Consider the following 57,080-nt stretch of genomic DNA (forward strand, 5'->3'; position numbering starts at 1 on the left):
ACCAAGATGTTGGCCGCGACCGCCACGACGCTGACGGTGCCGGACAGTGCGGCGACGATCGGGGCGGTCACGACGAACGCGGCCGCCGAGACGGCGCACACCTCCGCCGCCGAGCGGGGCCAGCCGCAGGCCCGCAGGTGCGCATGGTACGGGAATTCGGGCTGTCCGAAGCGTTCGGACCGGTGGGGTACGGCTCCGGCGATCCCAACTACCTCCATGCCGACACCAGCGACCGGAGCCTCGTGCGGCCCTACTCGGAACACACCCAGCAGCTCGTGGACCGCGAGGTCGCCCGGCTGCTGCGGGCCGCCGAGGAACGGGCGGTCGCGCTCCTGACGCAGCATCGGACGGCGCTGGACCGGCTGGCCGCGATCCTTGTCGAGGAGGAGACCGTCGACGGCGGCGTCGTCCTCGAGGTGCTTCGGGTGGAAGCGGACACGGCCCGGCCGCAGCGCCTCGGCAGCACCTGAGGAATGCGCCCGACATGATTCGCCGCGCCGCGGGGAACCCGGTCCCCATGGCACCTCTCCCCGACCCCACGACGGCACGGCACTACCGCATCCACGAGACTCCCGACGGTCACCGTTGGGTGATCTGCACCCACGACCCGTCGCTGGGCATCGATTTCGGCCCGGGACCGGAGGCCGAGTCCTGGGCGCGGGAAGCCTGGGCCGACCTGGAATCCCCGCCGCCGCAGAACCAGTACAACTGGCGGCCGGCGCCGCCGGGCCTCGCGGGCTCGCGGTTCGGCCCCGACAGGCGGATCCCCGGACCGAGAAGGTGACGACTGGCGGGCGCCTACCGTGGGGGGTGTGGACGCACGCGCTCTCGTCACCGCCGCCCGCGTCGCACGGCTCGCCACCGCCGGGCCGGAGGGGCACCCGCACCTCGTCCCGATCGTGTTCGCGCTCGCCGGAGACGTCCTCTACACCTGCGTCGACGACAAACCGAAGACGACGCGCCGGCTGCGGCGCCTGCGCAACATCGAGGGCAACCCGCACGTCACCGTGCTCGTCGACCACTACGAGGAGGACTGGACGCACCTGTGGTGGGTACGCCTCGACGGCACCGCCACCGTCCACGACCCGCGCTCCGCGGTCGGCACGGCCGGTCTCGATGCGCTCGCCGTCAAGTACGCGCAGTACCGCGCCGCCCGCCCGGCGGGGCCGGTGCTCCGGATCGCCGATCTGCGCTGGCGGTCCTGGTCCGCCTGACACGCACGGCCCGCGGCGCCGCGCGGGCCGTGCGATCGAGGATCAATTGATCGGACGACGCCACGGCCCGGTGATGGCAAGGACCAGCCCGGGCGACTGGATGTTGACGAACAGGGTCTTGCCGTCGGCACTGAACGCCGGTCCGCAGAACTCGCTGTCGTTGAGTTCGTTGCGGGCGATGGCGAACGGCTGTCCCTCGGCGGTGACGCCGATGAGGTGGCTGATGCCGTCGCCGTCCTCGGCGAGGATCACGCCGCCGTACGGCGAGACGGTGATGTTGTCGGGACCGTCGTAGTTGCCGGTGTCGACGGACGGGTCGGGGTTGACCCCGAACAGCGTCTTCAGCGTGATCGTCTGCGAGGCCGGATCGTAGAACCACACCTGGCCGTCGTGCTCGGCGACGCTGCCGTCGCCGGTGCGGGCGTAGCTGGCGACGAAATAGGCGCCGCCGTCGCCCCACCACTGGCCCTCGAGCTTGCGGCTGCGGGTGACCTCGTCGGCGGCGAACTGTGCGCGCACCGGCGTGGTGGCGGCGTCGCGGTCGGGGACGTCGACCCACTCCACCGCGTAGCGCACGCCCGGCTCGGTGGCCTGCGACAGGTCGGGCACGTGCGTGCCGCCGTCGAGGCACCTCATCGCCTGCAGGCTGCCCGCCGTGTCGCCGCCCGGCGACACGGCGAGTTCACGCAGGGCGCCCGGCCCGCCGCGGAAACCCTGCGGCGGCGTCCACCGGAAGAACAGGCCGTTGGGCTCGTCGGCGTCCTCGGTGAGGTAGATCGCGCTCGATGCCGGATCCACGGCGACGGCCTCGTGCGCGTACCGGCCGAGGAACTTCAGCGGCACCGGGCTCTTGCCGCGGTTGGCTTCCTGGCTCGCGGGGTCGACCTCGAAGACGTAACCGTGGTCGAGCGTGAATCCCTTGGAGCCGGCGCGTGCCTCGGTTTCCTCGCACGTCAGCCACGTGCCCCACGGGGTGATTCCGCCGGCGCAGTTGTTCACGGTGCCGGCCAGGCTGACGTACTGGCCCGTGCGCTGCCCGTTCGGCCCCACCGTGACGGTGGTGGTGCCGCCTCGGGCACCGGGGTCGTAGGTCAGGCCGTCGACGACGGGCACGCCGAACGGCTCGTCCTTGCCGATCTCGTGGTTGGTCACGATCGTGGAACCGTTGCCCCGCGCGAACACGCCGTTGGCGTCGGGATCGCTGGGGACGGGCGCGCCGTCGTCGAGGGTCGTCTCGCCGGAGCGCGACACCACGGTGTACGAAAAGCCCACGGGCAGGGCGAGAATGCGGTTGGGATCCGGGACGAGCGGGCCGTAGCCGATCGCCGTGCCGGGCACGGCGGACGCAAGTCCGGGGCGCACGAGCGCCTCGACGCTGCCGGCGAGGGCCACGCCGAGTCCGGCCAGCGCGGTGCGTCCGAGGAACCCGCGGCGATTCAGTGGTGCCGTCGTCACTGTTTCGATACCTCCATCGATCCGGTCGAGTCCTTCGGACCGTAGGTACCGGAAAGCCCGGTTCGGTGGCCGGCGCGTGACCCGGAACTGAACCGGACGCGAACGTCGCGGAGGCGGTCAGGCGACGTCGGAGTCGACGGGCAGGCCGGCGAGTCGCCACTCGAGCACACCGTCGGCGGCTCGCCGGGCGGGCACGCCGTGGGTGCGCAGCAGCCGGACGGCGTCGTGGGCGAGCACGCAGTACCGGCCGCGGCAGTAGGCGACGATCTCGCGGCCCGCCGGCAGGTCCGCGAGCCGCTCGGTCAGCTCGTCGAGTGGCACGTGCAGCGCGCCGGGCAGGTGCCCGGCGGCGTATTCGGCCTCGGGGCGCACGTCGAGCAGGACCACCTCGCCGGTCTCGAGGCGGTGCAGCAGTTCCTCGGTGCCGACGGCCGTGGTGTCGTCCGGGCCGAGATACGCGCGACGGGCGAGCTCGGTGTGCGGGCGGTGCCGCTGGGCGACGCGGCGCAGGGTGTCCCACAGGACGGCCACGTCGTCCCCGGCGAGCGAGTAGAAGATCCGCTTGCCGTCGCGGCGGGACTGCACCAGCCCGGCCGCGCGCAGCGTCTGCAGGTGCGCCGAGCAGGTGCTCACCCCGAGCCCGGCGGCGGCGGCGAGCTCGTCCACGCTGCGCGGGCCCTGCGCGAGCAGGTCGAGCAGTTCCAGGCGCGCGGGGTTGCCGAGCACCTTGCCGACGGCGGCGAACTCCCCGAAGAGGGCGTCCTTGGCGGCTCGGTCAGCCATGGGCGGGGTCCTCCTGTGCGACGCGGGCAGGTCGGGGGTGGGTCTCGTACATGCGCACCGCGACGATCAGCCCGGACAGGGCGGTCAGCGCGGCCACGACCCACACGGCGGCGTGGACGCCGAACGCGTCGGCGACGATACCGGCCAGCAGGGCGCCGGCGGCGAATCCGCCGTCGCGCCAGAGCCGGTACACGCCCACGGACCGTGCCCGCCAGGCGGGGTGGGCGACGTCGCCGATCGAGGCGAGCAGGGTCGGGTAGACCAGCGCGGTGCCGGCGCCGAGCGCCACCGCGGCGATCGCCCACGGCAGGAACGCATCCGAGACGGCGATCACGGCCAGGGCGAGGGCCTGCAGCCACATGCCGGCGACGATCATCCACTTGCGGCCCCACCGGTCCGACAGCGCGCCGGTGACCAGCTGGCCCACTCCCCACACGGCCGGGTACAGCGCGGCGAGGACGCCGATCCGGCCGACCGAGAGGCCGGCCGCGGCGAACAGGATCGGGAACAGGCCCCAGGCGAGGCCGTCGTTGAGGTTGTTGACCAGGCCGGCCTGGCTGGCGGACGACAGTGCCGGTTCCTTGAAGCTGGTCTGGACGAACACCTGCCGGTCGGTGAGCTTGTCGTGCAGGTGGTCGTGGCGTCCGTCGGCGCGGGCCACGTGGCCGACGGCTTCGAGGCGCGCGTGTTCGCGGGTCTCCTTCACGGCGAGGGTGGACAGTCCCAGGCCGAGGGCCGCGAAGGCGATGCCGAGCAGGAACGGCGCCGGCCGCAGACCGTAGGCCTCGGCCAGGTAGCCGGTGGCCAGCGCGGTCGCGGCGACGGCGGCATACCCCGCGGCCTCGTTCAGTCCCATCGCGAGCCCCCGGCGGGCCGGGCCGACCAGGTCGATCTTCATCACCACCGTGGTGGACCAGGTCAGTCCCTGGCTGATGCCGAGCAGCACGTTGGCGAAGATCACCCAGCCCCACGACGGAGCCCAGATGAGCAGCAGCGGCACCGGGACTGCGACCAGCCAGCCGGCCACGAGCACCGGTTTGCGCCCGTACCGGTCGGAGAAGGTGCCCGCGAAATAGTTGGTGATCGCCTTCGACAGGCCGAAGACGAGGATGAACGACAGGCCGGCGGTGTAGGCGCGGATGCCGAATTCCTCCTCGGCGAGCAGCGGCAGCACGGTGCGTTCCTGGCCGAGCATGCCTCCGACGAGGGCGTTGACCACCACCAGCAGCGTGAACTGGGCGGCGTTGCGGCGCAGGCCGAGTCCGATCCGTTCGCCGGACGGGGTGGTGGGGCGCGTGGGGCTGTTCATGAGCCGCCCTCCGGGGACGTGTGGGATCAGGGTCGCCGCGCGCCGGGCCTTCCCGGCGGGAGACGCGGCAACGTCACTACGACATTCTATGGAATTATGGAATGAACTGCCACCGACGTCGGAGCGGGTGTGCCCTCGCGGCGATCAGTGCAGGTTCTCGGCGTGCCGGACCGCCGTCTCCAGATGTTTGTCGACGCTGCGCAGATCCAGGCGCGCGTCGGCGAGGAGGTCGAGGATCTCGAGGAGCGCGGCCTCGGCGGAGTCTCCGTGGGAATGGCGATCGATCCGCCCGAACTCTTCGCTCAGTTCCTTGATACGTCGATCGAACACGTGCAGATCGGCCCGCAACCGCGAGGCGTGCCGGGCCAGCTCGGGGGTGCTCATTGCGGGACCGTCCTTCGATTCGACGTGCGGGGTGTGAAGTCATCGTGGCCGACGGGGTGCTCCGGCGCCACGCCCGGCACCCGGCCGGTCCGCTCGGCGGATACGCCGCAACCGGCCTTCTCGTCCGGCCGCACAGGTGGAAGAATCACCGGAGAGCTCCCGCACCGGACTCGACGCCCGAAGCGAAGGGTCCGGGGATGTGCCGCGGGGAGGCGGTGACGCGATGGATCCTGTTCGGCTGAACAGCGGTGTGCACCGGTGGTCCACCGAGCATCTCGTGCGGCTCGTGGACCAGAGCACGACGCACGATGCCGCCGTGGGGTGCGGGCCTGTCGAGGCGGCCCGGATCGAATTGGCCCGCAGACGCGCCGGTGGAACGTTCGATTGGATGTGCCTGGTCGAGGATCCCGCCGACCCGGACCACCGCACGGAGAGCTTGATCCTGTCCCTGCCCACGGGAGTGACCGAGGAGCAGGTGCGGTCGGAGGCACTGGCCCGTGCGCGCGCACGGTACGGTCCGCGGGTGGTCGTCCGCCACGTCCGCGCGTACGACTGACGAGGTGCCAGCGGACGATCACGGTCCGGCGTCTCCGCTGAATCCCACCTCGGACAGCGACGTCCGGAAGCGGCCGGGCCCGACCGACGCCAGCTCCGTGATCCAGACGAGCACCTCCGACATCGGTGCCGCCGTCGCCGCCACCGGTATGCGGGTCACGCCGGAGACGAGGACAGCGCCGCCGATCGTCTGCGCCGCGGGGTGCGGGCCGCCACCGCGGGGCGCGGTTCGGATCTCGACACGCGAACCGGCACTGAGGCTGTCGATCCGGACCTCGCCGAGCCGGACCGGCCGCGGGAAGGCGATCGTCAGGCCCACGCCGCTCCGGCCGGCCGGGACCGGCCGGGGATACAGGTCGGTGCTCCAGGCCGTGTTCGGGTTGGCGTCCGCCGCAAGGTCCGCCGTCACCGCATTGTCGGTAGTCCCGTCCCGCGACTGGGCGCGCACGGACAGCGGAACGAGGGGGGCGCTGATCGGCGCCGCCCCGGCACCGATCGTCGGCGCCACGACGGCGACTGCGGGCAGCGTCGGTGCCGTCACCACGGAATCGCCACCCGGGCCACTCAGGGCGGTGCCGGCGACCCAGCCGACCGCGGCGAGGCACGCCACCAGAACCATTGCAGCCGAGGCAGGCACGACCGCGATGCGCCGGGGAGGGGTCGCGGGCGGCCGATGCGCCGGGAACCGTTCCGGTGCCGGCGAAGGGGTTTGGCGGCGTACGGCTTCGGCCGTGCGTTCCGCGCCCCGGAACCGCACGTCGCCACGCGGGAGCATCCGATCCAGACGGTCGACGAAATCGGTTGCGGTACAAACATGTCCGCCCAAAGCCTCGTCGGCGAGCTGCCGCATCGGCTCTGCGCCGGGGCGCGCCTCGCCGGCGCCGAGCAGGCAGCGCAGCACCGCGCCGAGCCCGGCGACGTCGGTCGTCTCGTCCGCACCGGACAGGATCGCGGGGAAGGCGAGGACGGCGGTACCGCACTCGCCGACCCGGACGCGGACCGGATCGTCCAGGCACAGGACCGTGGACTGCCGGTGCGCGGCGCGCACCGTCTCGGCCAGGCGAAGCGTCATCCGTGCGGCCGCGGCCGGGTCCGGACGGTCGGCGGCGACGTCGCGCAGCGACCGGCCCCGCGTCCACTCGGCCACCACCACGCAGTGGTCGGTGTCGCCGACGACGTCGAAGACCCGGGCCGCGGCCCCTGCCCGCTCGAAGGCCGCCGAGGCGGTCCGCACGCACAGGCCCGGGAAGAAGCCGGCATCCGGGGCGGGGCGAGGCACGAGGGTCAGCGCGACGGTCCGGTTCATGGCCGTGTCGCGCCCCCGCCAGCACTGCAGGCCGCCCACGGTGCCGTGCCGCTCCACCAGCCGGTAGCGGCCGCCGCCGACGTGCGCTCCGGCCTCCGGAAGCACCCGTCGATACGTCCCGTCCGGAGCCGAGCCGTCGTTCCCGGTCATCGACGTCGCCTCCCCCTGAGCCGGATCCTCGCGCCTCATTGTCCGCCGGAGCGCAGGCGGCCGGGCCCGGATCCGCACTCCGAAAATCCACCTGCGTGATTGACGCGGGCCATTTCGGGTTACCCCCGGGTAGCGGACAACCCCGCACAGACAGTCCCTACCACCGAGGAGCAGGACGTCATGGACGAAGAGGGCACGTCCGCGGAAGCCCGCGAGGGCTTGCTGGATTCCATCAAGGGCAAGGCGAAGGAAGTCGCGGGCGCGGTGACCGGCAACGACTCGCTCACCGCCGAGGGCCAGCTCCAGCAGGCCGAGGCCCACGCACGCAAGGAGGCGAACACCGCCGAAGCCGTCGCGCGGGCGGAGACCGAGGAGGCTGCGGACGAACTCGGGTCGATCCACGAGCGGGGCGCGCAGGAACGAGCGACGGTCCGGCAGGAGGCCGCGGCCGCGGAGCAGGACGTGCGCCGCCGGCAGCAGAGCGAGCATCTGGTCGCCGAGCAGCAGGCGCAGCACCGGGCCGCGGCCGGGCGGCTCGAAGCCGAACGCGACGCCCGCGTCGAGACGGCGCGCGCGCAGTCCGCCGAGCGCGCCCGGGTGGCCGAGGCCACCGCCGACGCGATCGATGCCACCGAGGAACACCGGGAGGCGATGGACGAGGCCGCCGAGGCGCGCGCCGAGGCCGCGCGGGCCCGGCAGAAGGCCGAGAGCCTCGGCGACGACGCCGAAACGCCCTGACCTCTCATACCCGACGAAGCGGAGACGACATGAACATCACCACCGTGCCCCTGGCCGTGTTGCGCCTTCAGTACCAGATCTTCCGATTCCCGCTGCAGATGATCGAGCAGCAGGTGTTCTCGCGGTTCCCGCCCGACGCACCCCCACGACTGATGTACGAGCGGGGCCTCGGCCTGCTCGACGGGACCGTGGGAACCGTGCTCGGCGCCCGCGACGTGCAGCAGCGCGGCGCCGCGATGACCGAGCGCACCGACGCGTTCGCCCGGGCGAGCGCCCTCGAGGAGGAGGCCGCCCGCAAGGAGCAGGAGGCCGACGCCGCGCTGCGCGCCGAGCGCGAGCAGGCGCGGGCGCAGCAGTCGGAGGCCCACGAGGCGAGGCAGCGTGAGGTGGCGCAGGCCCGGGCCCGTGAGGAGGAGCGCAAGCGCACCGCCGCACGGGAGGCCGAGCAACGCGCCGAGGCGGCGAAACGGCAGGCCGACGCCGAGGCGGCACAGCGCACGCAGGCGGTCGAATCGGCCCGGCGGAAGGAACAGGAGCAGATCAGGGCCGCCGAGCAGGCCGCCGCCGCCCCGGCCGAGGCGCAGCTGAAGGACGCCGCCGACAAACGGGGCGAGGCAGCCGACAAGCGTGCCCGCGCCGAGCGGTTGGAGGATCTGTCCGAGGCGGAGAAGGTCGGGCGTCGTGCCGAGCGCAACGGCGAGGCCGCAGGCGGACCGGCCTGACGAGGCGACCCGTCGGGCGCCGCGGTCCTCACCGCACCGGCCGCACCGGGATCGCCCGGATGCGGTCGAGCAGGGCCGCGAATTCGTCGTCGTCGGCCGGGTCCTCGGGCGGGTCGATCGACAACCCGTCGCACGTGCCGCCGTACCAGGATTCGAGGACGGCCGGCAGCTGGGCGTAGGTGCCGTGCGGGACGAGGGTGCGCAGGACGTCGTCGCTCACCGTCTCCGTCATCTCGTTCCAACGCTGTTCCCGCGCCAGCCTGGTCAGCCGCTCACCGAATTCGGTGAGACCGAGCGCCGCCAGCGTTCCGCGGTAGGCGGGTGTCGAGTACAGGAACGCGAATTCGGAGCGGGCCGCCTCGCGCGCGGCCGCGACGACGCGGTCGTCGCGGCCGGTGATCGCCTTGGGAACCACCACGACGCGGGGGCCGCCGTCGCGCCGGCCACGGCGTTCGGCGCCCTCGCGCAGTGCGGGCAGGATGTGTTCGCGCAGGAACGTGGGGTGCGAGTTCGTCGGGTGCGTGACGAATCCGTCGGAGCACTCACCGGCGAGCACACACATCCGCCGGTTGACGCCACCGGTCCACAGTTGCGGCGCCGGGACATGGACGGGGCCGGGTCGGAAGTACGGCTGCAACCGGTCGAATGTGTAGTGCGTGCCGCTGTGCGACAGAGGCTCTCCGGTGGCGAACGAGCCGAAGATCGCCCGCAGGGAGTCGAGGTAGTCGCGCAGCTGGGCGGCGGGATTGCTCCACGGCATCGAGAACCGGCCGACGATGTTGCCGCGGACCTGCGTCGCGAGACCGAGCTGGAAGCGGCCCCCGGAGAAGCGGGCGAGCTCCCACGCGGAATACGCGGTCACCATCGGGCTCCGGGCGAAGGCCACGACCATGCTGGTGCGCACCGTCAGCCGCGACGTGTGTTCCAGCGCCAGCGCGCACACGGTGAACGGGTCCCGCACCGTTTCCGACACGTGCACGGTGTCGTACCCGAGCGCCTCGATCCGGCGTACCCGCTCGGCCACCCGGCCCAGTTGCGTGTCCGCCGGCAACGACGCCACCCTCTCCATGGCGAGACCTCTCGTCGCGGTCAGAAGACGACGATTCCGCGCGGGTTCCTGCCCTCGTGCCTGCCGGTGAAGCCCTGGGCGGTGGCGCCGAGCCGGTCGTACGGGGAGAACACCGAGCGTTCCTCGGGCCGCATCCACTCCTCGAGGTGGTCACGCGAGTACTGCTGCCGGCGTTCGAGCAGCGCGTGCACGTCGGAGGCGGCGACGGTGGTTGCGGTCATGACGCGGATGCTAGGAGCGCACCTGCGACGCCCTCGCCGGAGTCCCGCTCAGCGAGACTCGAACGCGCGGCCTCTCCCCCGGATCACCCGGTCACGACGTAGCCGCCCTCCTCCCCCGATGTCGTGCCCGTCGCGCGACGGTCGCGGCGGGACCACAGCACGCCGCCGCCGGGAGTCGGGCCCTGTTGCACCAGTTCGCGTTTGAGGATCTTGTTCGTAGCGGTACCGGGCAGGTCGGCAGCGATGCGCACGTAGCGGGGCCACGCCTTCGGCGACAGGTCCGGCTGGGCGGCGAGGAACTCCTCGAACATCTCGGGGGTCAGTTCGGCAGCGTCCTGCAGAACCATCGCGGCCATCACCTGGTCGCCGACGTGATCGTCCGGCACCGCGTAGACGGCGACGCGGTTCAGGGCGGGCAGGCGCTGCAGGATCCGTTCGATGGGAGCGGTGGCGAGGTTCTCGCCGTCGACGCGCATCCAGTCCGCGGTGCGGCCCGCCAGGTAGATCCACCCGTCGGCGTCCTTGTACGCGAGGTCGCCGGACCAGAACATGCCGTGGCGGAGTCGCTCGTCGGTGGCCTCCTGGTCGTTGTAGTACCCGGAGAAGAACCCGGCGCCGTGGGTGTTGACCAGTTCGCCGATCGCCTCGTCCGCGTTGATCAGGGCACCGGCGGCGTCGAACTCCGCGGCGGGGCACTCGGTGACGGTGGCGGAGTTGTAGACGGCGACGCCGTCGAGGCCCTTGCCGATCGATCCGCGCGGCGTGCCGGGCTCGCGGGTGACGATGACGGCGTTCTCGGTGGAGCCGAAGCCGTCCCATACCGTGCAGTCGAACCGGCGTGCAGACTCCTCGATGTCGCGATCGGTGGCCTCGTTGCCGAATGCCACGCGCAGCGGGTTGTCCCGGTCATCGGGCCGCTCGGGGGTCGCGAGCACGTAGGCGAGAGGCTTGCCGACGTAGTTCATGTAGGTCGCGCCGCAGCGGCGGATGTCGTCGAGGAACCGGGACGCCGAGAAGGCGGCCGGGACCATGGCGGCGCCGCTGCCGATGCCCACGCTCCAGCCGGCGAGGACGGCGTTGGAATGGAACAGCGGCATCTACAAGTAGCAGACGTCGGTGTCGGCGATACCGAACCGACCGATGAGGTTCTGACCCGCGAACAGCACCATCAGGTGGGCGACGCGGACCGGTTTGGGATCGCCGCTCGTGCCCGACGTGAAGATCATCATGAAGGTGTCCATGGCCTCGACCTCGCGGTGCGGGTGCAGGACACCGGCCCCGGCGAGCAGGTCGGCCCACTCCCGCGACGACGTGTCGAGGATCCGCACCCCCGGCAGGTCGAGCCCGGCCAGCAGGGGCCGGTGTTCCGGGTCGGTGACGACGATCTGGCAGTCGGCGCGCCGGATGTCGCGGGCCAGGCCGTCGCCGCGGCGGGTGGTGTTGATGCCGCACAGGACGTAGCCGCCGAGTCCGGCCGCCGCCATGGCCTCGAGCATGTCGGGAGTGTTGCCGAGCAGGGTGCCCACGTGCATCGGGCGGTCCGGGTCCGCCACGCCCAGCAGGGCCGCGGCCTGGGCGGATGCGCGGCCGAGGTGCTCGCGCCACGTCCATGTCCTGTCGCCGTACACGACTGCGGTGGTGTCCTGGTCGCATCGCTCACGGAGGGCTTGCTGGACGGTCTCTGCCATCGGTCTACCTCGTCGTCGTGGGGGCGGCGTCGTCGTGCCGGGGACTCCCGGCGGTGCCGTCGTGCCGGGGACTCCCGGCGGTGCCGTAGTGCCGGGGACTCCCGGCGGGCGGGCTCCCGGCACCGAGGTGCCGGGACAGGAACGAGATCTGATGGGCGACCGCGGCATCGAACCAGTCGCGCCCCGGCCAGACGTCGAAGTGGTCACACGGGTAGTGGCGGACCTCGGCCCGTCCCCGGGCGGCGGCGACCGCGGCGGCGTGCGGGGGTGCACTGCGGTCGAAGTCGGCGATCTGGACGAGCAGCGGGCACCGCAGTCCGGCGGCGTCCTTGCCCGGCCGGTAGGTACCGAGTTCGAGCGCGACGCCTGCGTCGATCTCGTTACGCCACGTCGGGCCGGCGAGTGCCGTGTAGTCCTCGAAATATCCGTCCAGGGTCAGTGCCGCGGTCTCGCCGGGGCGACCCACGATCGGAATCGTTACGGGTGGAAGGCCTCTCAGCGCCGCGACTCGGCTGCGGGTCCCGATCGCGGTGGACCGCAGCATCGACGGCATCGAATGGTGCCGCGCCGCCAGCAGACCCGCGGCGGGGCCGTCGACCAGCGGCGTGAGGGCGACGACGGCCGCGACGTCCCGGCGGTGTGCCCCCACCGAGAGCACATGTCCACCTGCCAGCGACACACCCCACAGGATCAGGCGATTCGGGTCGGCCCCGTCGAGGCGGGCGGCGGCGCACAGGGCGGCCCGGTAGTCGTCCGCCTGGCCGCGCAGGTCGACCCGTTGACGCGGCGCACCACCGGACGCGCCGAATCCCCGGTAGTCGAAGGCGAGGACGTCGAGACCTGCCGCGGCGAGCCGCTCCGCGAACGCCTGGAGGCCGGAATCCTTGGTGCCGCCGAGCCCGTGCGCCATCACGACGACCGGGCGGCCGCCGTCACCGGCGAACGCCTCGCCCTGCCCGGGGAAGTGCCAGGCGTCGCAGAGCGCGTCATCGGATCGGAAGGTCTTGTGTCGGTGTGTCATTCGGATACCTTCTCGGGGAGGCCGGTCGGGTGGACGCGACTACCGGTGCGCAAGCACCCGTTTCCTGCCGGCGGGTAGTTCGTGTACCCGCAGGTCGTGTTCGTAGAGGAAGTAGTCGACCTGCTGGGTGTGCCGGGGCCGGTCGAGCATGTGCCCGGTGTACTTGCGCTGATCTGCTTCGATCACCCGCTCCATCTCGTCCACCGACGGCAGCCGGTACCGGCCGATCACGTGGGCCGCGACGAGCCGGGCCTGGCATTCGACGAACGGGAACAGGGTAGGCGTGGCCTGTGCGAACCCGACGAAGGCGAGGTTGTCGATGCCAGGCTTGAAGATCCGCTTGTAGAGCGGGATGTGGTTACCGGGCGCGCTGACGAAGTCCTCGTCGAAGAACGGGAAGGTGATGTTGTAGCCGGTGGCGTAGACGACGACGTCGAAGTCCGACGAGGTGCCGTCCTCGAAGTGCACGGTCGCGCCGTCGAGTAGGCGGATGTTCGGCTTGGCGACGACGTCGCCGGAACCGAGGCGCAGCGGCAGTTCCACCGATTGGGTGGGGTGGGCCTCGAAGAACTTGTGGTTGGGCGTGGGCAGGCCGTACCGCTCGGGACGCCCGGCGATGACGGGCTGCCCGAGCTGGGCGAGCTTGCGCTGCCAGGAGAGCGGAAGGTGGGGGCTGGTCCGGTAGTACTTGTCGGCCGGACGGCCCGCGATGTACTTCGGCACGATCCAGGCGCTCGAGCGGGTGGACAGGGTGACCTCGTTGCCGAGCGCCTTCGACGACAGCTCCACCGCGATGTCGGCGGCACTGTTGCCGATCCCGACGACGAGAATGCGCTTGTCCGAGAAGTCGATCGGCGTGCGCGGATCGACGTACTGGTGCGAGTGGAGGGACATGCCGGTGAACTCGCCCGGAAAGTCCGGGATCCGTGGATCCCAGTGGTGACCGTTCGCCACGACGAGGAAGTCGAAGTACCGGGTACGCCCGTCCTCGGTGTCGAGTTCCCACCGGCCGTCCGCGTTCCGGCGGGCATGCACGACACCGTTGCGGAACTCGATCCGCGACTCGAGGTCGAACGCCGCGGCGTATCCGTCGAGGTACTGCTTGATCTGGGTGTGATGTGGGAAGTCGGGGAAGGACTCCGGCATCGGGAAGTCCTTGAACGAGAGCTGATGCTTGGACGTGTCGATGTGCAGCGAGCGGTAGGCGCTGCTGTGCCCGTTGGGATTGCCGAACGCCCAGTTGCCGCCGATCCGGTCCGACGACTCGAAGCACGTGTAGGGCACTCCGTAGTCCCCGAGCATCTTGCCCGCGGTCAGACCGCTGATTCCCGCGCCGATGACGGCGGTGGTCGGTGCCGGCATGTCGCAGCTCCTCATGTGCAGGTTCCGGCCATCCGGTGAGCCGGTCCGATCTCCGGCGCGAGCGCGTCCGGTGACGACGACCACAATGTAGAACATGTTCACGGCGGGTGTACACACATTCCGGAAAGTGTCTACTGCGCGTAGGGTCGGCTCGCGGGCCGCGCGGTCCGCCGGCCGAGAGGAACAGCGCGTGCCCATCGAGACGAAACCCGGAAGCGTCCGCGAGCGACTGCTCGCCGCGACGGAGGACTCGCTGCGCGCCAAGGGAATCCGGGCGACCACGATGGCCGAGGTGGCCGAGGCGGCCGGCGTGTCCCGGGCCTGGCTGTACCGGCACTTCCCGGACAAGGCGAGCCTGGTCGGCAGCGTGATCGTCCGGCTCGACGAGGCGTACTGGGCCGACGCCCGAGCGGCGCTCGCCGGGTACGGCTCCTTCGACGAACAGCTCGCGGCCGGCGTCCGGATCGGCCGGGCCACCTACGACGACCCGGGCGCGCTGCCGCTCCGGCTGCGCGCCACCGAGCCGGAGGAGTTCGAGGCGTGCGCCGGCGCGGGGGTGCGCGAACTGGTTCCCGATCTCGCGGCGTTCTGGCTCGAGTTCGTCGTCGCGGCGATCGAACGCGGGGAGGTCCGTGACGACGCCGATCCCGTCGAGGCCGCCGAGTGGGTGGCGCGCTCGCTCATCAGCCTCGCCACCGTGCCTGGCAACACCCTCGACCCCGACGACGCCGCCGCCGTGCTGCGCTACGTGCGGCGGTACGTGCTCGCCGGCCTGTCGCCCGCCGCGCCGCGCTGATCGGCGACCGTCAGGACCCGGCCCCGGGCGGCGGTCCGTCGAAGCCGTTCGCCCAGTACCGGCCGCGCAGGGACAGTTCCAGCAGCATTTCCGTGACGTCCTCGAGGGGAAGCACGGGCGGGTCCGACTCGATCCACCAGCGCAGCACGGAGATCTGCTCGCCGACCCAGGCCCGGGCGAGAACGTCGACGTCGATGCGCGGGGTCACCCCGTGGGCGTCCGCGCGCTTGCGGAAGATCCGGGCGACGACCTCGCTGCGGTCGTCCATGAACTCCCGCAGCGCACGGCCGTCGCCCTCCCCGCGCAGGATCACCCGGTACACGTCGCGTTCCTCGGCGGCGTGGCGGAACATCTCCAGGACCGGCTTGCCGGTGAACCCGGCCGACGAGTCCGTGACGAGCGGGCGCAGGCGCTCGTTCAACTCCGCGATCAGATCCGCGACGATCCGCCCGAACAGGTCGTCCTTGTCGGTGTAGTGCCCGTAGAAGGTGGCGCGGCTGAGGTCGGCCCGTTCGGCGATGTCCTCGACGGTGACGGCGCCGTAGCCGCGCTCGAGCACGAGCGTCACGAGCGCATCGCGCAGCAGTCGCTTGGTGCGACGCACCCGGCGGTCTTCCGTGGCCATTGCCGGCTCCCTTCCCGGTACCAGGACGCCCATGCTAGCGCAAGTCTTGACACGGACACCAGTTCAATACATCGTGTCCAATAACAGTCACTCTGTCCGCGAAGGAGCGGAAATGAACCTCGGCATCTATCTGAGCCGCAGCAGTACGTACTGGCCCGACCACGAAGCCGTGGTGTGCGGCGACGAGCGCTGGACGTACCGCCGCCTGGAGGGCTCCACCAACCGGCTCGCCTCGGCACTGCTCGGGCGCGGACTCGAACCGGCGCAGGCGGTCGCCACCTTCGCCGGTAACCGCCCGCAGCTGGTGGAGACCGAGATGGCCCTGTGCAAGGCCGGACTGCTCCGCGTGCCGATCAACGCGCGACTCGGCGCCGCCGAGGTCGCCCACGTCCTACGGGACGCGGCCGTGCGCATGCTGTTCGTCGACGCCGAGCACGCCGAGGCCGCGCTGAAGATCGTCGCCGACACGGGGGCGGACTGCACGGTCGTCGACTACGACGACAGCTGCGACGGCGCGGTGCGCTACAGCGACCTGCTGGCCGAGGGCGACGATCGCCCGGTGGCGATCGAGGTCGACCCCGAGGTTCCCGCGGTCCTGAACTTCACCTCCGGCTCGACCGGAAAACTCAAGGCCGCGGTGCAGACTCACGGCAACCGCCTGGCCAACATGCGCAAGCGCCTGATGACTCCGGACAGCTCGCTCGGTGTCGGCGAGCGCTACCTCGCACCCGGCCCGATCACCCACGCCTCGGGCATGGGCCTGCTCGCCTCCCTCTCCCGCGGATCGACCGTCGCGATCCTGCCGCACTGGGACACCGGGCTGTTCCTGCGCACCCTCGAGTCCGAGCGCATCACCTCGACGTTCATGGTGCCCACCATGCTCAACCTGGTGCTCGACCACCCGGAGGCCACCACCACCGACTACTCGAGCCTCAGATGCGTGCGGATCGGTGGCGCGCCCGTCTCCCCGCAACGCCTGCGTGACGCCGTCGACCTGTTCGGACCGGTCGTCGCCCAGGGTTACGGACAGGCTGAAACCACCAGTGGGGTAACAGTTCTCACTCCGGATGACGTGGAGCGAGGAATCGACTCCGACCCCGAGCTCCTGCTGTCGTGCGGACGCGCGGTGTTCGACACCGAAGTCCGGGTGGTCGACGACGAAGGCCGGCCCGTGCCGGCAGGCGAACTCGGCGAGATCGTCGTGCGCGGGCCGGACTGCGTGCGCGAGTACTGGCACGAACCGGAATTGTCGGCGGAGACCTTCCGCGACGGGTGGGTCCACACGGGCGACATCGGGCGCCTGCGGGAGGACGGGTATCTGTTCATCGTCGACCGCAAGAAGGACATGATCATCTCCGGCGGGTTCAACATCTACTGCAGTGAGGTCGAGGCTGCCCTGTACGAGCACCCCGACGTGTCCGAGGTCTGCGTCGTCGGCGTCCCCGACGAGCGGTGGGGCGAGGCCGTGAAGGCCGTCGTCGTGCCGCGCCCCGGCACCGGGCCGACGGAAGCCGCACTGATCGACCACTGCGCCCAGCGGCTCGCCGGGATGAAGAAGCCGCGCTCGGTGGACTTCGTCGAGTCCCTTCCGATCAACCGCAACGGCAAGGTCGACCGCCGCGCCGTGCGCGACTCCTACTGGTCCGGCGCCGAGCGCCGCGTTCACTGACAAGGACCCCCATGTCGTTCACCCTCACCCCGTCCTACGACGACCACCCGCGGCTCGCGACGCTGGTTCCGCGCCTGCGGGACTACCTCGACGGCGAACTCGCCGAGTACGAACAACGACTCGGCCTGGGACCGGAAACCCGCTATACCCGAGAGCAACTCGAACCGGTGTGGCGGCGCAGCCGTGAACTCGGGTTCTACGGAATCCATCTGCCGCCGGCCCTCGGCGGTCAGGGCCTGTCCTACACCGAACTCGCCGTCCTCAAGGAGGAGGTGGGGGCCAGCGGCCGGATCCTCGCCCACTCGGTCCTCGGTGACATGGGCGGGCCGCTCCGCGTCGGGTCGATCTTCGGCGTGGCCACGGACCACCAGCTCGAGAAGTACCTGATGCCGGTGCTGCGCGGCGAGCGGGCGTGCTGCTCCTCGCTCACCGAGGAGGACGCGGGATCCGACGTACGGCGGATGCGCACCATCGCCACCCCCGACGGGGACGGCTGGCGGCTGACCGGCCGCAAGGTGTTCTCCTCGGCCGGCCCGTTCGCCGACTTCTCCGTGCTCGTCGCGCGAATGGCCCCCGCCGGTGACACCGACCCGGAGGTCTATTCGGCCTTCCTCGTCGATCTCGACTCCCCCGGCTGCACCGTCGTCGACGGTGACCTGCCGATGTCCGGCCAGCACGTGGAGAGCGACATCATCCTCGACGACTGCTACGTCGGGCCCGAGCAGCTGCTCGGCTCCGTCGGCGACGGTCTGCGAATCGGGCTGGGGCGCGTGACCGTCAACCGGTTGCTGCACTGCCCGACGGTGCTGGGCAGCGCGCGACGCGCGCTGCACCTGACCGTCGACTTCGCGAAGACGCGGCACGTGCAGGGCGCACCCCTGGCGGCGTTGCAGTCGATCCAGCACAAGATCGCCGACATGGCCACCGACTACTACGCGGCCCGGAGCATGACCTACGACGCCCTCGCCGCGCTCGACGCCGGCACACCGCCGCGCGTCGAGGCGTTCATGTGCAAGCTGTTCGTCGCCGAGCACGCCTTCCGCATCGCCGACGAGGCCGTGCAGATCCACGGCAAGGCGGGCATGGTCCGCGGCGCCGAGGTCGAATGGCTGTTCCGGCGGCTGCGCATGTTCCGCGTCCTCACCGGGTCGTCCGAGATCCAGAAGAACGGGATCGCCAAGCAGTTGCTCGCACAGCCGGCGCGCGGAAAGGAAGCGGCATGACCAGCCCACTGTCGAGGCCGAAGGCGGCCACCCCCGCCACCGCGGCGGCCAACCGGGCCGTGCTGAGCACACTGGACTTCGCCGACCGGCGTTCCTTCGACGACGCCCGCCGCGGATTCGTCGCCACGATCGACCCGCCGGTGATCCGCGCCGAGAACGGCCGGGTGGTGTGGGATCTGACCCGGTACGACTTCCTCGGCGGCGACTGCCCCGACACCGTCAACCCCAGCCTGTGGCGGCAGGCGCAACTCACCGTGCGGCACGGCCTGTTCCGGGTCACCGATCGCATCCACCAGATCCGGGGTTTCGACATCGCGAACATGACGATCGTCGAGGGAGACACCGGATACCTGGTGATCGATCCGCTGCTCACCCCGGAGACCGCCGCCGCCGGCATGCGACTCGTACGAGAACACCTCGGGGACAAGCCGATCCGCGCGATCGTCTACACCCACAGCCACACCGACCATTTCGGTGGGGTCAAGGGCGTCGTGTCCGGCGACGAGGTGGCGCGCGGTGCGGTGCGGATCGTCGCGCCGTCGGGCTTCATGGAACACACCGTCAGCGAGAACGTCCAGGCCGGCAACGCGATGAAGCGGCGCGCACAGTACATGTACGGCTCGCTCCTGCCGGCGGACGACCGGGGTGTCGTCTCGGTCGGGCTCGGAGCCGCACTCGCCAACGGTGCACCGACGCTGCTCGCTCCCACCGACCTGGTCGCCGAGACCGGTACCGAGATGGTGCTCGACGGGGTGCGGATCGTCTTCCAGTACACCCCGGACAGCGAGGCTCCGGCGGAGATGAACTTCTTCCTTCCGGACCTGCGGGCGTTGTGCATGGCCGAGAACGTCTCGCACAACATGCACAACCTCTACACCCTGCGCGGCGCTCAGGTGCGCGACGCCGCAGCGTGGAGCAACTACATCCGGGACGCCCTCGACCTCTTCGGCGACCGGGCCGATGTGCTGTTCATCAGCCATCACTGGCCGGTATGGGGGCGCGAGGCGATCCGCGAATTCATGGAGAAGCAGCGCGACCTGTACCGCTTCATCCACGACGAGACGCTGCGGTGGGCGGCGCGCGGGCTGAACGCGGCCGAGATCGCGGAGAGACTCGAGCTTCCGCCCGCCCTGGCGACCTACTGGTCCAACCGCGGCTACTACGGAACCCTCGAACACAACGTCAAGGCGGTCTACCAGAAGTATCTGGGCTGGTTCGACGCCAACCCGGCGAACCTGCACCCCCACCCGCCCGCCGCGGCGGCGGCGCGGTACGTCGAGTTCATGGGCGGTGCGGACGAGGTCCTCCGCAAGGCACGGGCCTCGTTCGACGCCGGCGACTACCGGTGGGTCGCCGAGGTGGTCGGCCGGGTCGTCTTCACCGACCCGGGGAACGAGGACGCGCGGGCCCTGCAGGCCGACGCCTTCGAGCAGCTCGGATATCAGGCGGAGGCTGCCTCGTGGCGGAACTTCTACCTGACGGGTGCCCAGGAACTGCGCTCGGGCGTCGCCTACGCCGGGGGCGGTGGGGCGCGGGGCGACATGCTCACGGCGATGACCACCGAGATGCTGCTCGATCACCTGGCCGTCCGGCTCGACGGAGCCGCGGCCGCCGAATGCGACGCCCACGTGGCGCTCGATGTGGACGGCGACGGGCGGATCTTCGTCCTGGTCCGCCACGGTGTGCTCGTCCACAGCCGTCGTCCGCAGCGCGGCGACGTGGATGCCACCGTCGCACTGTCGCGGCCGGTGCTGGCGCGACTGGTGCTCGGGGCACTCACCGCGGCCGACGCCGAGGCCGCCGGGCACGTCACGATCTCGGGTGACGCTGCCGCGTGGCGGGTGCCGTTCGACCTGCGCGGCGGGTTCGACCCGGCATTTCCGATCGTCACCCCGCGAGCTACAGCACAGTCGAATTATGTTGTCCTCTAACATATTTCACTGACACCGCCCTTGCGTTATGGCGTCCGTCACAGTAGGCTGAGTGCAACACGGGACGGTGTACGACTTCGACTTCTCGTGACGATCGACCGGAATGCGCCGCCCTTCCGTCGGGCCACCGACGACGAACGCGGGCCCGGTGCCGATCGGATTCCCAGACGACGTGGCCACCGATCGAGGATCGGGACGAGCCGAGGAGGATGCATGGCGACAATTCGAACCCCCAGCCCGGCGACCACGGCGCCGGAGGTGAACCCACCCGGGTACAGCCGTCGACGTGCCCTCGCCGTCCTCGTGATGATCGTCTTCTTCATGATCATCAACTTCGGCGACAAGGCCGTGCTCGGTCTCGCGGCGGTACCGATCATGAACGAGTTCCGGATCGACCGCAGCATGTTCGGACTGATCGCCAGCTCGTTCTACCTGCTCTACAGCATCGCGGGCATCGTCGTCGGCTTCGTCTCCGCCCGGGTCTCCAGCCGGCTCCTGCTGTTCTCGATGGCCATGATGTGGACGGTCGCGCAGATTCCGGTGCTGCTGGTCGCCACGGTCCCGGCCCTGGTGGCGGGACGCGTGCTCCTCGGCGCCGCCGAGGGCCCGGCCACGCCGATGTCGATGCACGCCCTGTACAAGTGGTTCCCGGCGCACAAGCGCGGGTTGCCGTCGGCCCTGCAGATCAGCGGTGCCGCCCTGGGAGTCCTCATCGCCGCCCCCGTCCTGACGTGGCTCATCAGCGATCACGGATGGCGGGCCGCGTTCATCGCACTGGCCGTCGTGAGCGGGCTGTGGGGCATCGCCTGGCTCGCGATCGGCAAAGACGGCCCGTTCGACCGCGACACCCGGCACGGGCACGGCGCCGCGGCCGGCCCGTCGGGCGCGGCCGGCAATCCGAAGATCTGGAAGATCCTGGTGAGCGGCACGTTCCTCGGCAGCGCGGCGAGCGCATTCGGCGGCCACTGGGCGATGGCGGTCAACTCGGCATGGCTCCCCGAATACCTGCACTCCACAATGCAATTCGGTCCTGCGGACGTCGCCGGCGTGATCAGCGCGATCTCCGGCACGAGCCTCGTCCTGCTGCTCACCATCTCCCCGCTGTCCGACCTGCTCCTGCGCAGGGGACTGTCGGTGCGCTGGGCGCACGGGGCCTTGCAGGGCGTCGCCGTGACGATCGCGGGCCTCGCGATGGTGCTCGTCCCGCTCGCGGACGCGTCCGCAATCCGCCTCGTGCTCATCGTGATCGCGTTCAGCGGCTCGGCCGTCGCGTTCCCGCTCCACTACATGACGGCGGCTGCGGTCGTGCCACCGGCCAAGCGCGGCGCCGTCTTCGGCATCCTCGCCGCCACCGGCACCCTGCCCGGGCTCGTCGCCCCGTACCTGACCGGCCGGATCGTCGACGGCGGCGCCACGGTCGTGGCCGGATACGGCACCGCGTTCACCCTCGCCGCCGTCGTCATGATCGCGTGCGGCGTGTATGCCATCGCAGCCATCCGCCCCGCCCACGATGCGCGTCGTCTGACCCGGGTCGGGACGACCGGCACCGCGGACGACGCCACGGCCGGTGCGGTGTGACCGCGCACCGCGGAATGGAAGCGGCCCCGTCGATGCGCACCGGTCCGGATCTCACGTGGGCTCGTGGCCTGACCGATCCCGCCGACGTGCGCCGGTACCTGACGTCTCGCCGCGAGACGATGCCCACCCGGCGCGTGTGGCGCGGCCGCGGCGGCGTGTGGGAGTTGCCCGCCGCACCGACCGACCTGTCCGGGCTTCCCATCGAACGGCTCCGAGGACGGCCGGAGACCTTCAAGCGGATGCTGGAGACGTCCGACACCGACGGCATCGCGGTGGTGCATCGGGGCCACGTCGTCCACGAGTACCACCGGCCGGGCTTCGCGGCACACGATCCGCACCTGACCACCTCGATGACGAAGTCCGTCGTCGGCCTGGCAGCCGCGATTCTCGTGCACGACGGCGTCGTCGATCGGCGGCACCCGGCCTCGCGCTACGTACCCGAAGCGGCAGGCACCGCGTTCGGTGACGCACGCGTCGACGACCTGCTGCACATGAGCACCCGGGTGTCGTACAGCGGCCGGATCTACCACCGTCGCGCCGAGGCGCAGCGCCTGCTCGCCGCGGTGAGCCCGTCCGCGCGCCCCTTCGGATACACGGGGCCGGGCTCGATCCGCGAGCACCTGGCGACGGCCCGGACGACCGGTCCGGCCGGCGCGGAATTCCGTTACGAGAACGGGAATGTCGAAATGGTCGCGGAGGTGCTCCGCCGGGCCACCGGAACCACGCTCGCCGACCTCGTCGGCGAGCTGGTGTGGTCCCGCATCGGCGCCGAGGAGGACGGCTACTTCGTCCTCGATTCCGACGGCACCGAGATGGCGAGCGGCGGGTTCTGCGCCACGTTGCGCGACGTCGCCCGGCTCGGCGAGGTGCTGCGTTGCGGCGGTGCGCTGGGTGGCCGGCAGGCGCTGCCGGCCGCGGTGGTCACAGGCCTCGGGGCCCGCGTACCCACCGGTCCCGGCGCGCGTGTGCGGCCACCGAATGCGTCACCGGACTCACGGTCGACGCTGTCGTACCGCGACTACTGGTGGGTGCTCGACGACCCGTTCGGCTCCTACACGGCCACCGGAATCCACGGCCAGATGCTGTTCGTCTCACCGGGACTCGAGCTGGTGGTCGCTCTCTACGGGTCGCGCGTCGAGTCCCCGTCCGTTCCCGCACCCGCCTTCGTCCTGGCGTGCTATCAGATCGGAGCGCACCTCGGAGCGTTCGAACCCGTGCCCCCGCCGTGACTGTTCCCCCACGGCCCACCTCGGATCGATTCGTGCCGTGCGTTCGCCGCTGTCCTCACAGGGGGATAGTGCGCCTCGGAGGTCGACCGTTGCGCGTCGTCTCGGACAGCTCGTCGAGGGGGACGGAGTGCGGGGAGGCGAACGCGGCGTACTGGGCCTGTCGGCGGAGCCGAGCCGCCTCGTAACGATCTCGCGTGACGTCCGTATTCGGTGTGAAGGGGGGCACGGCAACGGGTTCGCCGGTGTCGTCCACGGCGACCATGGTGAAGTACGAGCTGTTGGTGTGGCGACGTGTTCCGTTTCGGATGTTCTCGGTGTCGACCCGGATCCCGATTTCCATCGAGGTCCGTCCGGTGTAGTTGACCGACGCCGAGAAGGTGACCAGTTCTCCGACGTGAATTGCGTCGCGGAAGAGAACCCGGTCGACGGAGAGGGTGACGACGTAGGTACCGGCGTAGCGGCTGGCGCAGGCGTAGGCGACCTGGTCGAGAAGTTCGAGGAGACTGCCGCCGTGGACGTTGCCGGAGAAGTTGGCCATGTCGGGGGTCATGAGCACCGTCATGCGCAGTGATGCGTTGCCGGAAGTCACAGCGATCCTCCAGGGTGGCCGGGCGAGCCGGAGGCCGAGCGCCGTTGCGCCCATCGCGGGGGACGACCGACGGTACTCGGGTCGACATGCCAGCCGGCCGGGATGCGGCACCAGACGAAAGCCCGGCACTGCGGGACCGGATGCAGAATCCAACGCCGATGCATGCTCACCCCCCACCCGTGGATGTCCTCTGATGGGGGCGAGGCGGCTCCGGATGGGGGCGAGGTCGACGCGAGCAGGGCGCGTGGGTGGAGGGGGAGCGGCACGGACCTGTCGGTGACGACGGCGGCTGCGCCCACTGCGACTGCGAGGTCTTCGATGCCGGGCCGGTCGGGTGCGACGAGCGGGACGAGGACTGCGTGCCCGGCCGAGTTGGCGTTGTCGATGACCGCCTCGCGGGTCCGGCGGTCCCCGATACAGACGAGAACGGCATCTCCGCAACCGACACCGGCCGCGGCGAGATGGTCGACGATGTGGTGCGGCGCGATGCCGTGCCGGGTGGATTCGGTCATGACCAGCTCCTGATCGGGCGTCGAGTGGGTGATGCGACGAGACACCGAGCGGCGTAGGAGGAGGGTCCACTACGCCGCTCGGCGGGTCCGGTCCCGTGGCCGGCGCGCGGTCTATGCGGTGGTGGCAGCGACCGGCGCAGGTGTGGCCGGGTGGGTGTGCAGGTAGTCGAACAGCTGGCGCAGCCCGAAGGACCATGCGGGCAGGGATTCTGTGGCCCCCACCTCGTTGATCAGCGCACCGAGATGTGCGCTACGGATGGTGACGACATCGCCGATCTTGTGGGTGAAGCCCTGCCCGGGCTCCTCGCGATCGGCGACAGGGGCGAAGAGCGTTCCGGTGAAGAGGGCGAAGCCGTCGGGGTACTGGTGGTGATCGCCCATTGTTGCGGCGACCAGTTCCTCGAACGGCCGGCTGATGCGGGCGAGGTTGTTGACGCCCTCCATCCTGAATCCGTCGGGACCGTCCACGCGAAGCCGGATCTCCTCGTTGCGGACCGTCTCAAGACCGAAGTCCCCGTCGAACAACCGGATGAAGGGACCGAGCGCACTCGAGGCGTTGTTGTCCTTCGCCTTTCCGAGCAGCAGGGCGCTGCGGCCCTCGACGTCGCGCAGGTTCACATCGTTGCCGAGCGTGGCGCCGGCCACGGTGCCGACCGAGTTCACGATCAGCACCAGTTCGGGCTCGGGATTGTTCCACGACGAGAACGACGGGATGCCGATCTTCGCTCCGACCCCGACCGAGGACAGCACCGGAGCCTTCGTGAAGACCTCGGGATCGGGACCGATCCCCACCTCCAGATACTGGGACCACAAACCCTCGTCGAGCAGGATCCGCTTGGTCGCGGCGGCCTCGGGTGAGCCCGGCCGCAAGGCGGCGATGCCGCCGCCGAGGGTTCGTCCGATCGAGGCCCGCACCTCGGCGGCGCGATCCGGGTTCCCGGCCGTGCGTTCTTCGATGATGCGCTCGATCATGCTCTCGACGAAGGTCACCCCACAGGCCTTCACGACCTGCAGGTCGATCGGGGCCAGGAGGTGCGGACGGGCCGGATCCTGCACGAGGGAGGCATCAATGAGATCGGAGACCTGCCAGCGGGGTGGCGACTGCGCCGTCACGCTGTCGACGTCGGCGAGGACGGTGGACGACTCGAGCAGTTCGGACACGGTTCCGGCGACTGCATGGAGATCGAAGACACCCCCGTCCCGCACGGCGACGACGCGGGGGCCGCCCGTCTCGACGTCCCACACGCGCCCGATCAATCGCGCCCGGTCGGCGTCCTCGGGCAGGACGTGAGCGTGTGTCATCGCTGCGCTCCCGGCCTTGCCGGACGGTGCCACTCGCCGTCGATCCGCTGTGCGATCCCCCACGGGTTCTCGTCCTGCAACGCCTCGGGCAGACGCGATGTGGGAAAGGACTGGTACGCGACCGGTCGGAGGAACCGGGAGATGGCGGCGGTGCCCACGGAGGTGGTCGTCGATGTCGTCGCGGGGTACGGTCCGCCGTGGTGCTGGGCGTAGCTGACGGTCACGCCTGTGGGCCAGCCGTTCCAGAGCACCCGACCGCTGATGTCGACGAGCACGGCGGCCAGTTCGGTGACGTCGTCGGCGGCTTCGGCCTGCACAGTCGTCGTGAGCTGGCCTTCCAGGAGGCGTGCCAGACCGACCAGTTCCGATTCACCGGCGTACTCGACGATCAGGCTCGCCGGCCCGAACATCTCCTGTCGCAGGAGTTCCGGATGTGCGCGTACGTTCGCGGCCGTGGTGCGCAGCACCATCGGCGACGGCATCGCCGCGAAGTCGCCTTCGACGAGTACCTCGACGCCGGCGGCGGCCCGGACCCGCGTCACCGCCTCGCGGTATCCGTCGTGGAGGCGATCGTTGAGGAGCACGGTCGGCTCGAAGCGGTCGAGGGCGTGCGCCAGCACAGCCGCAACGGATCCGGTGTCACCCGCCGGCACGAACAGCAGCCCCGGCTTGGTGCAGAACTGCCCCATGCCGAGAGTGAAGGACTGCGCGTAGCCGGTGAGAATGTCTTCGCGGCGGCTGTTCCACGCGTTCTCGGTGACGAACACCGCGTTGATTCCACCGAGTTCGCCGTAGAAGGGAATGGGCTCGGGGCGTGCCGCCGCGCGGTCGAACAGGGCGCGGCCGCCACCGGTCGAACCCGTGAAGCCGACAGCCTTGACCAGCGGGTGATCCACCAGCGCCTCTGCTGCGGGTCTGCCGGTCACGAGCCCGAAGAGACCGGCAGGGGCTCCGGCGGCCTCGAGTGCGGCGACCACGACGTCCGCGGTGCGTGCGGCGAGCTCGAGGTGCCCGTCGTGGGCCTTGTGGACGACAGCGCATCCGGCGGCCAGCGCCGAGGCGCTGTCGCCACCCATCACGCTGAACGCGAAGGGGAAGTTCGACGCACCGAAGACACCGACGACGCCCAGCGGCACTTTGACACGGCGGATGTCCGGCCGCGGCCCCATCCCCCACGAGTCGTCGGCATGGTCGATGACGGCGTCGAGATGCTCGCCGCGGCGGACCTCGTCGGCGAACAACCGGAGCTGGAAAGTACTGCGCCGTAGTTCGCCCTGAAGCCGGTCGAGCCCCAGACCGGTTTCCCGCGCAGCGATGTCGACCAGGGCCGGAGCGTCGCCCTCCAGCCCCTCGGCGACGGCCTCGAGCCAGCCGGCGCGGGTGTCCGGGGGGACCGTCCGGGCCTTCTGAAATGCCGCGTGGGCCGCTTCGACCTTCCGGTTCAGTTCCTCGACGGTCGTGTTCACGGCGCCACCTCCACTCCGGTCTTCGTGGTGGCCGCGCGTCCGTTCACCTCTCGCCAGCCGGGGCCGGCGGGAAAGACCCAGCGTTCGCGCGACGCGGCCAGCATCTCCGCGCCGATACCCGGCAGGGCCGGCGCGGCGTAACGTCCCCCGACGATCCGGACGGGTTCCGCGAAGTGCTCGTGCAGGTGGTCGACGTACTCGATCATGCGTCCCTCCTGGGAGCCACTGACGGCTGCGTAGTCGAAGAACGAGAAGTGCTGAACGAGTTCGCAGAGCCCGACTCCGCCGGCGTGCGGGCACACCGGCACCCCGAAGCGGGCGGCCAGCAACATGACGGCGATGTTCTCGTTCACTCCGGCAACGCGGGTGGAGTCCAGTTGGAGCACGTCGATGGCCTGGGCCTGCAGCAGCTGCTTGAAGACGATACGGTTCGCGACAGCCTCGCCGGTCGCGACCCGCGTCGGGGCGACACCCTTACGGATGTCGGCGTGGCCGAGGATGTCGTCGGTGCTGGTCGGCTCCTCGATCCAGTACGGGTCGAACTGCGCGAGCTCGTTCACCCGATCGATGGCCTCGGAGACCTCCCACCGTTGGTTGGCGTCGATCGCGATCGGCAGGTCACCGACGGCCTCGCGGGCGAGGGCCAGGCGACGAAGGTCGTCCTCGACGCTCCCGCCGACCTTGAGCTTGATCATGGAGAAGCCGTCGGCGGCTGCCTCCTTGCTGAGACGCACGAGCTTCTCGTCGCTGTATCCCAGCCACCCCGGTGACGTCGTGTAAGCGGGGTAGCCGCCGGCCTGGAGTGCGGCGATGCGGTCCGCCTTGCCGATGCTGCCGCGCTGGAGGAGGTCGAGGGCCCGAGCCGGATCGAGGGAGTCGCGGATGTGCGTGAAGTCGACGACGTCGACGATCTCCTCCGGGGACATGGTGCTCAGCAGCAACCAGAGCGGCTTGCCTTCGCGACGGGCCCGAATATCCCACAGCGCGTTGATCAGAGCGCCGCAGGCCATCTGGCTGACGCCCTTCTCCGGGCCCAGCCACCGCAGTTGCGAGTCGTGGACGAGACGTTTGGATGCGGCGCCGAGATCGAAGATCAGTTCCTCGGTGTTCCGGCCGATCAGCAGCTGGGCGTAGGTGTCGATGGCATGGGTGACGACATCGTTGCCCCGACCACAGGTGAAGACGAAGCCGTGCCCTTCGTCGCCGGCATCCGTGCGGATCGTGACATAGGCGGCCGAATAGTCCGGGTCGACGTTGACCGCATCCGAACCGTCCAGTTCCAGCGACGTCGGGAACCGGACATCGTCGGTCGTGATGGAGACGAGGTGAGACATGGCACTCACTTCCGTAAATCGTATAGGAATCGCCGCAATCATATAGGCAGTGTGGCCCGCGTCAAGCCGCCGGAGATGGATCGGTCACCCCGCCGGGGCCCGAGAGGGGCCCCGAGGCTGGTCGACGGCGAAGAGGACCGGGGCGTATACAGTCGGCATGTCCGAGCGCCCGCCACCTGCCGCACCGCCACAGCGGGCCGAGAAGTGGAGAGAGATGGTCATGGCCCGGCGCGATACGTCCGACGCCCCGAGAGTTCAGCCGAAAGTAGCTGCCGGCGAGGTCTATTCGAAGCTGCGGGACTCCATCGTGGCCAGCGAGATTCCGCCGGGCACCCGAATGAACATCGATGCCATCGCGCGCGACCTGGGCGTCTCACAGACGCCGGTCCGAGAAGCGTTGCAGCGGCTCGAGGGGGACAACCTGGTCGTCTACAGCCCCGGCCGCGGGTACAGCACCACCCCCCTGCTCGACCTTCCCGAACTCCGATCCCTCTTCGAGTTCCGACTGCTCGTCGAGCCCTGGGCAGCACGATCCGCGGCAGTGGATCGGCTCACGAACCCGAGCAGGGCCCTGGACCGGGAGCTCGAATCCTTCGAGCGCCGCGTCGAAGAGGGCGGCGACCTGCGTCAGGACCTCGTCGCCCACGACACCCGCTTCCACGACACCATCCTCGGTGCGGCCGGCAACCCAGTGGTCCAGCACGCATTCGTCCAGACCCACTGCCACCTGCACATCTTCCGGCTCTATCCCGCGGACGTCGACGGGTCGGTCACCGTCGCCGAACACCGGCAGATCTGGGATGCCATCCGTGCCTGCGAGCCGCAGACCGCCGAGCAGGCCATGGCCGACCACATTCGCAACTCCTTCACGCGATTCGCGCAGGCCTTCGACGGCAACATGCCACCCCTGGATGCCTCCGAGACCGCACGGACGCAGAAGGCGCACATCGTCGGTTAGCGCGACGTCCCAGGGGAGACGAGGTCGGACGCCGACGATCGAGGCGTTTCCTCGACGCGTCGATTCCGCCGGCGCCCTTTCGCGACCGGAACGGGAAGCTCCGAGGTGCCGGGTTGCCCCTCCCTGGCCCGCTTGACAGTGACGGCAGTCACCTGATTCCATGTGGCCTATACGATCGCCGGTGTTCCTATACGATCCCGTGCCGCGATCGACCTCACCCCACCTGCCTCATGTTCGAGGATTCGAGGAAACAATGGTCATGTCAGGGAGAACCCCCATGAGTACTGCAGTAGGAAGTGACTCCGAAGTGAAAGCACCTCGGACCATGACTCGAATGCGATGGGCCATCATCTGGCTCGCATTCGTCGGCCTCAGTATCAACTACCTCGACCGGTCGAGCCTGAGCGTCGCGCTGCCGTTCATGGGCGAGGATTTCCATCTCACCGCCACCCAGCAGGGCATGATCTTCGCGGCTTTCTTCTGGGCCTACGATGTGTGCCAGCTCGCCGCCGGCTGGTATGTCGACAAGGTCGGCCCCCGGCGATCGTTCACCATCGCCGCCCTCTGGTGGTCGGTCTGCACCATGGCCACATCCTTCGCGCGGGGATTCGGTTCGCTCTTCGCGGTCCGTTTCCTGCTCGGAGTGGGTGAGAGCCCGGCACCGAGTACGTCCGCCAAGGTGGTCGCCACCTGGTTCCCGAAGAGCGAGCGCGCCTTCGCTACGAGCATCTGGGACTCCGGCTCGCGCGTCGGCGCGGTGATCGCCCTTCCGATCGTCACGCTCATCATCTCCTTCACCACCTGGCACGGCGTCTTCATCATCATCGGCGCTCTGGGTGTCGTATGGGCCTTCGCCTGGTGGAAGATCTATCGGGCCCCTCAGGATCACCCGCGGGTCGGTACCGCCGAACTCGCGCATATCGAGAGCGGCGGCGCACGCGGTGCCGGCAGTGACGACGCGGACGCCGCGAAGCTACCCTGGCGGTCGCTGTTCCGGTACCGCACCATCCTGAGCATGATGTTCGGCTTCTTCTGCCTGAACAGCGCGATCTACTTCTTCATCACCTTCTTCCCCAGCTACCTCGTCAGCGAGAGGGGATTCGATCTCCTGAAGCTCGGAATGTTCGGCGCGCTGCCGGGTGTGTGCGCGGTGGCGTGCGGATGGCTCGGTGGATTCGCCGCCGACCGCGCGGTACGTCGGGGACACTCGGTCACCCGGGTTCGCAAGACCCAGATCGCCGGAGGCCTGGTCGGCGGATCGGTCATCATGTTCGCCGCAGTCGTCCCCGAGGCGTGGATGGCGTTGGCGCTCTTGTCTCTTGCGTACTCCAGCCTGACCGTCGCCGCTACCGGAATCTGGTCGCTTCCGGCGGACGTCGCACCCAGTTCGAAGCATGTCGGGTCGATCGGCGGAATCCAGAACTTCGCGTCGAATCTCGCGGGTATCTTCACGCCGCTCGTCATCGGCGTCCTCGTCGACAGCACCGGATCCTACGTCGCCCCGCTCGCGGTGATCGGCGCAGTGGCACTGCTGGGGGCAGCAAACTACTTGTTCGTCATGGGGAGGGTGGAACCACTGAAGGTCAAGGAGCCCCTGGCGCTTCAGCACTGATCGGAGATCTGCACCGGGCAGCTCTCACACGTCGGCTCCGATGAAAGCGAGATCCCACGACCGTCGGTCGTGGGGTCTCGCTTTCGCGTGGCGAAACCTGCAAGAAGCCGAGAGCCGGGACGTCGTCGGCACAGGGGACGCGGGGAGGCGCGGCCACGACAGTGTCCCCGATGCCGCGTTGTTCGAGTCGCGGCGACGGACGAGTCGGGCCAACCGCGCCCGTCAGCCCTCGCGTTCGAAGGTGACGAGCAGCCCCTCGACCCCGCCCGGGCCGACGCGGCCCTTGATCTCGGCGGAGGTGATGGCCTTCAGGCGCCACCCCTGCCGGGCGTGCTCGTTGAGCAGATCCTCGAGCTTGTCACCGGACATCTTCCCGCCGAGCATCTTCTCGCGGACCTCGACAACCTTGTACGAGTACATCGCATTCCTCATGTCGTGGCGATCGGGAATCAGCGGGAGCGCCGACCTTTCGTATCCTACCCGCGCCCGCGCGGCGCGAGCCGGGCTCGACGACCGAAGGACGGATCCACCCGAGCCCGGCTGCCAGCAAGTTCCCAGCATCCGTCCGGTGTTTCCCGAGCTTCCCTTCGTAGCGTGAACCCCACCGAACCGAGCCGAGAGGACACCGCAATGAGTTCACGCCGGGCGCGTCGCGTTCCGACCGACCCCGAACTCCACGAGCACGACCTGGGCCTGGCCCACGACATCAGGACGATGCTGTCGCGCCGGCGGATGCTGGCCGTCTTCGGCGCGGCCGGCACCGCGGCCCTCGCTGCGTGCTCGACGGGCGGGTCGACGTCCACCTCGGCATCCGCGTCGGCCACCACCACCGCCGCTTCGACGACCTCCGCGACCGCCGCGGGCGAGTGCGTCGCCGCCGCACCACAGGAGACGGCCGGCCCGTACCCCGGCGACGGATCGAACGGGCCCAACGTCCTGATCGAGTCGGGAATCGTCCGCAAGGACATCACCACCAGCTTCGGTGACTACACCGGTACCGCCGAGGGCGTGCCGACCACCATCACCCTGCACCTGCAGGATCTCGCCGCCGGCTGCAGCCCCGGCCAGGGCATGGCCGTCTACCTGTGGCACTGCGACCGCGACGGGCAGTACTCCCTCTACAGCGACGGACTGACGGACCAGAACTACCTGCGCGGCGTGCAGGTCGCCGACGCCGACGGCACCGTCTCGTTCACCTCGATCTTCCCGGCCTGCTACTCGGGGCGCTGGCCGCACATCCACTTCGAGGTGCACGACTCCCTCGAGGTCGCCGTCGCCGGCGACAACGCGCGGCTGACCTCGCAGATCGCCCTCCCCCAGGACATGTGCGAGACGGTGTACGCCGGCGCCGACGGATACGCGCAGAGCACCCGCAACCTGGCGCAGATCAGCCTCGACTCCGACAACGTCTTCGGCGACGGCTGGGACGCCGAACTCGCGACCGTCACCGGCAGCATCGACACCGGCTACGCCGTCGATATCACGGTCGGTGTCGCCGAGAAGTCGGCGAACGTCCAGTCCGATGCGCCGCCGCAGGGCGGGATGGGAGGCGGCCCCGCCGGCCGCCCGGCAGGTCCGCCGCCCGGGCAGTGACGGTCGCTCACTCCACCTTCGTCAGCGACCGCACTGCACCCTCGGACGCACGGCAGTCTTGCCGTCGACGCGCCCGGTTACTTCTTTCCCCCGGGGTTTCTCACGAGCTTCTTGTTGGCAAACTCGTTGAAGCCGAACCGGGCCAGCGATGCCGGACTCCCTCGTCGTCGCGCTGCCCGACACCCACCCGCTGGCCGGCGCGCGCCGGTTGTCGATTGCCCAGCTTGCCGCGGAAAGCTTCGTCTCCCTCCCGCCGCACGAGGGTGCGGTGCTTCCCGACCGGTTGCGGCGGCTCGCGCACGCGGGCGGGTTCGTCGCCGACGTCGTCCAGGTCGCCCCCGATACGCAGACCGCCCTGGCGCTGGTCAGCGCCGAGGTCGGGTGCCACCTGACGTTGGCGTCCGTGGCGAGCAACGTCACCGATCCCCATGTCGTCTTCGTTCCGCTCGACGAGTCGACCCCCGACGTCGACCTACGCGTGGCGTGGCGGCGTGACGACACCAATCCCGCGCTGCACGTGGTGCTGAAGGTGGTGCTCGGGTTCGCCGATGCGGCGAACGGCTGAGGACCGGAAGACCCCGAGCGGCCGCACCGGGCTCGGCGCGATCAACGATGTCGGTGAGGGTGAGTCGATGAAGGCCATGGCCGAGGGCATCACCCTCGGTCGTCGCGTCTCCACCGGTGAGGACGTGGCAGCCTTCGTCTTCTACCTGGCCGGCCCCCGACTCGAACTACATGACGGGCCAATCCGTGCTCATCGACGGCGGCATGCTGTTCGTCCGAGATCCCGACGACGACCCGCTCACCGCCTCGCGGTGCGCGGCGCCGCCGGACCGGTTGCGCCGTCGAACAACCCACAACCGGTCCGACGAAGGGCGCGAGAGAACCGCAGCGCGCATGATGCAACGGCCGCTACTCGCCGGCCAGATCGGCGGAGAGGTCGGAGACATGGACGCCGTCCGGGATCCGGACCTCCTCGACCGGTTCGGGTCTGTCGTCGAACTCGAGCTTCAGCGCGCGGCAGATCGTAGCGTGCATGTCGTACATGCACGTGATGTAGGTGAGTTCCATGATCTCCTGGTCGGACAGGTGAGCCCGGAGCAGGGCGAACACCTCGTCGGGCACCCGGCCGCCACCGAGGACGAGCCCGTCCGTGTAGGCGAGCACGGCGCGCTCGAGCTCCGAGAACCGGTCGCTGATCTGCCAGTGCGGGAGGGCAGCGATCTTCTCTTCGGACATCCCGAGAGAACGCATCTGCTTGCAGTGCTGGGAGAACACGAACTGGCTCCCGCGCGCGTACCCGGCCCTGCCCTGACCGAGCTCGCGCAGCAGCGGGTCGAGACCTGCGTTGCGGTACAACGCGAAGCCCCGTACGGCATGCCGGAACACGGCCGGAGACTGTGCGAACACCGTCCACCAGTCGCCCGGCGTGGCATGAATGGTGCCGTGGTCGACGGCGGGGTCCTTGTCGGCGCCGAACAGCCGGTCGTAGAAGAAGAGGATCTTTTCGTCGGTCACCTCGGCACGAGGGACTTCACGGAGGCGGGGCATGTCGATTGTCCTTTCGGCCGTCGGTCAGGAGGCGCCGGTCGTGCGGCGGTCGGCCGCGGTCTTCGGCTCGTGCACGACGTCTTCCGGAGTGAACTCGCGCGTCCAGCAGGCAAATTCGAGGAGGACGCCGTCCGGATCCTGGAAGTAGAACGATCGGACGAAGGTGCCGTCGTGCACCTCCTTGGCTACGCCGGACGGGCTGTCGTCGTGGTTGAGGACGCGGCTGACCTCGACACCGTCCGCTTGCAGCCGTGCGCGGTACTCGCCGAACAGTTCCGGTGGGACAGCGAAGGCCACGTGGTTCATCGATCCGACCGCACTGGCGAGTTCCCCCTCGTCGGGGCGGCCCTTCGGCGCCGCAACGCCGGGGGCGGCATCGGGTGCGTCCTCGAGCCAGAAGAACGCGAGGGTGTTGCCTCCCCCGCAGTCGAAGAAGAAGTGCTGGCCGAGTCCCCCGGGCAGCTCGACCGTCTTCACCAGGGGCATGCCGAGGGTTCCCGAGTAGAAGTCGATCGTCCGCTTCATGTCGGAGCAGACGAGGGCGAGGTGATTGATCCCGCGGAGTTCGAACTTCGAATTCGATGTGGTCACTGCAATCCTTTCGGGCACTGATTCGGAGAAATCCGGGCAGGAAACGGAGAGAATCAGAGAACAAGGGGTACGAGATGACTTGACAGTCATGTCACCTTCGGGGATAGTCTGACCGTGGCCAAGTCATCTGTCAACACCCCGTCCGTACCCGCGCCGGTCGAGACCCTCACGGCGCGGGGGCGGAAGACTCGTGACGCCCTGCTCGACGCGGCGCGCACCGTATTCGAGACCGTCGGATTCCCCGACACCCGGGTCGAGCAGATCACCCAGGAGGCCAACGTCGCTTATGGCACCTTCTATCGGTATTTCGAGTCGAAGGAACACATCTTCCGCGAACTGAGCACCCGCCTGTTCGAGGATGTACACCGCCGCGAACCGACCGATCCCGACCTGTCCCCCGCGGCACGGCTCGTCGCGGCGAATCGCTCGTACTACAAGGCCTATCGGCGCAATGCACGGCTGATGGCGATCGTCGAGCAGGTCGCGACCATCAACGACGAGTTCCGGGAATTGCGCCACGAGCACCGCTCCCAGCTCATCGAACGGACTTCCCGGGCGATCGCCCGCTGGCAACAGGAGGGACTCGTCCGGCAGTCGCTCGACCCGATACTCGCCGCCCGCGCGATGTCCGCGATGGTCGATCACACCCTCTACCTCTGGCTGATCCAGGGGGAGGCGGCGGACGAAGAGGCACTGCTGAGCACCCTCGACCAGATGTGCCTGGGCGCCCTGGGACTGGAATCCGATTCCCCCTGACATCCCATCCGCAGCACCGAGGAGAACCACCTTCGCATGTTGGATCTCGCAGACCGATTCTTCGCCGCCGTCCGAGCCGGTGACGTGGAAACACTGACAAACCTGTATGCGCCGGACGCGCGCATCTGGCACAACGACGACGGCCGCGAGCAGACCGTCGAGGAGAACCTGCGCGTGTTGCGCTGGCTCACCCGCACGCTCGAGGACTTCCGTTACGAGGACGTCCGCCGCGACGCGGTTCCGGACGGCTTCGTACAGCAGCACGTGGTGCGCGGGGCCCTGCCGGGACACGGTCCGCTCGAAGTTCCTGCCGCACTGTTCGTCCGGGTCGTGGACGGACGGATCACCCGCATCGACGAGTACGTCGACTCCGCCGCCATCCGACCGCTGCACGAGACGACCGACACGACAACGAAGGGAAACGGGGCATGACCACCAATCATCCCGAGGGCCACATCGCAGACCTGTGCGCCCGCATGCGCTCGTTCATCGACAACCAGGTGATTCCTGCCGAGCCGGTCCTCGCGCGCGAGGACGACGACGCCCGCAAGGCACTCGATCAGCTGCGCACGCAGGCAAAAGAGCTCGGTCTGTGGGCCTTGGGCCACCCGGCGGACGTCGGGGGTGGTGGTGTGCAGTTCCTCGATTTCGTATACCTCAACGAAATCATCGGCCGGTCCGAGTTCGGGCAGCTCGCCGTCGGGTCCGTGTCCATGCAGGACACCTTGATGCTGCGCAAGCACGGCACCGAGGAACAGCGGGAACGATGGATCCCGCCGCTCGTCGCCGGCGAGTTCCTGCCCTCGGTGGGACTCACGGAGCCGGAGGTCGCCGGCTCCGATCCGACCCTGATCACCACCCGCGCGGAGCTCGACGGGGACACCTGGGTCATCAACGGGCACAAGTGGTTCACGACGGGAGTCAAAGACGCGGGCTACTGCACCGTCTTCGCGCGCACCGAGCCCGAGGACGTGCCCCGCCACTCCCGGATCAGCGCGATCATCGTTCCGACCGACACCCCCGGTTTCGAGATCCTCCGCTCGATCCCGACGATGGGCCACGATCCCAGCGACCACTACGAGGTCCGTCTCTCCGACGTGCGGGTGCCTGCCGAGAACCTGCTCGGCGAGCGCGGCAAGGGGTTTGCCGTCGCGCAGGACCGCCTCGGACCCGGGCGCATCTTCCACGGCATGCGCTGGCTCGGTCAGGCGCAGCGGGCCTACGAGCTCATGTGCGAGCGGGCCAACACCCGCTACGTGCACGGTTCTCTCCTGGCAGAGAAGGGCGAGGTCCACCGGTACATAGCGGAATCCGCCGCGCAGATCCACGCTGCCCGGCTGATGACACTCGATGCCGCCCGCGCGATGGACTCCGGCGACGATGCACGCATCCGGATCGGGCTCGTCAAGTTCTGGTGTGCACGGATGCTGCACGACGTCGTCGACCGCGCCATCCAGGTGCACGGAGCGCTCGGGCTGACCGCCGACACGCCGTTGGAGCGGATGTATCGGCAGGCCCGGTACGCCCGCATCTACGACGGCCCCGACGAGGTCCACCGCATGTCCACAGCTCGCAAACTGTTGCGCGACCCGGGCGCGGCGCCGTGGCTGTGACCGAGGCTTCCTCGTCACTGGGTGACGGGATCCGAGCAATCCTCATCGAGGTGCGCGGCGAGAACGTCTCGGTCGGCGAACCCCGACAGCTGACCGGCGGCGCGAGCCGCGAGGTGTGGTCGGCGCAGGCAACCGATGCCGCGGGCAACCCCCTGCCCGTAGTCCTCAGGCGTGATCCCCCCGGGCACGGCGACGCACAGCGGATGCGCGCGGAGACGGCATGCCTGCGCGCCGCCGCCGCCGCCGGTGTGCCGGTACCCGCTGTCCTTGCCAGCGGTGACACCGCCCCCGGCATCGATGCCCCCTTCCTGCTGATGGAAAGAGTGGCCGGCGAGTCGATTCCCCGGAAGATCCAACGGGATCCGGCGCTCGCCGAAATGCGGGAGCGGCTGGCCGAGAAGATGGGATTCGTGCTGGGACAGATCCACAGCAGCGCTGTCGGAGCCCTCACGATGCTCGACACCAGAGACCCGATCGACGTGCTCGAGTCCGTCTATCGGGCTCTCGACGACCCGCGCCCGGCGGTCGAAATCGGGCTGCGGTGGCTTCGGGACCATCGGCCTTCGCGCCGACCGGCCACTCTCGTGCACGGCGACTTCCGCCTCGGCAACCTTCTGGTCGACGACACCGGAATCCGGGGCGTCCTCGACTGGGAGCTCGCCCATCTGGGCGATCCGATCGAGGACCTCGGATGGCTTTGCGTCCGGGCATGGCGGTTCGGTGCCGAACTCCCGGTCGCCGGTGTGGGGACCCGCGAGCAGTTGCTCGACGGCTACGAGAAGGCGACGGGTGAGCGGCCTTCGACGGCAGAGCTGCACTGGTGGGAGACCTACGGCACCCTGCGGTGGCTGGTGCTCAGCCGGTTCCAGGCGCAGCGGCATTTCGGCGGCGCCGAGCGCTCGCTCGAACTCGCCGCGATCGGCCGCCGGGTCTGCGAATCCGAATACGACCTGCTCCTGATCCTCGATCTGCTCGACGACGAGCCACCGGCGGCACCTGCTCCGCCGGCCGAGTCGCTGCACGACCGCCCGAGCCTGGCCGAGATTCTCGAGCTCGTCTCCTGGACGCTCACCGACGAAATCGGTCCGGCACTCGACCGGACGCAGGACCGGGAGCGCTACCTGCTGCGGATCTGCGTCAACCTCCTGGGCACGGCGCGTCGGGAACTCGACTCCGGCGACAGCACCGTGCTCGGGGACCTGTTGACCGAAGTCGGCTGCGCCACCGAGGCCGAGCTCGCAACCGCGCTTCACCGGGGAACGCTCTCGTACACCGACCCCCTTGTGCGTCGAGCCGTCTCGACAGCGGTCCTGGCCCGTCTGCGCGTCGCCAATCCACGCCACCTCACCACGTGATCGAAAGCGATTCCATGTCAGATTTTCTCGGATCACCGACCCCTACCAGACCACGGCTGCGCCAACTGCTGGACAGCGCGGCACCGGTCCTGGCGCCGGGGGCCTACGACAGCCTGTCCGCGCGCCTGGTCGAGGCCGCCGGGTTCGATGCGGCGTACATGACCGGCTTCGGCACCTCTGCGAGTCTGCTCGGTCGCCCCGACGTCGGATTGCTCACCGCTACGGAGATGACCGACAACGCCCGCCGCATGGCTGCTGCCGTCGACGTCCCGTTGATCGCCGATGCCGATACCGGGTACGGCAACCCTCTCAACGTCATTCGCACCGTCCGCGACTACGAGAGGGCCGGTGTCGCGGCCATCCAGCTCGAGGATCAGGTCGCTCCCAAGCGATGCGGCCACATGGAGGGCAAGGCGGTCGTCCCGGTCACCGACATGGTGGCCAAGCTGGAGGCGGCCGTCGCGGCCCGCACCGATCCGGACCTCCTGATCATCGCTCGGACCGACGCCGCGGCCGTCGACGGGCTGGACGCGGCAATCGATCGCGCCCTGCGCTACGCGGACGCCGGCGCCGACCTGTTGTTCGTGGAGGCTCCGGCCAGCATCGACGAGGTGCGTGCGGTGGCGACCCGGTTGAAGGGACATCGCCTGGTGTTCAACTGGGTAGAAGGCGGGCGCACTCCGCCGGTGCCGCTGGATGTGCTGGGCGAGCTGGGATTCGCTCTTGTGCTGTTCCCGATCGGCGCGCTGCTGGCCGCTACGAGGTCGATCCAGGACTTCCTGGCCACGATCGTGCGCGACGGGACCCCGGCGGCGGCGTTGTCGCGCCTGCCCTCCTTCGACGAGTTCACCGGGTTCATCGGACTGTCCGAGGTGAACGAACTCGGTTCCCGTTTCGCCGATCGCTGAGCCGGAAGGGTTCGCCTGGCCACATGGCCAGGCGGGCTTTTTCGGTACCGATCGCACCGGGCGACAGCCGGAGACCACTAACACCGCAGCGACGGACGGGCACCCTAGATCCTGATCGAGGGTGCCCGTCCGTCGCCGGTCGTGGTCCGGGCAGTTCAGCCGGTGGCCACCGGTTCCAATTCCAGTCCCGGGTCCTTTGTGCCCTCGGACCGTCCCCCGTCGCTGCGACGACCCGGGATGCATGCCACGAGCGGCGCGAGCCCCCACCGCACCAGACTGATCAAGCCGTAGGGCAGTACGAAGATGAACAGGATCAACGCAGCGCCGTAGGTGATGCCGGCCGCCGACTGGTTGAGTTCAGCAGTCCACTGCGGGACGTAGACGACGAAGAAGGCGCCGAACACGACACCGGGCACGGTACCGAGACCTCCGACCACGATCATGGTGATGAACGCGATCGCCAGCGGCAGCCCGAAGGCCTCCGGGCCGACGTACTGGACGACGAAGCTGTAGAGCACCCCGCCGACGCCGGCGAGTGCGGCACTGAGGGCGAACACGGTGGTCTTCGTCCGGGCGGCCGGCATACCGAGGGTCGTCGCCACGGCCTCGTAGTCACGGATCGCGATCAGCGATCGCCCGATGCGGCCGGTGGAGAGCCGGCGCACCACGAGATAGGTCAGCGCGGCGACGAGCAGGCACAGGTAGTACACCCACTGGTCGCGATCGAGACCGGAGGATACGGGTGCCTCGGCCGCGGTGACGTTGATGCCCGCCTGACCGTCGGTCACGTGCTCGAAGCGTTTGATCACGGCGGGGGTCACCAGTGCGAGACCCAGTGTGGCGAGCGCCAACTGGAGGCCGTGGAGCCGCAGCGCCGGCAGCCCGAACAGGTACCCGCCCACATAGCAGACCGCGAAGGCGAGCGGGAGCACCACCGGATAGGCGACACCATGGTTCTCGATCAGCACCGCACTGAGATACGCGCCCACGGCGAAGAAGAAGCCATGGCCCAGGGAGATCTGACCGGTGTTGCCTGTCAGCAGATTCAGGCCGAGTCCGACCACGACGTACACGAGGACCATGGAACGGTCGAAGTTGACGTACGGCGCCGAGACGAGCGGTGCGACCGCGGCGAGGACGAGCACCACCGCAACGGTGGTACGGCGGAGCCACACCGGTGCGTCGAGTTCGGCGCGGGGGCGGCGGAGCATATCGAGGACTTTCATACCCGCGCCACCTTCCGCGCACCGAAGAGACCTTCCGGCCTGAAGAGCAACACCCCCAGGATGAGGACCAGTGCCACGGCTTGCTTGAAGTCGTGGCCGATCCACTCGATGTACGTACCGGCGAGGTTCTCCGCGACACCGACGCACAATCCGCCGACGAGGGCGCCGACCGGACTGTCCAATCCGCCGAGAACGGCGGCAGCGAATGCGTAGATCAGCGACGCGACGAGCATGTTCGGCTGGAGGAACAATTGCGGGGCCGCGAGCGACGCCGCGAGCGCGCCGATCGCCGCCGCCAATCCCCAGCCGATCATCAGCATGCGACCTACCGGAATACCCACCAGCTCAGCGGAATCCGGATTTCCGGCGGCCGCCCGCATCGCGAGGCCGACACGGGTACGCTGGAACAGGAGGAACAGCAGCGCCGCGACAACCACGACCGCGCCGACGATCACGAGGGACTGCCGCGAGACTGCCACCGTCCCCAGCGTCACCACCGGTCCGGACACCGTCGACGGAAATTCCCTGCTCTGCACACCCCAGATCCAGCCGGCCGCGCTGTTGAGGACCAGCATCAGTCCGAGAGTGATGATGACGAGCGGCATGTGGTTCGGCGAGCCCGCCAGCGGCCGGATCAGCACCCGCTCGGTGACGGCGCCCATGAGGAACGCTACCGCCATCGCCCCGAGGATCGCGACATACAGCGGCGCACCCCACTGGTGGAACTGCCACGCGAAGAACGCCGCGAACATCGCCATCTCCCCCTGCGCGAAGTTCACGATCCCGGAGGCCCGGTAGACGAGGACGATGCTCAATGCGAACGCACCGTACAGTGCGCCCCACGTGAGCCCGTCTACCAATTGTTGAAGAAAGACGTGCATGACTCACTCCTGTGCTCAGTAGCCGAGGTAGGCGCGTCGCACCGACTCGTCGTGTGCGAGACCGGCGGCGGGACGCTGGGCGACGATGCGACCGGCGTCGACGAGCACCGCGGACGACCCGATGTCGAGGGCCAGGTGCGCGTTCTGCTCGACGACGAGAATTGTCGTCCCCGTCTCCGCATTGATGCGGCTCAGCGCACGGAACACCTCCTGGGTGATGCGGGGGGCCAGGCCGAGGGACGGCTCGTCGAGCAGCAGCAGCCGTGGTGCGGCGACGAGGGCCCGGGCGATGGCGAGCATCTGCTGCTCGCCGCCACTGAGTCCGCCGGCCTGCTGCCGACGCCGCTCCCGCAGCCGGGGGAAGAAGTCGTACCACTGCTCGATCGCCCGGTCGGTGTCGGCGACGGCGGCCGCGTACCCTCCGATGCGGAGGTTCTCCTCGACCGTCAGGTCGCCGAAGGTGCCGCGGCCCTGCGGAACGTGCGCGATCCCGAGACGCGCGATCCTGTCGGTGCGCATGCCTGCGATGTCCCGGCCGTCGAATTCGATCCGGCCACGAGTGCGGACCATGCCGCACAGCGCCCGCAGGATGGTGGTCTTGCCGGCACCGTTCGCGCCGAGCACCACCGTCACCGCGCCCTTCTCGGCTTGAAATTCGATGCCGTGCAGAACTTCTGCACTTCCGTACCAGGCGAAAAGCCCCTCGACGCTCAGCAGGCTCACGCCGCACCCCCCAGGTACGCCTCGACGACCTCGGGGTGCGCGGCCACGTCGGCCGGAAGCCCCTCCGTGATCTTCTGCCCGAAGTTCAGCACGACGACGCGGTCCGAGATCGACATCACCATCGCCATGTGGTGCTCGACCAGCAGCACCGAGAATCCTCGTTCGTCACGCAGTTGCCGGACGGTCTCGGCGAGTTCGAGCACCTCCTCGTGGATGAGGCCGTTCGCGGGTTCGTCCAGCATCAGCAACTTCGGACGCTGCATCAGCGCCCGCGCGAGTTCGATCCGTTTCAGCGTCCCGTACGGAAGGGTGCCCGCCGGTTCGCGACCGACCCGGGCGAGGTTCATCGACTCGAGCAGTGCCCATGCCTCGTCGCGCTCGCGTCGCTCCTCACGTCCGGTCATCGGCAGACCCAGCGCGGCCCCGAGAAACCCGGTCCGGGTACGCGAGTACGCACCGGTCAGCACGTTGTCCACAACCGACATCGTGGGGAACAACCCGATGTTCTGGAACGTTCGGGCGATACCGACATCCGCGACCCCGTCCGCCGACAGCGACAGCAGATCCTTGTCCCCGAAGGCGATTCGTCCCGATTCCGGCTGGTACAGCCTGCTGATGCAGTTGAACAGTGTCGTCTTTCCCGCCCCGTTCGGACCGATCAACCCGACGATGTGGCCGGGCTCGATCGTGAACGAGGGACCGTCGAGCGCGACGACGCCGCCGAACCGGAGCCGGACCTCCTCCACGACCAGGGCGGGAACCGCGCCGTCGTCGCCGGCGTCCGGTACGGACGTCATCGCTCGGTGCTGCGGGTGACCGCAGCGTCGTAGTGCCACCTGCCGTCGCGGAACGTCATCGGCGCCATCGAGGTGATCGCGTAGGGATAGTCCGGCGTGGTGTCGAAGGTGATTCCCTCGATCGCGAGGTCGGTGGTCACACCCCGCATGTTCTGCACCGCGTCGAGCAGGTCGGCCCGCGTGCAGCCGTCCATCTGCTTCAGGGCGGTCACCAGCAGCTGGGCGGAGTTGTAGCCGGTCGCCGCGATGGTGTCGGTGGTCTTGATCTTCCCGGAGTTGCGTTCGGCGAATTCCCGCCATTTCTGCACACCGGGCTTGGCGTCGTGATCGGTGCTGCTGACGTCGTAGATCCAGTAGAAGGAGTGGACGCCCTCGGCGGCGTCCGGACCGGCGGGGGCGAGGACGAAGTTGGTGTCGGTGGCGCCCGAGTAGATGTAGGTGTCGGGTTTCCATCCGAGTTCGTGCGCCTTCTTCAGCGACTGAGTCACGAAGCTCGCCGTCGCAAAGTTGACGAAGACGTCGGCGCCGGAGTTCGCGAGGTTGACCACCTGCGAGTCGACGGACGGCGTCGTCTGCTCGTAGGCCTGCTGTGCGACGACCGCGGTACCGCTGCCGTCGAGTGCGGACTTCAGGGCGTCGAGGCTTCCGTTGCCGAGGCTGTCGTTCGGGTACAGCACCGCGATCTTCGCCTGTGGATGGTCGCGCAGGATGATCTCGGCACGCTCCGAGACCTCCCATCGTGTCTGCGGGTTCACCGCTCCGGCCACGACAGGGCGCTGCTCGTGCGTGGCCAGCAGTTCGTCGGTGCCGGTCATCGGGAACACGAGCGGAACGTTCTTCTGCGTCAGGTAGTCCACGACGGCGAGCGTCGAGGCGGTGCCGATCAGATTCTGGATCGCGAAGACCTGTTCCTGTTCGACCAGTGAGCGGACGTTGCCGACGGTGCGTGCAGGGTCGTATCCGTCGTCCATCGCGATGTACTCGATCTTGCGGGTCTTCCCGTCACCCATGGTGACCCCGCCCGCGGCGTTGATCTCGTCGAACAGCGCGGTTGCGGCGACCGCTTGAGGTCCCGCGACGGACTGCATGAGGCTTGTTCCGAAGCGGATCTCGGTGTCGGTGATTCCGGGATCGCAGTCACCCGCCGAAGTGGCGGTGTCCCGGCCGGAACAGGCTGCCAGGGCGGCGGTGGTGCACAGGGCAGTAAGGCCCACGGCAAGAGTACGTTTCATGGTCGCTCCGTGTGTCGAGAGGTGCGCAGGGCAGGACAGAAGTGTGGCTCGGGGCGGCGGGCCGGACTGGGAGGCTTGTGCTAGACGAGTGTTCGGGTGGCGAAGCGCTCGCGAAGATCGCGCTTGAGGATCTTGCCGCTGACGTTCTTCGGGAGGGCGTCGACGAATTCGACGCGCCTCGGCACCTGGAATCCGCCGAGGTGCTCTCGGCACGTCGCGATGATCTCGTCCGCGGTAGCGGTGGAGCCGGAGCGCAGAGCAACAATGGCGCAGACGATTTCGCCCCACGTCTCGTCCTTGACGCCGATCGCGGCCGCCTCGGCCACCGCCGGATGACTGTACAGGGCCTGTTCCACCGTGAGAGAAGCGATGTTCTCGCCACCACTGATGATCAGGTCCTTCTTGCGGTCCACGATGTAGACGAATCCTTCGGCGTCCCGTCGCACCAGATCACCGGTGTGGAACCAGCCGTCGGTGAACGCGGCGTCCGTCGTGTCGGTGTCGTTCCAGTAGCCGGCCATCACCTGGTCGCCACGGACGACCATTTCGCCGATCTCTCCGACCGGAACGTCCCGAAGCTCGTCGTCCACGATTCGAATATCCGCCAAACGCATCGGCTTTCCGGCTGCCGCAAGGAGGTTGGACTCCCCGTTCGCGGCGCGCCGATGCGCCTGCTGGTCGAGGTGCAGCACATTTCCGGCCAGCTCGGTCATGCCCATACCCTGATAGAAGTCACAACCGAGGCGGTCGAGTCCCTCCCGCAGCACGGGAGCGGGAATCGCCGACGAACCGTACCCGATCGCCTCCAGCGTGCCGAGGTCGTGCGCGTCGAGCGCCGGATCCTGCAGCAGGAAGTTGATCATCGTGGGCGCCAGGCCGGTCTGGGTGACCTTCCACTGCTGGACCAGCCGGAGGAAGGTGGCATTGTCGTAGGCGCGGATGATCCCGACCGTGGCACCCATCAGGTGGTTCAGGAGCGTCACGTAACCGCCGACGTGGCAGAGCGGGAAGCAGAACAGGAAGACGGTGTCCTCCGGCAGCGCCCACTGGAGGGCCGAGGAGGTTATGCCGGTGAGGAGGTTGCGGTGGCTGAGCATCACACCCTTCGGCACCCCGGTCGTGCCGCTGGTGTAGACGATCCATGCGATGTCGTCAGGACGCGGACGCACCTTCGGTTCCGTCGCGGGCGCGCCGGCGACGAACGCGTCCCATGACAAGAACGCCGCATCGGCGTCGGCGTCGCCGATCACGACGACGGTATGCACCGACGTGATCCGGTCGCGGATACTCGCGACCATCTCGGCGAAGTCCTCGGAGACTACGAGGACCGCGGCGCCCGAGTGCTCGACGAGCGCCGCGATCTGCTCGGGATGCAGCCGGAAGTTCAGGATCGTCAACGCTATGCCCGCCATGGGCACGCCGTAGTAGCAGTCGAAGTACTCGGTGCGGTTCGTGGAGAGGATCGCGACGCGGTCGCCGGGGTCCGCGACGCCGAGGAGTGCGTTCGCGAGGCGGCGGCTGCGGTCGCGCAGCTGGCCGTAGCCGACCGTCTCGTCTTCGAAGCGCAGGGCGATGCGATCGGGATGCTTGCGTGCGCCGTACTCGACGATGTCGCTGAGCAGCATTCGGTTCTCCTTGGCGTGATGAAATGGGCGGTATCGGGTCGGTTCAGCCGAGCGGGAGGATTCCGGCTGCCGGTCGTGTCAACGGATGGCGAGAGGGTTGATCGGGGAACCGACTGCCCGGGTGAACTGCAACGGCGGCCCCGTGTAGAAGAAGTCGTAGACGCCGTCGGCGGCGCATGCCTTCGAGAGTTCTTCGAAGTCGAGCATCTCGGCGAGCGTCATGCCCATGTCTCGGATCAGGACCATGTGCAGTTCGAAGAGGGCGCCCGGGTTCTCCCCGGGTATCACCTCGACGGCCCAGTTGTCGGCACCTACGACCGCCACGTCCCGGTCGCGCAGCCACTGTGCGCACGACAGGCTCAGCCCCGGCTCTCCCGCCATGTACGCGGCCGAATCGGACTCCGCGAGAAACTTGGCGTGCCAACCGGTTCGGATCAGGAGGATGTCGCCCGGCCCGACCTCGACGCCCTGCGCTTCCACGACGGCATCGAGTTCCTCGGGTGTGATCGCGGTTCCCGACTCGAGCCATGGGAGACCCCGGTGCCGGGCGACGTCGAGGAGCACGCCGCGGCCCGCGATGCCCTTGGCCTGGGTGTGGATGCCGCACTTGTCGGCACCCTTGACGGTGACGCCGTCGCCGGGATGCCCGTTGTACAGCTGCTCGTCGTAGTGGACGTGCGCGAGGGAGTCGTACTGCGACCCGGCTTGCAGCGGCATGAAGACGTAGTCGTCGGCCCACTTGAAGCCGCCCGGCAACACCTGCTCCTGGCCGTTCTCGGACATCAGCCGGATCGGGTTGATCCGGCTTCCGCCCGGCTGCGGACCGTTGCCGTCGAGTGGGATGCCCAGTTCGAAGATCTGTCCGGTTCGGATCAGCCGTGCCGCGTCCCTGACCCGCTCGGGGGTGATGAGGTTGGTCGTGCCGCGCTCGTCGTCGGCGCCCCACCGCCCCCAATTCCGTACCTTTCGTCCGAGTTCACGCATGTCAGGAACGGCGGCGGTCATCGATATCTCCTCTGAACAGTGAAACGCGTCGGACATGCAGTATGACGTGACAGTCATGTCAACTGCGCTCAGATTGTGTTCCACAACACTCGGAGTGTCAACACCCGGCCGGACATCATCGGACGATGGCGACCACTGGTGGTCGGATGCAGCGTCGGCTCGATGAGCGGATACCGACGCGCCGCCGAACTTCGTCGCACCCCAGGTGAGTACGTCGCGGTCCTCATCGTCCGCCCTGGAACGGAGGTCCTGGCACAGTGCAGTCGGGGCACCGAAAACGCTTCCGGCACCGCTGCCCCGTGGGACGGCGTAGGCCCCGCCGAGTGCCTCAGTGCCGGGACCTGGATCAAGTACACTCCTCTCCGTTCCACGCCACCTGTTGACCGACGCAGTGCCCGACCTCGACTCGGCTCTCATGCGGACACTTCCGGACTCTCCGAATCCGAAACTGTTGACCGCATGGCTGGACGTGTCGATGCGGCACCTCGACGCCGACGGAGCGCACACCGCCGGCGCATGGCGCTCGATCTCCTCCGTTCGGCGATTGCACGAACCCGCGGCGACGCCGGCGACTCCCGCCAAGTAATCCTGAAGAAGGTGAGCTGATGAGCCCGCCGACAGAGCTGCCCGGCGGCGACGCGGGACGGGGAAACCATTATCTGTACGCCCGAACGCCCTGGGGTAGCACCATCGAACTCGTCACCTGTCCCACGTCACAGGCCTACGAGTCCGGCACCGGGCTACGCCGATGGCGTCCGTCGGCCACGAAGCCGAACGACTCGCGTCACCAGGAGCCCTGACCCTCGTGAGGCCGCGTACGACGGCAAACCGGTCCAATCCATGAACCGGTGAGAAAGGCCCCGGGCCGAGAAGCTCCCCGCAGAGATCTTCTCGGCCCGGCCCTCGCCCACCGGCGCGGCGTACAGTTCGCCGACGCCGACGGATATACACAGGTCACCCGCAGCCTCGAGCGGATCAGCCTCCACTCCGAATCGGCGATTCGCGGCGCTCCGACCGCTCCACTTCGGCCCTGCCTTACCGGGGGCAGAGGCGGCAGACTCGCCCCATCGCCGCCGCCCCGGAAAGGACCCCACGTGAGCGCCCCCTCCCTGTCCCAGCACACGACGACGCTGCGTTTCCTCGACTCCGCCGACGGCAGTCCGCTCGGCTGCCTCGCCTCGTGGCCGAACCACCGGTTCACTCTCACCGACGTCGTCGACGTCCTGCGGCGCTTCGGTCTTCACGTGAGCGACCACCGGCCGCTGGACGAGCCGGGGACGCACCACTTCATGATTGCGCCGTCCGGAACCGCCGCTCCGGATGCCGGGGTGCTCGACCTGATCGCGGAGGCGTTCGTCGCGGGCGCCGAGGGTCGCACCGACATCGACGACTTCTCGATACTCGTTCTGCAGGAGGGTATTTCGTGGAGGTGGGTCGACCTGATCCGGGCAGCCGTCCGGTTCCTGGCGCAGGCCGGCATCGGCCTGTCGCCGACGTACATGCTCGGCTGCCTGACGGCCACCTCCGGCTACGCCGCGGCCCTCGCCGCACTGTTCGACGCCCGGTTCCGGCCCGGGCTGCCCGACCGGGAAGCCGCCGTCGCCGCCGCGGCCTCGGCGGTGGCCGGCCACATCGATCGCGCCGCGACCTTCGACCTCGACCGGACCCTGCGAGGGCTGCGCTCGTTCGTCGACGCGACCCTGCGTACCAACTGGTTCCAGAGCGGGGGCACCAAACCGTACGCGTCGTTCAAGCTCGATCCGTCCGCACTGACCGTCGGCGGGGCGATCGTGCCGCTGCGGGAGATCTACGTCCACTCCCGCGACGTCGAGGGCGTGCACGTGCGGGCCGAGCTCGTCGCGCGGGGCGGGCTGCGGTTCTCCGAACGCCCGGAGGACTACCGCACGGAGGTCCTCGGACTGATGGCGACCCAGGCCGTCAAGAACGCACCCATCGTCCCGGGCGGCGCCAAGGGCGCCTTCGTGATCCGCCCCGGATCCACCGCGGACCTCACCACCGCATACACCACTTTCATCCGCGGCCTGCTCGACGTCGTCGACAACGTCGTCGACGGAGCGCCGACCACCCCGACCGACACCGTCGCCTACGACGGCGCGGACGCCTACCTGGTGGTCGCCGCCGACAAGGGCACCGCCCGCATGTCCGACACGGCGAACGCCGTTGCCGCCGAATACGGTTACTGGCTCGGCGACGCCTTCGCCTCGGGCGGCTCGGCCGGCTACGACCACAAGGCGATGGGCATCACCGCCCGCGGCGCGTGGGTGGCCGTGCGGCACCGCTTCGCCGAACTCGGTCACGACGTCGACACGCAGACCTTCACCGTCGCGGGCATCGGCGACATGTCGGGTGACGTCTTCGGCAACGGCATGCTGCTCAGCGACCGCATCCGCCTCGTCGCGGCCTTCGACCACCGGCACATCTTCCTCGACCCCGACCCGGATCCCGACGCCTCCCACCGCGAGCGCGCGCGTCTGTTCGCGCTGCCGCGCTCGTCCTGGGCCGACTACGACCCCGCGGCGATCTCCGCGGGTGGCGGCGTGTGGCCGCGCACCGCCAAGGCCGTGCCGCTGTCCGCGGCCGCCCGCGCGGCCCTCGGGATCGACGCCGAGACCCTGACGCCCGACGAACTGATCAAGGCCGTGCTCCGCGCGCCCGTGGACCTGCTGTGGAACGGCGGTGTCGGCACGTACGTGAAGGCCTCCGACGAGACGCACGGCGACGCCGCCGATCCCGCCAACGACCGGGTCCGGGTCGACGCCTGCGAGGTGCGTGCGCGCATCGTCGGCGAAGGCGGCAATCTCGGCTTCACCCGCGCCGCACGTGTCGAGTACGCGCGCCACGGCGGCCGCTGCGACGGCGACTTCATCGACAACGCCGCCGGCGTCGCCACCTCCGACCGGGAGGTCAACATCAAGATCGCAGTCGATCGCGCGGTCGCGGCCGGAACGCTGGCGCCCGGACAGCGGGAGACGTTGCTCGCCGCGGTGACCGACGACGTGGCCGAGGCCGTGCTCACGGCGTCCCGGGATCAGGTGCTCGCCCTGGGTTGCAGCGAGCACGACGCCCCGGCGCTGCTCACCCAGCACGAGCGGCTGATCGAGGATCTGGCGCGGGCCGGCCGGATCGCCCGCGACGGCGACGGCCTGCCCCCGACGGCGGAGATCCGGGAGCGGAGCCGGGCGGGAACGGGCCTGCTGCGACCGGAACTCGCTGTGCTGCTGGCGCAGTCGAAGAACGTCGTCGCGAGCGAGCTGGCCGCGTCGTCGCTGCCGGACTCCCCGGCCTGCACCCCGTGGGCCGAGAACTACTTCCCAGCCGAGATCCTGGCCCGCGCCGGAAGCGGCGTGGCCGAGCATCCGCTGCGCCGGGAGATCGTCGTCGCGTCGCTCGCGGACGAGCTCGTCAACCGTCTCGGCCCGGGAGCCCTGTACCGGTTCGAGGAACGGTTCGGCGCCGCCACCGCGGACTCGGCGCGCGCTTACGTGGTGGTCAGCCGCGTGCTGCACACCGAGGACATCCGAACCCGGATCCTCGCGGCGGGCTCCGATGCCCGCAGCACGCTGGCGGAGCTGAGCGCGCTCGCGCGCGTCGTCGAGGCCGAGATGGCGTGGTTGCTGCGCCACACCGCCCGCCGGACGCTCCGCGACGTGCTCGCGGGTGCGTGCGACGACGCGGACACACCGGAGGCTCTCGTGGCGCTCTTCGCCGCGCCCGTCGCCGCCGCACTGGGCGACCGGCCGTCGGCCGAGGACTGCCGTGGCGCGTTCGCGAACGCCGCGGTGGCGCTGTGCCTGGGCACCGACCCCGCCCGTGTCGCCGCGGCCCGGGACGCACTGATCGACAGCCTTCACATCCGTTGGCTGCTCGAAGGTTTCGCCACCCGCGTCCGCGGCTCCTACTGGGAGGCCATGGGCGCGGCGGCACTGCGCGACGAGATCTCCGACCGCCTCGACGCGCTCGTCGTCACCGCGCTCGACGGGAGTGCCGCGGACCCGACCGGTCGCACGCACCGTCTCGTGCGACTCCTCGACCGGCTCCGCGGCGAGGACGCGGTGGACACCGCACGGCTGGCCGTGATCGCCGGGGAACTGCGCCTGCTCGACCGTTGAGCGCGTGCCTCGCAGGGACGGGACCCTGTGTGCGGCATGGTGCTATGGCGTGGTCGATGCGTTGTCTTCGCGCTCGGTCACCTGCGGCGAAAGCCGGTGCTCGCGAGGGTGCCCTCGACCGCCGTGCCGACGGTCGAGGGCACCGACGAGATGCTTACGCGTCATCCTGCCGCTTGGCTGCTTCCCGTCCCGCGAGGTAACCGAACACCAGCCCGAGCGAGATCGTCCCCCCGGCGCCTCCGTAGAAGCCCTTCGTGGGTGCGCCTCCTGCGTTGCCGGCGGCGTACAGGCCTGGAATGACCTTGCCTTCGGTGTTCAGCGCGCGTCCGAGTGCGTCGGTCTTCGGGCCGCCCACGGTGCCGAGCGCGCTGGCCTGGACCTCGAGCGCGTAGTACGGCGCGGTGTCGACCGGTCCCAGCACGCTCGACTTCGGGCTCTTCAGCATGGGTCGGATGATCTTCGCCAGGGGTCCGACCACGAGGGAACGCACGCGTTCGGGGTCGTTCCTCTTCGCCACCCGTCCGGCGAGCGTGCTCACGATCGGACCGATCGCCGCGGCGATGCGCATCCGCGCCTTTGCGGTGGCGGCGGGGAACCGCGCGTCGGGCGAGTTCTTGCCCAGCCGGGGATAGTAGGCGCCGAAGTAGCGGTCGAACAAGGTGTCCCCGCGGTGGAACTGCGGGTCGCGAGCTCGGGCGGCCTCGGGGTTGAACCGGTCGACTGTGCGGAGCAGCCCCACCTCGTCGACCCCGATCTTGTTCGCCAGCTCCGACAGGGTGTCGGCGCGGTGGAGGTAGTCGGGCACCTCTGCGCCCGGCGTGACGCCGAAGATCCCGAACTTCGTCCAGTAGTTGTGGTCGAAGATCAGCCAGGCCGTGGCATTGGGCATGGTGCCCGTCTCCGGGTCGACCTCGCGCATGATCTGCCCGAACTGGTCGTAGGCCAGGGCCTCGTTCGCGAAGCGCTCACCCTTGCTGTTGACCATGATGCTGTGCGGCAGCGCTCGCTCGCCCAGGAACACACGACTGAGCGGGCGGCCCTCCAGCTCTTCACCGGGCAGCTGCACGCCGGGCATCCACCAGGCGTCCTCCATGCCGGTCAGATCAGCGCCCACCTCCTGCGCCAGCTGCACCGCGATGCCGTCGTGGCCCTGGGGGGAGACCTGCACGCCGAAGGGCGCGTCGAGGTAGGTCGTGGTGATCTCGGTCGAGCTCTCGAACCCGCCGCTGGCCAGCAGGACCCCCCGGGTGGCACGCACCGTGTGCTCGGCGCCGTCGGCCCGCACGACGATCCCCCGCACCCCCGATTCGTCGGTGACAAGCCGGGTCGCGGGCGTCTCGACGCGAACGTCGACGCCGTTGCGCAGCCCCGCCTCGAGCAGTGCTCCGATCAAGGCCGGTCCGGCGAGCCAGACGTCGTCGATGCCGATCCCGCCCAGCAACCAGAACGGGAGCGGGTTCTTGGCCATGCCCGTGGTCAGGGCCGGTCGCACGTACTTCGCGTTCTCCCCGAGTCCCTCCGGGGAGTACGGGCCGGGGAACAGTGCCCGACCGACGGACGCGCCGTCGATGTCGGAGCGGTAGTCCGGCCAGATCGTCGGGATCCACCCGAAGGAGGTGTGCTCTTCGATGAACCGGGCGACGTGCGGTCCGGTCTCCAGGAACTTCTCCACCAGGTCGTGGTCGAGGATCCGGTCGCGACCTTGGCCGTAGATGTACCGCCGCGCCTGGTCCAGGTCGTCGTGCACCTTCAGGTCCTTGGTCGAGAAGCCGTGGTTGGGGATCCAGGCGGCACCCGCCGAGATGCCGGTGGCGCCCCCGACGATCTCCCGGGACTCGACCACGAGGACTCGTGCCCCCTCCTTGGCGGCGGTGAGCGCCGCCATCAGGCCTGCGCCGCCGGACCCGACGATCGCCACGTCCACCTCGTCGGGGATGCCCTTCTGGGACGCGGTCCCGATGGAGCCGCTGTGCTCGGTCGAACTGCTAGCCATGATCCTCCGTACGGTCGGTTTCGGTCACGCCCCTCCCGACGGAAGGGCGCGACGCTCGTCATATAGTTGATTACTCAATCATATAGTTGAACACTCAACCATACTTTCCTGTTCCCGGCCGAAGTCGCCCCGCGACGACCACTCGGGCTCTCCCCGGGAACGGTGCCGCGCCGGCTCCGACGGCATTCCGGCCGGCTGGACGAACTCGCCCGCAGCGTGAAGGGCCGACTACGACTGCAGCACTACGCCGTTTCCAGCTACCTAGGGCGCCGGTTCCCCGATCAGCAGGGCGAGCAGCAGCTCGGCCCGGACGCGGGCGTCGCCGAGGTCGACGCCGAGCACCTGCTCCGCCTTGGCGATCCGGCTGCGCAGGGTGTGCCGGTGCACCTCCAGAGCCGCGGCCGCCGCCTCCCACTGCCCGTTCGCCTCGAGGAACGCCCGCAACGACGCGACGAGCCTGGTCCCCCGGCCGCGGTCGTAGTCGGCGAGAGCGGAAACAGTGGACGCAGCCACGGATTCGAGTACGGCCCGCACCGCCGGGGAGGCGAGCAGGGCGGTTCCGTGCGTGGCGTCGAACTCGACGAGGCGGTGGGCCGCGTCCGCCGCGGCCACGGCGTGTTCGGCCTGCTCGACGGCGCGGCGGGTGTCGGCGAGCCGGTGCGCGGCGCTGAGCCCGGCGCGGAGGGTGCGCGCCTGCGGCGGGGCGAGGTCCGCCAGGAGCGCCGCCACGTCGGACAGCGTGTCCTCACCGCGCAGCAGCACGGTGAGCGCCTCGTCGCCGCTGCGCGCGTACAGCGGGCGCTGCCGGGCGCCGAGACCGGCGTCCAGCACGCGCCGCACGTCGGCCGCGGCCGGGGTGTGCAGACGCAGGATCCGGATGCGGTTGCGGGCGCCGACCGCGTCGGCGAGATACTCCAAGGCGTCGCCGGAGTCGAGGACGTCGTCGACGAGCAGGCCGAATGCCTTCGCGCCCAGCGCGTTCCGCTCCGCGCGCAGCCGCCGCGGCTTGTCCAGCTCGAGGGTGACGAGGGAGACGGCGTGGCCGATCAGGACGAGTTCGACGTTCTCGAGCGGGCGGTCGGCCTGCACGGCCAGGTGTCCGCTGACGAGGCCGGCGTGCGTGACCGGTTGCACCGTCAGCGTCCGGCCGGGCCGGCTCGTGGTGACCGAGCCGGCACCGTCCCGGCGCAGCTCCGAGATCTGCTCTGCCAGCTCCGCCGCGGCCTCGGGGTGGGCGACCACCTCCCCGCTGCGCTCGTCGAGGTAGGCGACGGCGGCGCTGGTGGCGACGGCCAGTTCCCGCACGATCGCGGCCACGCCGCCGCGCAGCGCGGCGCGGGTGATGCGCACCTGGGTGTCGGCGGCGCGCCGCACCAGCTCGTACTGCTGTTCGGCGAGCCGGGCGGTGACGGCACGGCTGACGGCGGCGAACGGCGTCGTGTACGGCACCTCGAGCAGCGCCAGCCCCACCGCGTCGGCCGCCTCGAGCACCGACTGCGGGATCCGCTCGTGCGACAGCCCGGTGCCGAACCCAAGGGCGGCGACGCCCGCCTCCGCGAGGCGGCGCACGTAGTCACCGCCCTCCTCCGCATGCAGTCCCAGGCCGGTGGTGAGGACGAGTTCCCCGCCGGAGAGCCAGGGCCGCGGGTCCAGCAGTTCGGTGGGCTGGACGAACCCGATCGGCCGCTCCTTCCCGGTCCGGCCGCCGCGCAGTGTCAATCCCAGTCCCGGTTGCCGCAGCAGCCAGGCGATGCCGACGCTCATGGGGCCATCGTAAGACCGCTCGACGAAATGGCGCGGTGCGATTCACCGGGTTGTACGAATCGGCCCTGTCTCGGGTCCGCGGACGCTCCCATACTCGAATCGTCTCTACGCCGCCGAGCCCGAGGAAGTCCCCCATGACGAGCATCGAATACCGCCTTCCGCAGCAGCGTCGCCTGGTCACCGCGCTGCCCGGCCCGCGCTCGGCGGCACTGACCGAGCGTCGCCGCACGGCCGTCGGGGCGGGTGTGGCCTCCTCCGTGCCGGTCTACGCCGCCGACGTCGACGGCGGCATCGTCGTCGACGTCGACGGCAACGCCCTGATCGACCTCGGTTCCGGCATCGCGGTCACCAGTGTCGGCGCCTCGGACCCGGCGGTCGTGGCGGCGGTGCAGGAGCAGGTCGCGCACTTCACGCACACCTGCTTCATGGTCACTCCCTACGAGGGCTACATCGCCGTCGCCGAGAAGCTCGCGGCCCTGACCCCCGGCGACCACGCCAAGCGCACGGTGCTGTTCAACAGCGGCGCGGAGGCGGTGGAGAACGCGGTCAAGATCGCCCGGGTCGCGACCGGTCGCAGCGCCGTGGTGGTCTTCGACCACGCCTACCACGGCCGCACCAACCTGACGATGGCGCTGACCGCGAAGAACCAGCCCTACAAGGAGGGCTTCGGCCCGTTCGCCCCGGACATCCACCGCGTGCCGGCGTCGTACCCGTTCCGCGAGGGCCGCAACTACGACGGCACCGAGGTCACCGGTGAGCAGGCCGCCCATCGCGCGATCGTGCAGATCGACAAGCAGATCGGTGCGCACAACGTCGCCGCGATCGTGCTCGAGCCCATCCAGGGCGAGGGCGGATTCATCGTGCCGGCCAAGGGTTTCCTGCCGACCCTCGTCGACTGGGCGAAGGCCAACGGCATCGTCTTCGTCGCCGACGAGGTGCAGACCGGCTTCGCGCGCACGGGCGACTGGTTCGCCAGCAACGACGAGAACGTCGTGCCGGACCTGATGACCCTCGCCAAGGGCATCGCCGGCGGCATGCCGCTCGCCGCGGTGACCGGCCGCGCCGAGCTGATCGACGCCGTCCACGGCGGCGGCCTCGGCGGCACCTACGGCGGCAACCCCGTCGCGTGCGCCGCGGCGCTGGCCACGCTGGACCGGATCGAGCAGCTGGACCTGTGCGGCCGCGCCCGGCGCATCGAGCAGATCGCCACCGAGCGGCTGCGGGCGCTCGCCGCGGACGTCGACATCGTCGGCGAGGTCCGCGGCCGCGGCGCGATGCTCGCCGTCGAGTTCGTGCAGCCCGGCACGCGCGAGCCGAATCCGGAGGCCACCAAGGCGATCGCCGCGAAGGCGCTCGAGCAGGGTGTCATCGTGCTCACCTGCGGCACCTACGGCAACGTCGTCCGCCTGCTGCCACCGCTGGTGATCTCCGACGAGCTGCTCACCGACGGCCTCGACGTCCTCGCCTCCGCCGTCCGCGATGTCGCGGGCGTGCGCCCGACCCTGGCAGGAGCCACCCGATGACCCACACCCTCCCCGCGGGCGTCCCGACCCGGCTCTGGCTGGGCGGCAAGCTCACCGACTCGTCCACCGGCGCGACGTTCCCCGTCGAGGACCCCGCCACCGGCGCGGTGCTCGCCGACGTCGCCGACGCCTCCGCCGACGACGGGCTGCGCGCCCTCGACCTCGCCGTCGCCGCGCAGGCCGAGTGGGCCGCGACCGCGCCCCGGGTGCGCGGCGAGATCCTGCGCACCGCCTTCGACCTCGTCCACGCCCGCGGCGACGACTTCGCCCGCGTCATCACCCTCGAGATGGGCAAGACCGTCGCCGAGGCGCGCGGCGAGGTGAACTACGGCGCCGAGTTCCTGCGCTGGTTCGCCGAGGAGGCCGTGCGCATCGGCGGCCGCACCGCCACCGCCCCCGCCGGCAGCGGGCGCATCCTCGTCACCAAGGAACCGGTCGGGCCGGTCCTGGCGATCACCCCGTGGAACTTCCCGCTGGCGATGGCCACCCGCAAGATCGGCCCGGCCCTGGCCGCGGGCTGCCCGATCCTGGTCAAGCCGGCCGCCGAGACCCCGCTGACGATGCTGCTGCTCGGGCAGGTCTTCGCCGACGCCGGCCTGCCGGCCGGGGTGCTGTCGATCCTGCCCGCCACCGACGCCGCGGCGCTGACCGGGCCGCTGCTCACCGACGCGCGGCTGCGCAAGATCACCTTCACCGGCTCCACCGGCGTCGGCAAGCTGCTGGTCCGCCAGTCCGCCGACCGGCTGCTGCGCACCTCGATGGAACTCGGCGGCAACGCCCCGTTCCTGGTGTTCGACGACGCCGACGTCGACGCCGCCGTGGACGGCGCGATGGCCGCGAAGATGCGCAACGGCGGCGAGGCCTGCACCGCCGCCAACCGCTTCCACGTCGCCCGCAGCGTCGCCGGCGAGTTCACCGACAAGCTCACCGCCCGCATCGCGGCGCTGCGCACCGGCCACGGCCTCGACGACGGCACCGACCTCGGCCCGCTGATCACCGCCCGGCAGCGCGCC

General features: G+C 69.8%; 51 protein-coding genes and 1 pseudogene (1 of these 52 running past the window's edge). 24 read left to right on the top strand and 28 right to left on the bottom strand.

Annotation, left to right across the window (positions count from 1 at the left end; all coding sequences use genetic code 11):
* Positions 1-143 precede the first annotated feature (143 nt).
* Genes G6039_RS13295 through G6039_RS13305 form a run of 3 tightly spaced genes read left to right on the top strand, consistent with a single transcriptional unit; the run spans position 144 to position 1,214 of the window.
* The gene (locus G6039_RS13295) at positions 144-470 is read left to right on the top strand and encodes a hypothetical protein (protein WP_241258780.1); all 327 of its coding nucleotides are present in this window, start codon (positions 144-146) and stop codon (positions 468-470) included.
* 47 nt (positions 471-517) lie between these two features.
* Positions 518-784 (top strand): SPRY domain-containing protein, encoded by a 267-nt coding sequence (locus tag G6039_RS13300; RefSeq protein WP_029545826.1) that lies wholly within the window; start codon positions 518-520, stop codon positions 782-784.
* A gap of 28 nt (positions 785-812) precedes the next feature.
* Positions 813-1,214: a TIGR03668 family PPOX class F420-dependent oxidoreductase gene (locus tag G6039_RS13305; protein ID WP_006939760.1), complete on the top strand. Its 402-nt coding sequence runs from the start codon at positions 813-815 to the stop codon at positions 1,212-1,214.
* A gap of 42 nt (positions 1,215-1,256) precedes the next feature.
* On the opposite strand, the gene G6039_RS13310 is transcribed toward G6039_RS13305, so the two are convergent.
* From G6039_RS13310 to G6039_RS13325, 4 genes are all read right to left on the bottom strand, one after another.
* Positions 1,257-2,669, bottom strand: coding sequence for an alkaline phosphatase PhoX (locus G6039_RS13310; protein WP_029545828.1), 1,413 nt, complete (start codon positions 2,667-2,669; stop codon positions 1,257-1,259).
* Positions 2,670-2,786: 117 nt separating this feature from the next.
* A complete protein-coding gene (locus tag G6039_RS13315; RefSeq protein ID WP_006939758.1) occupies positions 2,787-3,452 on the bottom strand; it encodes an ArsR/SmtB family transcription factor in 666 nt (221 codons plus the stop codon).
* Complete coding sequence (locus tag G6039_RS13320; RefSeq protein WP_006939757.1) at positions 3,445-4,761, bottom strand: MFS transporter; 1,317 nt, start codon at positions 4,759-4,761, stop codon at positions 3,445-3,447. Before G6039_RS13320 ends, G6039_RS13315 begins: the two co-directional genes overlap by 8 nt.
* Positions 4,762-4,905: 144 nt before the next feature.
* Positions 4,906-5,145, bottom strand: coding sequence for a hypothetical protein (locus G6039_RS13325; protein ID WP_006939756.1), 240 nt, complete (start codon positions 5,143-5,145; stop codon positions 4,906-4,908).
* Between the two features lie 223 nt (positions 5,146-5,368).
* Here G6039_RS13325 and G6039_RS13330 point away from each other — a divergent pair, with 223 nt between their 5' ends.
* On the top strand, positions 5,369-5,701 hold the full coding sequence (locus G6039_RS13330) for a hypothetical protein (RefSeq protein WP_029545834.1): 333 nt from the start codon (positions 5,369-5,371) through the stop codon (positions 5,699-5,701).
* 18 nt (positions 5,702-5,719) lie between these two features.
* On the opposite strand, the gene G6039_RS13335 is transcribed toward G6039_RS13330, so the two are convergent.
* Positions 5,720-7,156, bottom strand: coding sequence for a hypothetical protein (locus G6039_RS13335; RefSeq protein WP_043798476.1), 1,437 nt, complete (start codon positions 7,154-7,156; stop codon positions 5,720-5,722).
* A gap of 180 nt (positions 7,157-7,336) precedes the next feature.
* Here G6039_RS13335 and G6039_RS13340 point away from each other — a divergent pair, with 180 nt between their 5' ends.
* Positions 7,337-7,894 (top strand): CsbD family protein, encoded by a 558-nt coding sequence (locus G6039_RS13340; RefSeq protein ID WP_006939749.1) that lies wholly within the window; start codon positions 7,337-7,339, stop codon positions 7,892-7,894.
* Positions 7,895-7,923: 29 nt separating this feature from the next.
* Entirely contained in the window at positions 7,924-8,616 is a 693-nt protein-coding gene (locus G6039_RS13345) for a hypothetical protein (protein WP_006939747.1), read from the top strand.
* A 28-nt stretch (positions 8,617-8,644) separates the two neighbouring features.
* Here G6039_RS13345 and G6039_RS13350 read toward each other — a convergent pair whose 3' ends face one another.
* From G6039_RS13350 to G6039_RS13370, 5 genes and pseudogenes are all read right to left on the bottom strand, one after another.
* Positions 8,645-9,685, bottom strand: a complete 1,041-nt coding sequence (locus G6039_RS13350; protein WP_029545838.1) for a TIGR03617 family F420-dependent LLM class oxidoreductase — start codon at positions 9,683-9,685, stop codon at positions 8,645-8,647.
* A 20-nt stretch (positions 9,686-9,705) separates the two neighbouring features.
* On the bottom strand, positions 9,706-9,906 hold the full coding sequence (locus tag G6039_RS13355; RefSeq protein ID WP_006939743.1) for a hypothetical protein: 201 nt from the start codon (positions 9,904-9,906) through the stop codon (positions 9,706-9,708).
* A gap of 83 nt (positions 9,907-9,989) precedes the next feature.
* Positions 9,990-11,594: pseudogene (gene fadD1, locus G6039_RS13360) on the bottom strand (fatty-acid--CoA ligase FadD1).
* A 4-nt stretch (positions 11,595-11,598) separates the two neighbouring features.
* On the bottom strand, positions 11,599-12,615 hold the full coding sequence (locus tag G6039_RS13365) for an alpha/beta hydrolase (protein WP_029545840.1): 1,017 nt from the start codon (positions 12,613-12,615) through the stop codon (positions 11,599-11,601).
* 39 nt (positions 12,616-12,654) lie between these two features.
* The gene (locus tag G6039_RS13370; RefSeq protein WP_043798715.1) at positions 12,655-13,977 is read right to left on the bottom strand and encodes a flavin-containing monooxygenase; all 1,323 of its coding nucleotides are present in this window, start codon (positions 13,975-13,977) and stop codon (positions 12,655-12,657) included.
* Positions 13,978-14,167: 190 nt separating this feature from the next.
* Here G6039_RS13370 and G6039_RS13375 point away from each other — a divergent pair, with 190 nt between their 5' ends.
* Positions 14,168-14,773: a TetR/AcrR family transcriptional regulator gene (locus tag G6039_RS13375; protein ID WP_006935252.1), complete on the top strand. Its 606-nt coding sequence runs from the start codon at positions 14,168-14,170 to the stop codon at positions 14,771-14,773.
* A gap of 10 nt (positions 14,774-14,783) precedes the next feature.
* Here the strand turns inward: G6039_RS13375 and G6039_RS13380 are convergent, their stop codons facing one another.
* Entirely contained in the window at positions 14,784-15,398 is a 615-nt protein-coding gene (locus G6039_RS13380; RefSeq protein WP_029545845.1) for a TetR/AcrR family transcriptional regulator, read from the bottom strand.
* A gap of 112 nt (positions 15,399-15,510) precedes the next feature.
* Between G6039_RS13380 and G6039_RS13385 the strand changes: the two genes are divergently transcribed.
* The 5 genes from G6039_RS13385 (at position 15,511) to G6039_RS13405 (ending at position 23,028) form a co-directional block, all read left to right on the top strand.
* The gene (locus G6039_RS13385) at positions 15,511-17,067 is read left to right on the top strand and encodes an acyl-CoA synthetase (protein WP_043798478.1); all 1,557 of its coding nucleotides are present in this window, start codon (positions 15,511-15,513) and stop codon (positions 17,065-17,067) included.
* An 11-nt stretch (positions 17,068-17,078) separates the two neighbouring features.
* Complete coding sequence (locus G6039_RS13390; RefSeq protein ID WP_043798480.1) at positions 17,079-18,290, top strand: acyl-CoA dehydrogenase family protein; 1,212 nt, start codon at positions 17,079-17,081, stop codon at positions 18,288-18,290.
* Entirely contained in the window at positions 18,287-20,221 is a 1,935-nt protein-coding gene (locus G6039_RS13395) for an alkyl/aryl-sulfatase (RefSeq protein WP_043798481.1), read from the top strand. The genes G6039_RS13390 and G6039_RS13395 overlap by 4 nt, the downstream gene beginning before the upstream one ends.
* A gap of 213 nt (positions 20,222-20,434) precedes the next feature.
* A complete protein-coding gene (locus G6039_RS13400) occupies positions 20,435-21,799 on the top strand; it encodes an MFS transporter (RefSeq protein WP_043798483.1) in 1,365 nt (454 codons plus the stop codon).
* A gap of 32 nt (positions 21,800-21,831) precedes the next feature.
* Positions 21,832-23,028, top strand: a complete 1,197-nt coding sequence (locus G6039_RS13405; RefSeq protein ID WP_043798717.1) for a serine hydrolase domain-containing protein — start codon at positions 21,832-21,834, stop codon at positions 23,026-23,028.
* Between the two features lie 55 nt (positions 23,029-23,083).
* Here G6039_RS13405 and G6039_RS13410 read toward each other — a convergent pair whose 3' ends face one another.
* The 5 genes from G6039_RS13410 to G6039_RS13430 form a co-directional block, all read right to left on the bottom strand.
* Entirely contained in the window at positions 23,084-23,590 is a 507-nt protein-coding gene (locus G6039_RS13410) for an acyl-CoA thioesterase (RefSeq protein ID WP_051446021.1), read from the bottom strand.
* A 23-nt stretch (positions 23,591-23,613) separates the two neighbouring features.
* A complete protein-coding gene (locus tag G6039_RS13415) occupies positions 23,614-24,129 on the bottom strand; it encodes a hypothetical protein (RefSeq protein ID WP_043798488.1) in 516 nt (171 codons plus the stop codon).
* 111 nt (positions 24,130-24,240) lie between these two features.
* Positions 24,241-25,431, bottom strand: coding sequence for a fumarylacetoacetate hydrolase family protein (locus tag G6039_RS13420; RefSeq protein ID WP_043798719.1), 1,191 nt, complete (start codon positions 25,429-25,431; stop codon positions 24,241-24,243).
* On the bottom strand, positions 25,428-26,897 hold the full coding sequence (locus G6039_RS13425) for an aldehyde dehydrogenase (NADP(+)) (protein ID WP_043798490.1): 1,470 nt from the start codon (positions 26,895-26,897) through the stop codon (positions 25,428-25,430). The genes G6039_RS13420 and G6039_RS13425 overlap by 4 nt, the downstream gene beginning before the upstream one ends.
* Positions 26,894-28,231, bottom strand: a complete 1,338-nt coding sequence (locus G6039_RS13430) for an enolase C-terminal domain-like protein (protein WP_043798501.1) — start codon at positions 28,229-28,231, stop codon at positions 26,894-26,896. The genes G6039_RS13425 and G6039_RS13430 overlap by 4 nt, the downstream gene beginning before the upstream one ends.
* Before the next feature lie 157 nt (positions 28,232-28,388).
* Between G6039_RS13430 and G6039_RS13435 the strand changes: the two genes are divergently transcribed.
* Positions 28,389-29,189, top strand: a complete 801-nt coding sequence (locus tag G6039_RS13435) for a GntR family transcriptional regulator (protein WP_231385949.1) — start codon at positions 28,389-28,391, stop codon at positions 29,187-29,189.
* A gap of 199 nt (positions 29,190-29,388) precedes the next feature.
* Positions 29,389-30,801 carry an MFS transporter gene (locus tag G6039_RS13440; protein ID WP_231385950.1) on the top strand — a complete coding sequence of 471 codons (1,413 nt, stop codon included), beginning with the start codon at positions 29,389-29,391 and terminating at the stop codon, positions 30,799-30,801.
* Between the two features lie 222 nt (positions 30,802-31,023).
* Here the strand turns inward: G6039_RS13440 and G6039_RS13445 are convergent, their stop codons facing one another.
* A complete protein-coding gene (locus G6039_RS13445) occupies positions 31,024-31,221 on the bottom strand; it encodes a DUF4177 domain-containing protein (protein WP_006935226.1) in 198 nt (65 codons plus the stop codon).
* Positions 31,222-31,431: 210 nt separating this feature from the next.
* Between G6039_RS13445 and G6039_RS13450 the strand changes: the two genes are divergently transcribed.
* The gene (locus G6039_RS13450) at positions 31,432-32,394 is read left to right on the top strand and encodes an intradiol ring-cleavage dioxygenase (RefSeq protein WP_043798503.1); all 963 of its coding nucleotides are present in this window, start codon (positions 31,432-31,434) and stop codon (positions 32,392-32,394) included.
* Between the two features lie 148 nt (positions 32,395-32,542).
* On the top strand, positions 32,543-32,959 hold the full coding sequence (locus G6039_RS13455; protein WP_006935224.1) for a LysR family substrate-binding domain-containing protein: 417 nt from the start codon (positions 32,543-32,545) through the stop codon (positions 32,957-32,959).
* Positions 32,960-33,306: 347 nt separating this feature from the next.
* Here G6039_RS13455 and G6039_RS13465 read toward each other — a convergent pair whose 3' ends face one another.
* Together G6039_RS13465 and G6039_RS13470 are read right to left on the bottom strand one after the other, a co-directional pair.
* Positions 33,307-33,945 carry a carboxymuconolactone decarboxylase family protein gene (locus G6039_RS13465; protein ID WP_006935223.1) on the bottom strand — a complete coding sequence of 213 codons (639 nt, stop codon included), beginning with the start codon at positions 33,943-33,945 and terminating at the stop codon, positions 33,307-33,309.
* A gap of 24 nt (positions 33,946-33,969) precedes the next feature.
* Complete coding sequence (locus tag G6039_RS13470) at positions 33,970-34,536, bottom strand: VOC family protein (protein WP_006935222.1); 567 nt, start codon at positions 34,534-34,536, stop codon at positions 33,970-33,972.
* Between the two features lie 114 nt (positions 34,537-34,650).
* Here G6039_RS13470 and G6039_RS13475 point away from each other — a divergent pair, with 114 nt between their 5' ends.
* Genes G6039_RS13475 through G6039_RS13495 form a run of 5 tightly spaced genes read left to right on the top strand, consistent with a single transcriptional unit; the run spans position 34,651 to position 39,168 of the window.
* Entirely contained in the window at positions 34,651-35,292 is a 642-nt protein-coding gene (locus G6039_RS13475; RefSeq protein ID WP_043798504.1) for a TetR/AcrR family transcriptional regulator, read from the top strand.
* Positions 35,293-35,328: 36 nt separating this feature from the next.
* A complete protein-coding gene (locus G6039_RS13480; RefSeq protein WP_029545863.1) occupies positions 35,329-35,724 on the top strand; it encodes a nuclear transport factor 2 family protein in 396 nt (131 codons plus the stop codon).
* On the top strand, positions 35,721-36,905 hold the full coding sequence (locus G6039_RS13485; RefSeq protein WP_029545865.1) for an acyl-CoA dehydrogenase family protein: 1,185 nt from the start codon (positions 35,721-35,723) through the stop codon (positions 36,903-36,905). Before G6039_RS13480 ends, G6039_RS13485 begins: the two co-directional genes overlap by 4 nt.
* Positions 36,902-38,260 carry a phosphotransferase family protein gene (locus G6039_RS13490; protein WP_043798508.1) on the top strand — a complete coding sequence of 453 codons (1,359 nt, stop codon included), beginning with the start codon at positions 36,902-36,904 and terminating at the stop codon, positions 38,258-38,260. The genes G6039_RS13485 and G6039_RS13490 overlap by 4 nt, the downstream gene beginning before the upstream one ends.
* Positions 38,261-38,274: 14 nt before the next feature.
* Positions 38,275-39,168, top strand: a complete 894-nt coding sequence (locus tag G6039_RS13495) for an isocitrate lyase/PEP mutase family protein (protein WP_051446022.1) — start codon at positions 38,275-38,277, stop codon at positions 39,166-39,168.
* A 155-nt stretch (positions 39,169-39,323) separates the two neighbouring features.
* On the opposite strand, the gene G6039_RS13500 is transcribed toward G6039_RS13495, so the two are convergent.
* The 7 genes from G6039_RS13500 to G6039_RS13530 all read right to left on the bottom strand — a co-directional run bounded on the left by G6039_RS13500 (position 39,324) and on the right by G6039_RS13530 (position 46,657).
* The gene (locus tag G6039_RS13500) at positions 39,324-40,394 is read right to left on the bottom strand and encodes a branched-chain amino acid ABC transporter permease (RefSeq protein ID WP_043798512.1); all 1,071 of its coding nucleotides are present in this window, start codon (positions 40,392-40,394) and stop codon (positions 39,324-39,326) included.
* Positions 40,391-41,275, bottom strand: a complete 885-nt coding sequence (locus G6039_RS13505) for a branched-chain amino acid ABC transporter permease (protein ID WP_006935206.1) — start codon at positions 41,273-41,275, stop codon at positions 40,391-40,393. Before G6039_RS13505 ends, G6039_RS13500 begins: the two co-directional genes overlap by 4 nt.
* 15 nt (positions 41,276-41,290) lie before the next feature.
* Positions 41,291-41,998, bottom strand: coding sequence for an ABC transporter ATP-binding protein (locus G6039_RS13510; RefSeq protein WP_029545867.1), 708 nt, complete (start codon positions 41,996-41,998; stop codon positions 41,291-41,293).
* On the bottom strand, positions 41,995-42,795 hold the full coding sequence (locus G6039_RS13515) for an ABC transporter ATP-binding protein (protein WP_006935204.1): 801 nt from the start codon (positions 42,793-42,795) through the stop codon (positions 41,995-41,997). The genes G6039_RS13510 and G6039_RS13515 overlap by 4 nt, the downstream gene beginning before the upstream one ends.
* Positions 42,792-44,027 carry an ABC transporter substrate-binding protein gene (locus tag G6039_RS13520; RefSeq protein WP_043798515.1) on the bottom strand — a complete coding sequence of 412 codons (1,236 nt, stop codon included), beginning with the start codon at positions 44,025-44,027 and terminating at the stop codon, positions 42,792-42,794. Before G6039_RS13520 ends, G6039_RS13515 begins: the two co-directional genes overlap by 4 nt.
* A gap of 80 nt (positions 44,028-44,107) precedes the next feature.
* Positions 44,108-45,652: a long-chain-fatty-acid--CoA ligase gene (locus tag G6039_RS13525; RefSeq protein WP_043798517.1), complete on the bottom strand. Its 1,545-nt coding sequence runs from the start codon at positions 45,650-45,652 to the stop codon at positions 44,108-44,110.
* A gap of 78 nt (positions 45,653-45,730) precedes the next feature.
* Positions 45,731-46,657: a cyclase family protein gene (locus G6039_RS13530; protein WP_043798519.1), complete on the bottom strand. Its 927-nt coding sequence runs from the start codon at positions 46,655-46,657 to the stop codon at positions 45,731-45,733.
* A gap of 1,094 nt (positions 46,658-47,751) precedes the next feature.
* On the opposite strand from G6039_RS13530, the gene G6039_RS13535 reads away from it, so the two are divergent.
* The gene (locus G6039_RS13535; protein ID WP_043798523.1) at positions 47,752-50,787 is read left to right on the top strand and encodes an NAD-glutamate dehydrogenase domain-containing protein; all 3,036 of its coding nucleotides are present in this window, start codon (positions 47,752-47,754) and stop codon (positions 50,785-50,787) included.
* Between the two features lie 154 nt (positions 50,788-50,941).
* Here the strand turns inward: G6039_RS13535 and G6039_RS13540 are convergent, their stop codons facing one another.
* Positions 50,942-52,780, bottom strand: a complete 1,839-nt coding sequence (locus tag G6039_RS13540) for an FAD-dependent oxidoreductase (protein WP_043798526.1) — start codon at positions 52,778-52,780, stop codon at positions 50,942-50,944.
* 261 nt (positions 52,781-53,041) lie between these two features.
* Positions 53,042-54,544 (bottom strand): PucR family transcriptional regulator, encoded by a 1,503-nt coding sequence (locus G6039_RS13545; protein ID WP_043798528.1) that lies wholly within the window; start codon positions 54,542-54,544, stop codon positions 53,042-53,044.
* A gap of 134 nt (positions 54,545-54,678) precedes the next feature.
* On the opposite strand from G6039_RS13545, the gene gabT reads away from it, so the two are divergent.
* On the top strand, positions 54,679-56,067 hold the full coding sequence (gabT, locus tag G6039_RS13550; RefSeq protein WP_029545882.1) for a 4-aminobutyrate--2-oxoglutarate transaminase: 1,389 nt from the start codon (positions 54,679-54,681) through the stop codon (positions 56,065-56,067).
* A protein-coding gene (locus tag G6039_RS13555) for an NAD-dependent succinate-semialdehyde dehydrogenase (RefSeq protein ID WP_043798530.1) crosses the window boundary here: on the top strand, positions 56,064-57,080 show its 5' portion. Its footprint extends 429 nt past the window's final position; the window shows 1,017 of its 1,446 coding nt (coding positions 1-1,017); it begins with the start codon at positions 56,064-56,066; the stop codon falls past the right edge of the window. The genes gabT and G6039_RS13555 overlap by 4 nt, the downstream gene beginning before the upstream one ends.

Source organism: Rhodococcus aetherivorans (assembly GCF_011058165.1).
GTDB lineage: Bacteria > Actinomycetota > Actinomycetes > Mycobacteriales > Mycobacteriaceae > Rhodococcus > Rhodococcus aetherivorans.

Excerpts from the sequence above, each read along its gene's own strand:
- G6039_RS13295 (WP_241258780.1), top strand. The coding sequence starts at position 144 with ATGGTACGGGAATTCGGGCTGTCCGAAGCGTTCGGACCGGTGGGGTAC.
- G6039_RS13300 (WP_029545826.1), top strand. The coding sequence starts at position 518 with ATGGCACCTCTCCCCGACCCCACGACGGCACGGCACTACCGCATCCAC.
- G6039_RS13315 (WP_006939758.1), bottom strand. The coding sequence starts at position 3,452 with ATGGCTGACCGAGCCGCCAAGGACGCCCTCTTCGGGGAGTTCGCCGCC.
- G6039_RS13320 (WP_006939757.1), bottom strand. The coding sequence starts at position 4,761 with ATGAACAGCCCCACGCGCCCCACCACCCCGTCCGGCGAACGGATCGGA.
- G6039_RS13325 (WP_006939756.1), bottom strand. The coding sequence starts at position 5,145 with ATGAGCACCCCCGAGCTGGCCCGGCACGCCTCGCGGTTGCGGGCCGAT.
- G6039_RS13330 (WP_029545834.1), top strand. The coding sequence starts at position 5,369 with ATGGATCCTGTTCGGCTGAACAGCGGTGTGCACCGGTGGTCCACCGAG.
- G6039_RS13335 (WP_043798476.1), bottom strand. The coding sequence starts at position 7,156 with ATGACCGGGAACGACGGCTCGGCTCCGGACGGGACGTATCGACGGGTG.
- G6039_RS13340 (WP_006939749.1), top strand. The coding sequence starts at position 7,337 with ATGGACGAAGAGGGCACGTCCGCGGAAGCCCGCGAGGGCTTGCTGGAT.
- G6039_RS13345 (WP_006939747.1), top strand. The coding sequence starts at position 7,924 with ATGAACATCACCACCGTGCCCCTGGCCGTGTTGCGCCTTCAGTACCAG.
- G6039_RS13350 (WP_029545838.1), bottom strand. The coding sequence starts at position 9,685 with ATGGAGAGGGTGGCGTCGTTGCCGGCGGACACGCAACTGGGCCGGGTG.
- G6039_RS13355 (WP_006939743.1), bottom strand. The coding sequence starts at position 9,906 with ATGACCGCAACCACCGTCGCCGCCTCCGACGTGCACGCGCTGCTCGAA.
- G6039_RS13365 (WP_029545840.1), bottom strand. The coding sequence starts at position 12,615 with ATGACACACCGACACAAGACCTTCCGATCCGATGACGCGCTCTGCGAC.
- G6039_RS13370 (WP_043798715.1), bottom strand. The coding sequence starts at position 13,977 with ATGCCGGCACCGACCACCGCCGTCATCGGCGCGGGAATCAGCGGTCTG.
- G6039_RS13380 (WP_029545845.1), bottom strand. The coding sequence starts at position 15,398 with ATGGCCACGGAAGACCGCCGGGTGCGTCGCACCAAGCGACTGCTGCGC.
- G6039_RS13385 (WP_043798478.1), top strand. The coding sequence starts at position 15,511 with ATGAACCTCGGCATCTATCTGAGCCGCAGCAGTACGTACTGGCCCGAC.
- G6039_RS13390 (WP_043798480.1), top strand. The coding sequence starts at position 17,079 with ATGTCGTTCACCCTCACCCCGTCCTACGACGACCACCCGCGGCTCGCG.
- G6039_RS13395 (WP_043798481.1), top strand. The coding sequence starts at position 18,287 with ATGACCAGCCCACTGTCGAGGCCGAAGGCGGCCACCCCCGCCACCGCG.
- G6039_RS13400 (WP_043798483.1), top strand. The coding sequence starts at position 20,435 with ATGGCGACAATTCGAACCCCCAGCCCGGCGACCACGGCGCCGGAGGTG.
- G6039_RS13405 (WP_043798717.1), top strand. The coding sequence starts at position 21,832 with ATGCGCACCGGTCCGGATCTCACGTGGGCTCGTGGCCTGACCGATCCC.
- G6039_RS13410 (WP_051446021.1), bottom strand. The coding sequence starts at position 23,590 with ATGACGGTGCTCATGACCCCCGACATGGCCAACTTCTCCGGCAACGTC.
- G6039_RS13415 (WP_043798488.1), bottom strand. The coding sequence starts at position 24,129 with ATGACCGAATCCACCCGGCACGGCATCGCGCCGCACCACATCGTCGAC.
- G6039_RS13420 (WP_043798719.1), bottom strand. The coding sequence starts at position 25,431 with ATGACACACGCTCACGTCCTGCCCGAGGACGCCGACCGGGCGCGATTG.
- G6039_RS13430 (WP_043798501.1), bottom strand. The coding sequence starts at position 28,231 with ATGTCTCACCTCGTCTCCATCACGACCGACGATGTCCGGTTCCCGACG.
- G6039_RS13435 (WP_231385949.1), top strand. The coding sequence starts at position 28,389 with ATGTCCGAGCGCCCGCCACCTGCCGCACCGCCACAGCGGGCCGAGAAG.
- G6039_RS13445 (WP_006935226.1), bottom strand. The coding sequence starts at position 31,221 with ATGTACTCGTACAAGGTTGTCGAGGTCCGCGAGAAGATGCTCGGCGGG.
- G6039_RS13450 (WP_043798503.1), top strand. The coding sequence starts at position 31,432 with ATGAGTTCACGCCGGGCGCGTCGCGTTCCGACCGACCCCGAACTCCAC.
- G6039_RS13455 (WP_006935224.1), top strand. The coding sequence starts at position 32,543 with ATGCCGGACTCCCTCGTCGTCGCGCTGCCCGACACCCACCCGCTGGCC.
- G6039_RS13465 (WP_006935223.1), bottom strand. The coding sequence starts at position 33,945 with ATGCCCCGCCTCCGTGAAGTCCCTCGTGCCGAGGTGACCGACGAAAAG.
- G6039_RS13480 (WP_029545863.1), top strand. The coding sequence starts at position 35,329 with ATGTTGGATCTCGCAGACCGATTCTTCGCCGCCGTCCGAGCCGGTGAC.
- G6039_RS13485 (WP_029545865.1), top strand. The coding sequence starts at position 35,721 with ATGACCACCAATCATCCCGAGGGCCACATCGCAGACCTGTGCGCCCGC.
- G6039_RS13495 (WP_051446022.1), top strand. The coding sequence starts at position 38,275 with ATGTCAGATTTTCTCGGATCACCGACCCCTACCAGACCACGGCTGCGC.
- G6039_RS13500 (WP_043798512.1), bottom strand. The coding sequence starts at position 40,394 with ATGAAAGTCCTCGATATGCTCCGCCGCCCCCGCGCCGAACTCGACGCA.
- G6039_RS13505 (WP_006935206.1), bottom strand. The coding sequence starts at position 41,275 with ATGCACGTCTTTCTTCAACAATTGGTAGACGGGCTCACGTGGGGCGCA.
- G6039_RS13515 (WP_006935204.1), bottom strand. The coding sequence starts at position 42,795 with ATGACGTCCGTACCGGACGCCGGCGACGACGGCGCGGTTCCCGCCCTG.
- G6039_RS13520 (WP_043798515.1), bottom strand. The coding sequence starts at position 44,027 with ATGAAACGTACTCTTGCCGTGGGCCTTACTGCCCTGTGCACCACCGCC.
- G6039_RS13525 (WP_043798517.1), bottom strand. The coding sequence starts at position 45,652 with ATGCTGCTCAGCGACATCGTCGAGTACGGCGCACGCAAGCATCCCGAT.
- G6039_RS13530 (WP_043798519.1), bottom strand. The coding sequence starts at position 46,657 with ATGACCGCCGCCGTTCCTGACATGCGTGAACTCGGACGAAAGGTACGG.
- G6039_RS13540 (WP_043798526.1), bottom strand. The coding sequence starts at position 52,780 with ATGGCTAGCAGTTCGACCGAGCACAGCGGCTCCATCGGGACCGCGTCC.
- G6039_RS13545 (WP_043798528.1), bottom strand. The coding sequence starts at position 54,544 with ATGAGCGTCGGCATCGCCTGGCTGCTGCGGCAACCGGGACTGGGATTG.
- gabT (WP_029545882.1), top strand. The coding sequence starts at position 54,679 with ATGACGAGCATCGAATACCGCCTTCCGCAGCAGCGTCGCCTGGTCACC.